The sequence below is a fragment of the Streptomyces sp. NPDC059989 genome, from assembly GCF_042736975.1.
Taxonomy (GTDB): domain Bacteria; phylum Actinomycetota; class Actinomycetes; order Streptomycetales; family Streptomycetaceae; genus Streptomyces.
Genome location: NZ_JBHWUO010000008.1, coordinates 57672 through 114866, shown reverse-complemented (window position 1 = coordinate 114866; position 57195 = coordinate 57672). Strand labels below are relative to the sequence as shown.

Annotated in this window: 47 protein-coding genes and 1 riboswitch (2 of these 48 running past the window's edge); of the genes, 14 read left to right on the top strand and 33 right to left on the bottom strand. The window is 72.0% G+C overall.

Annotated elements, in window-relative coordinates:
• The 4 genes from ACFWBN_RS09905 to ACFWBN_RS09890 all read right to left on the bottom strand — a co-directional run.
• Nucleotides 1-987: the 5' end (the start) of a DUF4118 domain-containing protein gene (locus tag ACFWBN_RS09905; RefSeq protein ID WP_385173347.1), read on the bottom strand. It extends 1629 nt beyond the left edge of the window; the window shows 987 of its 2616 coding nt (coding positions 1-987); it begins with the start codon at nt 985-987; the stop codon falls past the left edge of the window.
• Nucleotides 988-1159: 172 nt separating this feature from the next.
• Complete coding sequence (locus tag ACFWBN_RS09900) at nt 1160-1933, bottom strand: DUF3710 domain-containing protein (RefSeq protein ID WP_385173344.1); 774 nt, start codon at nt 1931-1933, stop codon at nt 1160-1162.
• A gap of 1 nt (nt 1934) precedes the next feature.
• The gene (gene dut, locus ACFWBN_RS09895; protein WP_385173341.1) at nt 1935-2471 is read right to left on the bottom strand and encodes a dUTP diphosphatase; all 537 of its coding nucleotides are present in this window, start codon (nt 2469-2471) and stop codon (nt 1935-1937) included.
• Entirely contained in the window at nt 2471-3055 is a 585-nt protein-coding gene (locus ACFWBN_RS09890; protein ID WP_385173338.1) for a PaaI family thioesterase, read from the bottom strand. The genes dut and ACFWBN_RS09890 overlap by 1 nt, the downstream gene beginning before the upstream one ends.
• 58 nt (nt 3056-3113) lie before the next feature.
• Here ACFWBN_RS09890 and ACFWBN_RS09885 point away from each other — a divergent pair, with 58 nt between their 5' ends.
• Complete coding sequence (locus ACFWBN_RS09885) at nt 3114-3602, top strand: DUF3093 domain-containing protein (RefSeq protein WP_385173335.1); 489 nt, start codon at nt 3114-3116, stop codon at nt 3600-3602.
• 64 nt (nt 3603-3666) lie between these two features.
• Here the strand turns inward: ACFWBN_RS09885 and ACFWBN_RS09880 are convergent, their stop codons facing one another.
• The 4 genes from ACFWBN_RS09880 to ACFWBN_RS09865 form a co-directional block, all read right to left on the bottom strand.
• Nucleotides 3667-4572, bottom strand: a complete 906-nt coding sequence (locus ACFWBN_RS09880; protein WP_385173332.1) for a hypothetical protein — start codon at nt 4570-4572, stop codon at nt 3667-3669.
• Nucleotides 4573-4584: 12 nt separating this feature from the next.
• Nucleotides 4585-4881 carry a DUF4193 domain-containing protein gene (locus tag ACFWBN_RS09875; protein WP_030008769.1) on the bottom strand — a complete coding sequence of 99 codons (297 nt, stop codon included), beginning with the start codon at nt 4879-4881 and terminating at the stop codon, nt 4585-4587.
• A gap of 382 nt (nt 4882-5263) precedes the next feature.
• A complete protein-coding gene (locus ACFWBN_RS09870; RefSeq protein WP_385173328.1) occupies nt 5264-6511 on the bottom strand; it encodes a sensor histidine kinase in 1248 nt (415 codons plus the stop codon).
• A gap of 5 nt (nt 6512-6516) precedes the next feature.
• Nucleotides 6517-7170 (bottom strand): response regulator transcription factor, encoded by a 654-nt coding sequence (locus ACFWBN_RS09865; protein ID WP_030008767.1) that lies wholly within the window; start codon nt 7168-7170, stop codon nt 6517-6519.
• A 246-nt stretch (nt 7171-7416) separates the two neighbouring features.
• On the opposite strand from ACFWBN_RS09865, the gene ACFWBN_RS09860 reads away from it, so the two are divergent.
• The gene (locus ACFWBN_RS09860; RefSeq protein ID WP_385173323.1) at nt 7417-7590 is read left to right on the top strand and encodes a hypothetical protein; all 174 of its coding nucleotides are present in this window, start codon (nt 7417-7419) and stop codon (nt 7588-7590) included.
• A gap of 247 nt (nt 7591-7837) precedes the next feature.
• On the opposite strand, the gene ACFWBN_RS09855 is transcribed toward ACFWBN_RS09860, so the two are convergent.
• Nucleotides 7838-8638, bottom strand: a complete 801-nt coding sequence (locus ACFWBN_RS09855; RefSeq protein ID WP_385173495.1) for an inositol monophosphatase family protein — start codon at nt 8636-8638, stop codon at nt 7838-7840.
• A gap of 23 nt (nt 8639-8661) precedes the next feature.
• Complete coding sequence (locus tag ACFWBN_RS09850) at nt 8662-9810, bottom strand: ferrochelatase (RefSeq protein ID WP_385173321.1); 1149 nt, start codon at nt 9808-9810, stop codon at nt 8662-8664.
• 171 nt (nt 9811-9981) lie between these two features.
• Between ACFWBN_RS09850 and ACFWBN_RS09845 the strand changes: the two genes are divergently transcribed.
• Entirely contained in the window at nt 9982-11244 is a 1263-nt protein-coding gene (locus ACFWBN_RS09845; RefSeq protein ID WP_385173318.1) for an MFS transporter, read from the top strand.
• Nucleotides 11195-12523, top strand: a complete 1329-nt coding sequence (locus ACFWBN_RS09840; RefSeq protein WP_385173493.1) for a D-arabinono-1,4-lactone oxidase — start codon at nt 11195-11197, stop codon at nt 12521-12523. Before ACFWBN_RS09845 ends, ACFWBN_RS09840 begins: the two co-directional genes overlap by 50 nt.
• Here ACFWBN_RS09840 and ACFWBN_RS09835 read toward each other — a convergent pair.
• A complete protein-coding gene (locus tag ACFWBN_RS09835) occupies nt 12520-13299 on the bottom strand; it encodes a hypothetical protein (protein WP_385173315.1) in 780 nt (259 codons plus the stop codon). The genes ACFWBN_RS09840 and ACFWBN_RS09835 overlap by 4 nt on opposite strands.
• A gap of 488 nt (nt 13300-13787) precedes the next feature.
• Here ACFWBN_RS09835 and sepH point away from each other — a divergent pair, with 488 nt between their 5' ends.
• Nucleotides 13788-14846 carry a septation protein SepH gene (gene sepH / locus ACFWBN_RS09830; protein WP_385173311.1) on the top strand — a complete coding sequence of 353 codons (1059 nt, stop codon included), beginning with the start codon at nt 13788-13790 and terminating at the stop codon, nt 14844-14846.
• 198 nt (nt 14847-15044) lie between these two features.
• On the opposite strand, the gene ACFWBN_RS09825 is transcribed toward sepH, so the two are convergent.
• A complete protein-coding gene (locus tag ACFWBN_RS09825; protein WP_385173308.1) occupies nt 15045-15890 on the bottom strand; it encodes a sulfurtransferase in 846 nt (281 codons plus the stop codon).
• A 177-nt stretch (nt 15891-16067) separates the two neighbouring features.
• Here ACFWBN_RS09825 and ACFWBN_RS09820 point away from each other — a divergent pair, with 177 nt between their 5' ends.
• A complete protein-coding gene (locus tag ACFWBN_RS09820) occupies nt 16068-16871 on the top strand; it encodes a VOC family protein (RefSeq protein ID WP_385173305.1) in 804 nt (267 codons plus the stop codon).
• On the opposite strand, the gene ACFWBN_RS09815 is transcribed toward ACFWBN_RS09820, so the two are convergent.
• A complete protein-coding gene (locus tag ACFWBN_RS09815) occupies nt 16837-17613 on the bottom strand; it encodes a hypothetical protein (RefSeq protein ID WP_385173302.1) in 777 nt (258 codons plus the stop codon). The two genes, ACFWBN_RS09820 and ACFWBN_RS09815, sit on opposite strands and share 35 nt — an antisense overlap.
• Nucleotides 17614-17772: 159 nt before the next feature.
• On the opposite strand from ACFWBN_RS09815, the gene ACFWBN_RS09810 reads away from it, so the two are divergent.
• From ACFWBN_RS09810 to ACFWBN_RS09800, 3 genes are read left to right on the top strand one after another with little or no spacing between them, the layout of a single operon-like run.
• The gene (locus ACFWBN_RS09810; protein WP_385173299.1) at nt 17773-17895 is read left to right on the top strand and encodes a hypothetical protein; all 123 of its coding nucleotides are present in this window, start codon (nt 17773-17775) and stop codon (nt 17893-17895) included.
• Nucleotides 17892-20180 carry a tetratricopeptide repeat protein gene (locus tag ACFWBN_RS09805; protein WP_385173296.1) on the top strand — a complete coding sequence of 763 codons (2289 nt, stop codon included), beginning with the start codon at nt 17892-17894 and terminating at the stop codon, nt 20178-20180. The genes ACFWBN_RS09810 and ACFWBN_RS09805 overlap by 4 nt, the downstream gene beginning before the upstream one ends.
• Complete coding sequence (locus tag ACFWBN_RS09800; RefSeq protein ID WP_385173293.1) at nt 20177-20371, top strand: DUF397 domain-containing protein; 195 nt, start codon at nt 20177-20179, stop codon at nt 20369-20371. Before ACFWBN_RS09805 ends, ACFWBN_RS09800 begins: the two co-directional genes overlap by 4 nt.
• Nucleotides 20372-20393: 22 nt before the next feature.
• On the opposite strand, the gene ACFWBN_RS09795 is transcribed toward ACFWBN_RS09800, so the two are convergent.
• The 7 genes from ACFWBN_RS09795 to ACFWBN_RS09765 all read right to left on the bottom strand — a co-directional run bounded on the left by ACFWBN_RS09795 (nt 20394) and on the right by ACFWBN_RS09765 (nt 30694).
• On the bottom strand, nt 20394-22901 hold the full coding sequence (locus tag ACFWBN_RS09795) for an MDR family MFS transporter (RefSeq protein WP_385173290.1): 2508 nt from the start codon (nt 22899-22901) through the stop codon (nt 20394-20396).
• Nucleotides 22902-22976: 75 nt separating this feature from the next.
• Complete coding sequence (locus ACFWBN_RS09790) at nt 22977-23828, bottom strand: metallophosphoesterase family protein (protein WP_385173287.1); 852 nt, start codon at nt 23826-23828, stop codon at nt 22977-22979.
• 66 nt (nt 23829-23894) lie between these two features.
• Nucleotides 23895-25226, bottom strand: a complete 1332-nt coding sequence (locus tag ACFWBN_RS09785; RefSeq protein ID WP_385173285.1) for a cation:proton antiporter — start codon at nt 25224-25226, stop codon at nt 23895-23897.
• 103 nt (nt 25227-25329) lie between these two features.
• The gene (locus ACFWBN_RS09780) at nt 25330-25980 is read right to left on the bottom strand and encodes a thymidine kinase (RefSeq protein ID WP_385173282.1); all 651 of its coding nucleotides are present in this window, start codon (nt 25978-25980) and stop codon (nt 25330-25332) included.
• Nucleotides 25981-26048: 68 nt separating this feature from the next.
• Entirely contained in the window at nt 26049-27263 is a 1215-nt protein-coding gene (locus tag ACFWBN_RS09775; protein WP_385173279.1) for an alkaline phosphatase family protein, read from the bottom strand.
• Nucleotides 27263-27862: a DUF5998 family protein gene (locus tag ACFWBN_RS09770; RefSeq protein ID WP_069924106.1), complete on the bottom strand. Its 600-nt coding sequence runs from the start codon at nt 27860-27862 to the stop codon at nt 27263-27265. Before ACFWBN_RS09770 ends, ACFWBN_RS09775 begins: the two co-directional genes overlap by 1 nt.
• Before the next feature lie 51 nt (nt 27863-27913).
• Nucleotides 27914-30694 (bottom strand): GNAT family N-acetyltransferase, encoded by a 2781-nt coding sequence (locus ACFWBN_RS09765; protein ID WP_385173275.1) that lies wholly within the window; start codon nt 30692-30694, stop codon nt 27914-27916.
• Between the two features lie 184 nt (nt 30695-30878).
• Here ACFWBN_RS09765 and ACFWBN_RS09760 point away from each other — a divergent pair, with 184 nt between their 5' ends.
• Nucleotides 30879-31160, top strand: coding sequence for an HPr family phosphocarrier protein (locus ACFWBN_RS09760; RefSeq protein WP_362584986.1), 282 nt, complete (start codon nt 30879-30881; stop codon nt 31158-31160).
• A 218-nt stretch (nt 31161-31378) separates the two neighbouring features.
• On the opposite strand, the gene ACFWBN_RS09755 is transcribed toward ACFWBN_RS09760, so the two are convergent.
• From ACFWBN_RS09755 to ACFWBN_RS09740, 4 genes are all read right to left on the bottom strand, one after another.
• The gene (locus tag ACFWBN_RS09755) at nt 31379-32056 is read right to left on the bottom strand and encodes a GntR family transcriptional regulator (RefSeq protein WP_385173272.1); all 678 of its coding nucleotides are present in this window, start codon (nt 32054-32056) and stop codon (nt 31379-31381) included.
• Between the two features lie 210 nt (nt 32057-32266).
• Nucleotides 32267-33064, bottom strand: coding sequence for a M23 family metallopeptidase (locus tag ACFWBN_RS09750; RefSeq protein ID WP_385173270.1), 798 nt, complete (start codon nt 33062-33064; stop codon nt 32267-32269).
• Nucleotides 33065-33076: 12 nt separating this feature from the next.
• A riboswitch (cyclic di-AMP (ydaO/yuaA leader) is annotated at nt 33077-33236 on the bottom strand.
• A gap of 240 nt (nt 33237-33476) precedes the next feature.
• The gene (locus ACFWBN_RS09745; protein WP_385173490.1) at nt 33477-34844 is read right to left on the bottom strand and encodes a M16 family metallopeptidase; all 1368 of its coding nucleotides are present in this window, start codon (nt 34842-34844) and stop codon (nt 33477-33479) included.
• 20 nt (nt 34845-34864) lie between these two features.
• Nucleotides 34865-36238, bottom strand: coding sequence for a M16 family metallopeptidase (locus ACFWBN_RS09740; RefSeq protein ID WP_385173487.1), 1374 nt, complete (start codon nt 36236-36238; stop codon nt 34865-34867).
• Nucleotides 36239-36453: 215 nt separating this feature from the next.
• Here ACFWBN_RS09740 and ACFWBN_RS09735 point away from each other — a divergent pair, with 215 nt between their 5' ends.
• On the top strand, nt 36454-38910 hold the full coding sequence (locus ACFWBN_RS09735) for a DNA topoisomerase (ATP-hydrolyzing) subunit A (RefSeq protein WP_385173267.1): 2457 nt from the start codon (nt 36454-36456) through the stop codon (nt 38908-38910).
• Between the two features lie 105 nt (nt 38911-39015).
• Nucleotides 39016-41073 carry a restriction endonuclease gene (locus ACFWBN_RS09730; protein ID WP_385173264.1) on the top strand — a complete coding sequence of 686 codons (2058 nt, stop codon included), beginning with the start codon at nt 39016-39018 and terminating at the stop codon, nt 41071-41073.
• Between the two features lie 115 nt (nt 41074-41188).
• Here the strand turns inward: ACFWBN_RS09730 and ACFWBN_RS09725 are convergent, their stop codons facing one another.
• The 3 genes from ACFWBN_RS09725 to ACFWBN_RS09715 all read right to left on the bottom strand — a co-directional run bounded on the left by ACFWBN_RS09725 (nt 41189) and on the right by ACFWBN_RS09715 (nt 44014).
• Nucleotides 41189-41548, bottom strand: a complete 360-nt coding sequence (locus ACFWBN_RS09725; RefSeq protein WP_385173261.1) for a hypothetical protein — start codon at nt 41546-41548, stop codon at nt 41189-41191.
• 174 nt (nt 41549-41722) lie between these two features.
• Entirely contained in the window at nt 41723-42829 is a 1107-nt protein-coding gene (locus ACFWBN_RS09720; protein WP_385173258.1) for a CobW family GTP-binding protein, read from the bottom strand.
• A 24-nt stretch (nt 42830-42853) separates the two neighbouring features.
• Entirely contained in the window at nt 42854-44014 is a 1161-nt protein-coding gene (locus ACFWBN_RS09715; protein WP_385173255.1) for a citrate synthase/methylcitrate synthase, read from the bottom strand.
• Nucleotides 44015-44084: 70 nt separating this feature from the next.
• On the opposite strand from ACFWBN_RS09715, the gene ACFWBN_RS09710 reads away from it, so the two are divergent.
• Nucleotides 44085-45308 (top strand): citrate synthase family protein, encoded by a 1224-nt coding sequence (locus ACFWBN_RS09710; protein WP_385173252.1) that lies wholly within the window; start codon nt 44085-44087, stop codon nt 45306-45308.
• Nucleotides 45309-45347: 39 nt separating this feature from the next.
• Here the strand turns inward: ACFWBN_RS09710 and ACFWBN_RS09705 are convergent, their stop codons facing one another.
• The 6 genes from ACFWBN_RS09705 to ACFWBN_RS09680 all read right to left on the bottom strand — a co-directional run bounded on the left by ACFWBN_RS09705 (nt 45348) and on the right by ACFWBN_RS09680 (nt 55832).
• Entirely contained in the window at nt 45348-46934 is a 1587-nt protein-coding gene (locus ACFWBN_RS09705; protein ID WP_385173249.1) for a glycoside hydrolase family 13 protein, read from the bottom strand.
• Nucleotides 46935-46944: 10 nt separating this feature from the next.
• Nucleotides 46945-47820 carry a carbohydrate ABC transporter permease gene (locus ACFWBN_RS09700; RefSeq protein ID WP_385173247.1) on the bottom strand — a complete coding sequence of 292 codons (876 nt, stop codon included), beginning with the start codon at nt 47818-47820 and terminating at the stop codon, nt 46945-46947.
• Between the two features lie 15 nt (nt 47821-47835).
• Entirely contained in the window at nt 47836-48744 is a 909-nt protein-coding gene (locus ACFWBN_RS09695) for a carbohydrate ABC transporter permease (protein ID WP_385173243.1), read from the bottom strand.
• A 97-nt stretch (nt 48745-48841) separates the two neighbouring features.
• On the bottom strand, nt 48842-50242 hold the full coding sequence (locus ACFWBN_RS09690) for an ABC transporter substrate-binding protein (RefSeq protein ID WP_385173240.1): 1401 nt from the start codon (nt 50240-50242) through the stop codon (nt 48842-48844).
• Nucleotides 50243-50454: 212 nt separating this feature from the next.
• Complete coding sequence (locus tag ACFWBN_RS09685) at nt 50455-51465, bottom strand: LacI family DNA-binding transcriptional regulator (RefSeq protein WP_385173237.1); 1011 nt, start codon at nt 51463-51465, stop codon at nt 50455-50457.
• An 80-nt stretch (nt 51466-51545) separates the two neighbouring features.
• Nucleotides 51546-55832, bottom strand: coding sequence for a discoidin domain-containing protein (locus ACFWBN_RS09680; protein WP_385173234.1), 4287 nt, complete (start codon nt 55830-55832; stop codon nt 51546-51548).
• Between the two features lie 214 nt (nt 55833-56046).
• On the opposite strand from ACFWBN_RS09680, the gene ACFWBN_RS09675 reads away from it, so the two are divergent.
• Nucleotides 56047-57195: the 5' portion of an ATP-binding protein gene (locus ACFWBN_RS09675; protein ID WP_385173231.1), read on the top strand. 477 nt of this gene lie beyond the right edge of the window; only the first 1149 of its 1626 coding nucleotides appear in the window; its start codon is at nt 56047-56049; its stop codon lies off the right edge, out of view.

The following is a 57195-nucleotide window of genomic DNA, read 5'->3' as shown; positions in this document are numbered from 1 at the left end:
GGCCTTGCGGCGGCTGGAGCCGAGCACGATCTGGGTGGCGTTGACCCCGCGCGCGAACTCCAGCAGGGCGTCGGGGACGTTGTCGCCGATCACATGGTGAAACGTTCCTCCCAGGTCCTCGACCAGGGTCCGCTGGATCGCGAGCTCCTTCGGCGAGGCCGCGGTCAGGCCGTCGCTGCGCGCGATGTACACGGCCAGGATCTCGCTGCCCGAGCCCTTGGCCGCCATCCGGGAGGCGCGCCGGATGAGCGTGCGCCCCTCCGGCCCGCCGGTGAGCCCCACGACGATCCGCTCCCGCGCCTGCCAGGTGGAGCGGATGTCGTGCTCGCCGCGGTACTGCTGGAGGTACTCGTCCGCGCGGTCGGCCACCCACAGCAGCGCGAGCTCGCGCAGGGCGGTGAGGTTGCCCGGGCGGAAGTAGTTGGACAGGGCCGCGTCGACCTTGTCGGACGTGTAGATGTTCCCGTGCGCCATCCGCCGGCGCAGCGCCTGCGGGGACATGTCGACCAGCTCGATCTGGTCGGCCCGCCGCACCACCTCGTCGGGCACGGTCTCCCGCTGCCGCACCCCGGTGATCGACTCGACCACGTCGCCGAGCGACTCCAGGTGCTGGATGTTCACGGTGGACACGACGTCGATGCCGGCCCGGAGCAGCTCCTCCACGTCCTGCCAGCGCTTGGCGTTGCGCGAGCCGGGCACGTTGGTGTGCGCGAGCTCGTCGACGAGCGCGATCGCGGGCCGGCGGGCGAGGACCGCGTCCACGTCCATCTCGGTGAAGGCCGCGCCGCGGTACGTCAGCTCCCGGCGCCCCACCTGCTCCAGGCCGTGCAGCATGACCTCGGTGCGCGGCCGCCCGTGGTGCTCGACGAAGCCGACGACGCAGTCGGCGCCCCGCTCCACCCTGCGGTGCCCCTCGGAGAGCATCGCGTAGGTCTTGCCCACACCGGGTGCCGCGCCGAGATAGATCCTTAGCTTGCCGCGTCCCATGCGCCCATTCTCGGGGACGCCCGCCCGGTCCACGCACCGATGCGGGCCCGCACGGACATCCCTGACGCATCCCTGACGCGGCGCGCGAAAGCCGGTGGGCCCCACCCCGAAGGAGTGGGGCCCACCGGCCGAAAACATGCGCCTGCCCCCGCGCGAGGGGGCCGACCCGGGGTCAGCGGACCTCGGTGATCTCCGGGCCGCGCTCCAGCTGGCCCATGCCGCCGCCGAAGCGGGAGCCTTCCTGCTCCTCCGTCTGCACGCCGTCCGGCACCATCTGGGCGTCGTTCGGCAGCTTCAGGACGATCGGGTCGCGGGGGGCCATCGGGCCGTCGCCGCGGACCACGACGGTGTCGCGGAAGATCTGCTCCAGGAGACCCGCCGACTCGGGGCGCACCGCGCCCTGGCCGGAGATGACCCCGCGCAGGAACCAGCGCGGACCGTCGACGCCGACGAAGCGGACCAGCTGCGCGCCGGTCTGCCCGTCCGGAAGCTGTACGGGCACCTGTGCCCGCAGCTCCCAGCCCAGCGGACCCTCGGCCTCGTCGATGATGCCGCCCTGCTGGGTGATGCCCGAGGCGATCTCCTCGCGGACCTCGCCCCAGATGCCCTCCTTGCGGGGGGCGGCGAAGGCCTGCAGCTGCACGGCGCTGTCCCCGAGCACCACGGTCGCGGCGACGATCGCGTCACCGGCGACCTCGACGCGCAGCTCCATGCCCTCGACACCCGGTACGAGGATGCCGCCCAGGTCGACCCGGCCGTCGGCCGGATTGCCGGGCACCTCGGAGACGTCCCAGGGGCCGTCGGGCCGCGGGGCCGGCGGCAGGTTCACGCGGCGCGGCTGCTCCTCGGCGGCATCGTCGAGCTCGTCCGTGCCGACACCGTCGACGACCTGCTCGGCCGCGCCGCCGTCCTTGGCGGAGTCGTTCTTCTTGCGACGTCCGAACACGTCACTGTCCTTCCCGGTCGGTTACGACCGAAGCGTAGCCATTCCCACCCTGTTGACCAGCGCCTGATCCGGCCACGGCCGCATGACCGCCGGTGGAGCCGAAACCCCCCTCGGCCCGGGCCGAGCCGGGAAGTTCCGCCACCTCGTGGAAGCGCACCTTCTCGACCCGCTGGACAACCAGCTGGGCAATGCGGTCGAAACGCTCGAACCGGACGCTCTCGCGTGGGTCGAGATTGACCACGATCACCTTGATCTCCCCACGGTACCCGGCATCCACCGTCCCCGGGGCATTCACGAGCGCGAGCCCGCAGCGGGCGGCCAGGCCCGACCGCGGGTGCACGAAGGCGGCGTACCCGTCGGGCAGCGCGATGGACACGCCGGTGGGCAGCACGGCGCGCTCGCCGGGCTCCAGCTCGGCGGCCTGCGTGGTGACCAGGTCGCAGCCGGCGTCGCCGGGGTGACCGTAGGCGGGGACGGGCACCTCGGGGTCGATCCGCTTGATCAGCACGTCGACGGGCACTTGGTTGTTCAGAGCCATCAGGGGTTCACCTCGAAGGCGCGTGCGCGCCTGACCTGGTCCGGGTCGGCCATCGCCGCCCGGATCTCCTCGGGCCGACCGTTGTCGATGAAGTGGTCGACCTTCACCTCGATGAAGAGCGCGTCCGCGCGCACGGCGATGGGGCCCTCGGGCCCGCCTATGCGGCCGACGGCGGTGGAGTAGATCTTGCGCCCGGCGACGGCGGTGACCTCGGCCTCCAGGTGCAGCACGGTGTCCACGGGGACGGGGCGCAGGAACTCGGTCTCCAGCCGTCCCGTCACGGCGATGACGCGCAGCAGCCAGTTCAGCGAGCCGAGCGTCTCGTCGAGCGCGGTGGCCAGCACGCCGCCGTGCGCGAGGCCGGGTGCACCCTGGTGCGCCGGCTTGACGGTGAACTCGGCGGTGACGCGCACACCCTCGCCCGCCCGGGCCTCCAGGTGGAGTCCGTGCGCCTGACCCTCGCCACAGCCCACGCAGTGCTCGTAGTGCGCACCGAGGAGCTCGCCGGGTGCCGGGGCATCGGGGTGCCGGACCGGCGCGGTGGCATCGGCCGGGGGCGTCAACGCTGTGTTTCGTCCACTCACAGGCGCAGACCTTACCCGCGCGGCTACCCGCCGGTCGCCTCGTGGCAGGCTTGACCGCATGCAGCTCTCCCCCGCGCACCACGACGAACGCCTGACCGCCCCCCGCTCCTGGTGGGGCATCGCCGTACTGATCGGTCTCGCGTGCGCGCTGATGCTGCTGCCGCTGGGCGCGCTGCCGGCGCTGGCCGGCCTGGTCGGCGGCTCCGCGCTGTCGGGGCTGCTGGTGAGCTCGTACGGCTCCGCGCGCGTGCGCGTGGTGAACGGCGCACTGGCGGTCGGCGACGCCCGGATCCCGGTGGCGGCCCTGGGAGAGCCCGAGGTCCTGGACGCCGAGGAGTCGCGCGCCTGGCGCACGTACAAGGCCGACACCCGCGCCTTCATGCTGCTGCGCAGCTACGTCCCGACGGCGGTCCGCGTCGAGGTCACCGACCCGTCGGACCCGACCCCGTACGTGTACGTCTCCACCCGCGAACCGGAAGCCCTGGCCGCGGCGATCCGCACCGCGAAGAACACCCCCGCCGGGAAGGACAGCCCCGCCGGCGTTTGAGGCGCGGGGGCTCGGGGGCGGAGCCCCCGCTGGGGGCACCTCCCAGCGGTAGCCGGGGGAGGCCTCAGCCGTGCGCTTGGGTATCCGGCCCCTCAAGGGCGGCCCTGGTGGCCTCGGGAAGGGGCTGGGAGGGCTGCTCAAGGCGCGGCAACGCGTGCAGGGCATCCCACGCCACGGCGCGCCCCCGCAGGTCACCACGCACCTTCTCGGCGAGTTTCCGGGTGTCCCGGCGGTTCATGACCGCCCCGACGGCCGCGCCCACCATGAACGGCATCAGGTTGGGCAGGTTGCGGAACATCCGCTTCATGATCTGCTGGCGCAATTCGCGCTTCATCTGACCGCCGAGCGCCGCGTTCAGCGTCGTCGGCTTGGTCAGGTCCACCCCGCGTTCCTCGGTCCACGCGGTGAGGTAAGAGACGCTGCGCTCCCGGAGGGTTCCGGGCGGGCGCAGTCCGTAGACCTCGTGGAGCTCGGCGATGAGCTTCAGCTCGATCGCCGCGACCCCGGTGATCTCCGCGGCCAGCTCCGCCGGCATCGCGGGCGGGACGGGCAGCATGGCCGCCGCTCCGATGCCCGCACCGACGGCGGACGTGGCATTGGCGGCGCCTGCGATCAGCTTGTTCGCGAGCTGATCGGGGTTGAGGCCCGGGAACTGCGCGCGCAGCGTCGCGAGGTCCCGAACCGGAACGCGCGGTGCGTTCTCGATGATCCTGTCGGTGATGTAGAGGGCGGCGTCCCTGACACTTCCGCCGCCCTTGCGTACACCGTTCCTGACGGCTTGCAGCCGACGAGTCCCGGACCGCTGCCGGGACACCTCGTCGACTTCTGTGGAGGGCACGGCACTCTCCTCGATGGCGGGGCCGCCGGGGGCTCCAGGACCCGTCTCCGGGTCCGTGGTTCCCGCCTGCGTCTCCGCCGGGTCACCCGATGTCCGGAAGCGACGCTTCCGGAAAGGTGTCGAGCCAGCCACGGCCGACGCCTCTCAGTCGCAGTCGCGACAGATCGGCTGACCGTTCTTCTCGCGTGCCAGCTGGCTGCGGTGGTGCACCAGGAAGCAGCTCATGCAGGTGAACTCATCGGCCTGCTTGGGCAGGACCCGGACGGCGAGTTCCTCGTTGGAGAGGTCCGCGCCCGGAAGCTCCATGCTCTCGACCGAGTCGAATTCGTCCATGTCCGCGGACGAAGTGGACTTCTCGTTACGTCGGGCCTTCAGCTCTTCAATGCTGTCGTTGTCGACGTCGTCGTCCGTCTTGCGTGGGGTGTCGTAGTCCGTTGCCATTGTTCGCTCTCCCCCTCTGGGTGTTAGCGGTGTCTCAGCGCACGTAACGCGCGAGAGGCCGGACTTGTGCCCGACCTGAGGCGGAGATTTTGCCTCACATCAAGGTCTGTTACTCAATCGACACCCAGCCGCACACCTGAAGGAGCGATTGGCTGGGATGACGACCGGGACCGTACACGGTCCGGGGGCCGTCTTGCACAAACGCCACCCCGTGTATTTCCCGCCATCAGGGGGGCCGGAAACCCGGACTTCCCGGGCGTTCCGGCCGCCCCAGGGTCACTGAACGCACATGTGCCGACACTCGGCTCTGTGATCGATCACACAGGCCCGACCGTCTTCATATGCCAAGCATTCAGCCAAGAGCGAACACAGGGCGTGGATCTCACAAGGGAAGAGTGACACGCATCACGAGGCCACCGCCTTCCCGGGGGATCGCCTGGATCCTGCCGCCGTGTGCGCGGGCCACGGAGCGCGCGATGGAGAGGCCGAGCCCGACACCCTTGTCGCTGCCCGTTCGCTCCGTACGCAGCCGCCTGAAGGGCTCGAAGAGGTTGTCCACCTCGTACGCGGGAACCACGGGACCCGTGTTCGACACCAGGAGGACCGCCTGACCGTGCTGGACCTCGGTGGTGACCTCCACCCAGCCGCCCTCCGGCACGTTGTACCGGACGGCGTTCTGCACCAGGTTGAGGGCGATCCGCTCCAGCAGCACGCCGTTGCCCTGGACGACGGCGAGGCCCCGCTCGCCGCGGATCTCCACGCCCTTCGCCTCGGCCTCGGCCCGCGCCTGGTCGACGGCGCGCGAGGCGACCTCCGCCAGGTCCACGGGCTTGCGCTCGATGATCTGGTTGTCGCTGCGGGCCAGCAGCAGCAGGCCCTCGACCAGCTGCTCGCTGCGCTCGTTGGTGGCCAGCAGGGTCTTCCCGAGCTGCTGGAGCTCGACCGGCGCTCCCGGATCGGAGAGGTGCACCTCCAGCAGGGTCCGGTTGATCGCGAGCGGTGTCCGCAGCTCGTGCGAGGCGTTCGCGACGAACCGCTGCTGGGCCGTGAAGGCCCGCTCCAGCCGGTCGAGCATCTCGTCGAAGGTGTCGGCGAGCTCCTTGAGCTCGTCGTCCGGCCCGTCCAGCTCGATCCGCCGGGTCAGGTCGGAGCCGACCACCCGGCGGGCGGTCCGGGTGATCTTCCCCAGCGGGGAGAGCACCCGGCCGGCCATCGCGTAGCCGAAGGCGAAGGCGATGATGCTCAGGCCCAGCAGGGCCATCAGCGACCGGCTCAGCAGGTCGTCCAGCGAGTGCCTGCGCTGCTGCAGGACGCACTCGTTGATCGCCGCGTTGAACTGGGGGATCGACTGGTTGATGGCCGTCACACCGGGGCACGAAGGGCTGGTGACCTTGATGTTGTCCCCGGCGACGATCTCGTACTGGAGGGCGTTGCCCTCCCGCAGCGCCTGCGCCGCCAGCAGGTAGATGATCGACAGCAGCAGGATCCCCGCGATCAGGAACATCCCGCCGTACAGCAGCGTGAGGCGTATCCGGATGGTCGGCCGCAGCCAAGGGAAAGGACCCTCGGGCTGGCCGGGGTCCCAGGTCGGTTTCGGTGGCGCCGCCGGTGGCACCGGAGTCGTTGCCACCCGCGTCAGATCCGGTACCCGGAGCCGGGCACGGTCACGATGACCGGCGGCTCCCCCAGCTTGCGCCGCAGGGTCATGACCGTCACCCGCACCACGTTCGTGAAGGGATCGGTGTTCTCGTCCCATGCCTTCTCCAACAGCTGCTCGGCGGAGACGACGGTCCCCTCGCTGCGCATGAGCACCTCCAGCACCGCGAACTCCTTGGGCGCCAGCTGCACCTCCTTGCCCTCGCGGAACACCTCGCGCCGGTTCGGGTCCAGCTTGATGCCGGCCCGCTCCAGTACGGGCGGCAGCGCGACGGTGGTGCGCCGCCCGAGCGCCCGCACGCGGGCGGTCAGCTCGGTGAAGGCGAAGGGCTTGGGCAGGTAGTCGTCCGCCCCCAGTTCCAGGCCCTCCACGCGGTCGCTGACGTCACCGGAGGCGGTCAGCATCAGCACCCGGGTGGGCATGCCGAGCTCGACGATCTTCCGGCAGACGTCGTCACCGTGCACGAGCGGCAGGTCCCGGTCGAGGACGACCACGTCGTAGTCGTTCACCCCGACGCGCTCCAGGGCGGCCGCGCCGTCGTACACGACGTCCACCGCCATGGCCTCCCGGCGCAGTCCGGTGGCCACCGCATCGGCGAGCAGCTGCTCGTCCTCGACGACGAGTACGCGCACGTCGTTTCCTTCCTTTGAGCCCGTCAGGGCACACGTCTGTTGCGTCGTCCATCCTGCCCGTTTCGGCCGTAAACCGGCTGTAAGACGCCGCTCGCACGGGGTGGGCGGGACGGAAGTGAGGATTCCCCGGCCTTGCGAGGTTTCTGGGCCCAGGGTGCCGGGGAGGACGTGAGGACACCCCATCCACTCCCTGACGGCGGTCTGCCACGTGCCGCCGCCGACCCACGAAGAGGGGGCGAACCCACCATGGACGCATTCACCGCGGGTCTCCTGCAGCGCATCAGGGCCACGCAGTCGGACCTCATGCACGCCCGCGAGTCGGGCGACGACTTCCTCGCGGAAGTGGAACAGGCGGAGCTGGAAGACCTCCAGCGCCTCGCCGCCGAGCACGGGGTACCCGTGTCCGTTCCGGCTGCCTGACCCGACACCACCCACTGCACACCGAACCCCGGCCGCCCCTGCGGGCGACCGGGGTTCCGTCATGCCACTGACAGCCCCGGCGGGCCTCTCGGCCTCGCCGGCGTTTGAGGCGCTGGGGGTCCCCCCGGACGGAGTCTGGGGGAGGGTCTGGGGGCGGAGCCCCCGGCAACGGCGCCGCACCATCCAGCCCCGCCGGCGTTTGAGGCGCGGGGTCTGGGGCGGAGCCCCAGGAAGCCGGCCCGCAGGGTCAGTCGTGCCAGGCCCCGGCCTCGTCCAGCAGCGGCTGCAGAGAGGCGAACACGGCCGGCGTGCCGGCAAGGGCCAGCTCCCCCGAAGCCGGCAGCCCCGGCCGCCCGCCCGTCAGGGCCCCCGCCTCCCGGGCGATCAGCTCACCGGCCGCCAGGTCCCACGGGTTCAGCCCGCGCTCGTAGAACGCGTCCAGCCGCCCGGCGGCCACGTCGCACAGGTCCAGCGCCGCCGACCCGCCCCGCCGGATGTCCCGCACCAGCGGAATGATCCGCTGCGCGACATCGGCCTGACGGGCCCGCCGGGCCTGGACGTACGCGAAGCCGGTCCCGACCAGCGCCTGGTCCAGCGGCGCCGCCGCCCGGCAGGCGAGCCGGGCCGTCCCCAGCCAGGCCCCGCCCCCGAGCACGGCGTGGTACGTCTCCCGGCGCATCGGCGCCGCCACGACCCCCACCACCGTCTCGCCCCGGTACTCGGCCGCGATGGACACCCCCCAGCTCGGCAGCCCGTAGAGGTAGTTCACGGTGCCGTCCAGCGGATCGACCACCCACCGCACCCCGCTGGTGCCCGGGCTGTCGGCGCCCTCCTCGCCCAGCAGCCCGTCCTCGGGCCGCCGCTCCGCGAGGATGCCGGTGATCAGCTTCTCCGCGGCGATGTCCATCTCGGTCACCACGTCGATCGGGCTGCTCTTGGTGGCGGCCACCGCGAGGTCGGCCGGCCGGCCGTCCCGCAGCAGGGCTCCCGCCTGCCGGGCGGCCTCCAGGGCCACGTCCAGCAGTTCGGCCTTCAGGTCCTCGGACATCTCGGTGATCACGGTCCCGCTTCCTACGCGTAAGGACTGTCCACGCCCGCGGCCGCCGGCCGGGGCGCGCGCGCCGGGCAGCAGCCCACCGCGCACAGGTCATGGCTCGCGCCCAGCAGCCCGAGCGCGCACCGCTCGACGGGCTCGCCGCGTTCGGCCGCGGCCCGCTCCAGCACGAGTTCCCGTACCGCCGCGGCGAACCGGGGGTCGGCACCGACCGTCGCCGACCGGGCGATCGGCAGGCCCAGCTCGGCAGCCTTGGCCGTCGCCTCGGTGTCGAGGTCGTACAGGACCTCCATGTGGTCCGAGACGAAGCCGATCGGCACCATCACCGCCGCCGGGGCCCCGGCCGCATGCAGGGCCTCCAGGTGGTCGCAGATGTCCGGCTCGAGCCACGGGATGTGCGGGGCGCCGCTGCGGGACTGGTAGACGAGCTCCCAGGGCAGCTCCGTACCGGTCTCCGCCCGCACCGCGTCCGCGATCACCTTGGCGACGTCCAGGTGCTGCCTGACGTACGCCCCGCCCTCGCCGTGCTCCTCGACCGGCCCCGAGGTGTCGGCGGCGGCGTTCGGGATGGAGTGCGTGGTGAAGACGAGGTGCGCTCCGGCACGCACCTCCCGCGGCAGCGATTCCAGCGAGGCCAGCACCCCGTCGATCATGGGCTGTACGAAGCCGGGGTGGTTGAAGTAGTGCCGCAGCTTGTCCACCTGCGGCAGCTCCGCGACCCCCTCCTCGGCGAGCGCGGCCAGCGCGTCGGCAAGGTTCTCGCGGTACTGGCGGCAGCCCGAGTACGAGGCGTAGGCGCTGGTCGCGAGCACCGCGATCCGGCGGCGCCCGTCGGCGGCCATCTCCCGCATCACGTCGGTCAGGTAGGGGGCCCAGTTCCGGTTGCCCCAGTAGACCGGCAGGTCCAGCCCGTGCTCGGCGAAGTCCTTGCGGAGCACGTCCAGCAGTTCCCGGTTCTGCGCGTTGATCGGGCTGACCCCGCCGAAGCCGAAGTAGTGCTGTCCGACCTCCTTGAGCCGCTCGCGCGGGATACCGCGCCCGCGCGTGACGTTCTCCAGGAACGGCACGACGTCGTCGGGTCCCTCGGGGCCGCCGAAGGAGAGCAGCAGGAGGGCGTCGTAGGGCGCGGCGGGCCCGCCGGAGGGCGGGAGGAGCTGGTCTGACATGCGTCGAATCCTGCCACCCGGCTTCCGCCGGAGGGAACCGGCCCGGCCGTGAGCACCCCCGAGACGCAGATAAGGTGACCCTAAGTTCCGCTGCTCGGAACCTTCCCCGTGCGAGTGCCTCGTCAGCGGTCGTAACCTGTACGGGCCGATGACGTCCCTTACGGAGGGCCCTTGCCCAGTCCCTACCGCGCGATCTTCGCGGCCCCCGGTACCAAGGGGTTCAGCGCTGCCGGTCTCATAGGCCGACTGCCGATCTCCATGGTCGGCGTCGGCATCCTCACGATGATCTCCGAGATCACCGGCCGCTACGCGATGGCGAGCGCCCTCACCGGCACCCTCGCCCTGGCCGCCGCGTTCATCGGCCCCCAGGTGTCCCGGCTGGTGGACCAGTACGGGCAGCGGCGCGTCCTGCGCCCCGCGACCCTGATCTCCGTGGCCTCCGTCGCCGGACTGCTGGTGGCCGCCGCGAACGGGTGGCCCGACTGGACCCTCTTCTTCTTCGCGGCCGTCGCGGGCTGCGTGCCGAGCGTCGGCTCGATGATCCGCGCCCGGTGGACCGTGATCTACCGGGACTCCCCGCGCGAGCTGCACACGGCGTACTCCTTCGAGTCCGTCGTGGACGAGGTCTGCTTCATCTTCGGCCCGATCCTGGCCATCGGGCTGTCCACCACCTGGTTCCCCGAGGCCGGCCCGCTGATCGCCGCCGTCTGCCTGCTGGTCGGCGTCTGGCTGCTCACCGCCCAGCGGTCCACCGAGCCCGCGCCGCATCCCCGCGAGCACGGCGGGGACCGCACCTCGGCCCTGCGCTCCCCCGGCCTCCAGGTGCTGACGGCCACCTTCGTGGCGACGGGAGCGATCTTCGGCTCCATCGACGTGTCCACCCTGGCCTTCGCCGAGGAGCAGGGCCACAAGTCGTCCGCAAGCTTCATCCTGGCCATTTGGGCGCTCGGTTCCTGCCTCGCGGGCATCGTCTTCGGCCTGCTCCATCTCAAGGGCCGGACCGAACGCCGGTGGGTACTGGGCGTATGTGCGATGGCCGTGAGTATGATCCCCCTCCTACTGGCCGGGAACCTTCCGTTCCTTGCCGTGGCGCTCTTCGTCTCGGGCCTCGCCATCGCTCCCACGATGATCACCACGATGGCCCTGATCGAGGCGCACGTACCACGCGCGAAGCTGACCGAGGGCATGACCTGGATCAGCACCGGCCTCGCGGTCGGCGTCGCGATCGGCTCCTCCGTGACCGGCCTGGTCATCGACGCGGCCGGCGCGCAGCGCGGGTACGTCGTCTCCATCGCGTCGGGGGCGGCCGCGGCGGCGGTTGCGTTCGCGGGATTCCGCCGGCTGACGAGGCCGGCGCAAGGGGAGGAGCCCTCTACCGATGGCGATGGGGACAGCGGGGACAGCAAGGAAGAACGGGCCGACCGCGTGGCGTAACTGGGCGGGCAACGTCACCGCCACGCCCGTCCGCACGGTGGCCCCGGCCTCGGTCGGGGAGCTTCAGGAGGCGGTCCGGCGGGCCGCCGAGCAGGGCCTGCGGGTGAAGGCGGTCGGCACCGGCCACTCCTTCACCGCGGCCGCCGCGACCGACGGGGTGCTCGTACGCCCGCAGGCGCTGGCCGGGATCCGGTCCGTCGACCGGGCCGCGGGCACGGTCACCGTGGCGGCGGGCACGGTCCTCAAGGACCTGAACGCCGCCCTGGCCCGGGAGGGCCTGTCGCTCACGAACATGGGCGACATCATGGAGCAGACGGTCTCCGGCGCCACCAGCACCGGCACCCACGGCACCGGCCGCGACTCCGCCTCCCTCTCCGCCCAGATCCGCGCCCTGGAGCTGGTCACGGCCGACGGCCGGCTGCTGACGTGCTCGGAGAAGGAGAATCCCGAGGTCTTCGCGGCGGCCCGGCTGGGCATCGGCGCGCTCGGCATCGTCACCTCCCTCACCTTCGCCGTCGAGCCGATCTTCTTCCTGACCGCCCGTGAGGAGCCCATGGCCTTCGACCGGGTGACGGCGGAGTTTGACCAGCACTTCGCGGAGAACGAGCACTTCGAGTTCTACTGGTTCCCGCACACCGGCAACTGCAACACCAAGCGGAACAACCGCAGCCAGGGCCCCGCCGCCCCGCCCGGACCGGTCGGCGCGTGGATCGAGGACGAGCTGCTGTCCAACGGCCTCTTCCAGGCGGTCAACTCGCTGGGCCGCGCGGTCCCCGCCACCATCCCCTCCATCGCCCGCGTCGCCAGCCGCGCCCTGTCGGCGCGCACCTACACGGACATCCCGTACAAGGTGTTCACCAGCCCGCGCCGGGTGCGGTTCGTGGAGATGGAGTACGCACTCCCGCGCGAGCGGGTGGTCGAGGCGCTGCGGGAGCTGCGCGCGATGGTCGACCGCTCCCGCCTGCGGATCAGCTTCCCGGTGGAGGTGCGGACGGCCCCGGCGGACGACATCACCCTGTCGACGGCCTCGGGCCGGGAGACCGCGTACATCGCGGTGCACATGTACAAGGGCACCCCGTACCAGGCCTACTTCACCGCGGCCGAGCGCATCTTCACCGAGCTCGGCGGCCGGCCGCACTGGGGCAAGGTGCACACGCGGGACGCGGAGTACTTCGAGCGGGTCTACCCGCGGTTCGCCGAATTCACCGCGCTCCGGGACCGGCTGGACCCGAACCGGGTGTTCGGCAACGACTACCTGCGGCGCGTCCTCGGAGACTAGGAAGCGCTCCCGGCCGGCGTCGGGTCGGCCGGGGTGCCGGAGTGCGAGGGCTTGGTGCCGGGTGTGGCCGGCGGGCTCGGAGTCACGGGAGGGGTCGGGGTCACCGGCGGGCTCGGGGTCCCGGAGGGCGAGGTGCTCGGGTCGGGGCTCTGGCTCCGACCGCCGCCGCCGGGCGAGCCGGAGGGGGCGGGGGACGTCCCGGGTTCGGGGCTCTTCCCGCCCTTCCCACCCTTCTCGCCCTTCTCCCCCGTGCCGGCGCCCGACTGCTCGTCCGACGGGGCGGGCTTGTCGTCGCCCGCCTTGCGGGTGCCCGCGGAGAAGATGGTCCCGCCGCCGCTGCTGACCGAGGTGCCGGCCATCGCCTCGTACGTCCCGAGGGCTCCCATGGAGATGGCGAAGGCGGCGCCGGCGGCCACCGCCGTGCGCTTCCAGCCCCGTACGCGGGTGCCGTGGACGGTGGCCTCGCCGAACTCCTCGTCGAACTCCTCGCCGAACTCCTCGGCCACCGCCGCCGGGACCCGGCGGGACTTCGGGCGGGCCGTCTCGCGGAGCTGGTCGCCGGTGCGCCGGAAGAAGTGCTGGATGACGGGCCCGCCCGCGGTCGCGACGACGCTGACCACACCGGCGCCCAGGATGGTCCCGTAGACGCCCATCTTCGAGGCGAGGAGGGCGGCCGCGACGGTCGCGAGGGAGCTGCCGGCGACCTGAGCCGCGCTCAGATCGAGCTTCTTCTTCTCCGGTTCGACATCGTGCGTCGCCTTCTGACCCAACGCCATCCCCTGTGTGTCCTGCCTCTCGCGCGCCTGACGCTTCCGCAGTTACTGACACCTGAGCGAAACAGATAGTTCCGTTTCTGGGGATTCTGTGAAGCAAGACACCACGAATCGGGCGCGCGTGCTGGTGGGCCCCGTCGGAGGGCAGCCCAACTCCCGCCGTCCGGGAGAAGTTCGGCGGCGCGGCGGTCCACCCAGGTGGCCCGAATGGAGTACTGTGGCGAGCCCTGGGGCCGTCCTTCCTTACGGATGTCCGGACTCGGGAGAGGGGGCCGACGGATGGAAAACGGCACTCAAAGACCGGTGATGCCGCGGTATCGCACGGGCTCCTGCTGCGCACAGTAATCGTTCGGTCACTGTGCGTGCCCAACAGGTAACCGTGCCATAACGGCGATCAAGGGCGCATGCCCGACACGCCGGTTTAACTCGGCAAGGTTGTGGCAGGCTGCACCCGGGCAGGCCACACTCGACTAGCGGAAGCAGCGACGCACGTGACGTCGGCAGGCACCACCCGGGAGGTCCCCATGCCCGAACTGCGTGTCGTGGCCGTCTCAAATGACGGCACACGACTGGTGCTCAAGGCTGGGGACAGCACGGAGTACACGCTTCCGATCGACGAGCGGCTGCGGGCTGCCGTGCGCAACGACCGCGCGCGCCTGAACCAGATCGAGATCGAGGTCGAGAGCCACCTCCGCCCCCGCGACATCCAGGCCCGCATACGGGCCGGTGCCTCCGCGGAGGAGGTCGCTCAACTCGCCGGCATCCCCGTCGACCGCGTACGCCGCTTCGAGGGCCCCGTGCTCGCCGAGCGCGCGTTCATGGCCGAGCGGGCCCGCAAGACCCCCGTGCGCCGGCCCGGCGAGAACACCGGGCCGCAGCTCGGCGAGGCCGTGCAGGAGCGGCTGACGCTGCGCGGGGCCGAGAAGGAATCCGTCCAGTGGGACTCCTGGCGCCGGGACGACGGCACCTGGGAGGTCCTCCTCGTCTACCGGGTCGCCGGCGAGCCGCACTCGGCGAGCTGGACGTACGACCCGCCGCGCCGGCTGGTCGTGGCCGTGGACGACGAGGCCCGCTCCCTGATCGGCGAGGCGGACGACCTGCCGGCCACGCCGGAGCCGAGCTTTCCCTTCGTGCCGAGGATCGCGCGGCTGCCGCGCGACCGGCCGCTGGACCGTGCCCTCGACCGCCAGCTGGAGCGGCCCTCGCCGCCCGCGCCGGATCCGGAAGAGGAACGGGACACCCTGACCAGCCTGCTGGAGGCGGTCCCGAGCTTCCGCGGCGACATGGTCGTCCCGGACCGGACGGACCGGACCGAACCCCCAGCGGAGGAAACCGAGGTGGAGGAGCCGCCGGCCCCGGCCGCCTCGGCGGGCGCGGGCTCCGCGTACGCCGATGTCCTGATGCCCCGCACCGTGGCGGGCCACCGCGACCGCCTGACAGGCACCACCGACCGCCAGGCCGAGGCCGACGGGGTCCGGCCCGGCCGCCGCGCGGCGGTGCCGAGCTGGGACGAGATCGTCTTCGGCACCCGGCGCAAGAAGCAGGAGTAGCCGGACGAGGCTGGGATGCCGTGCAGCGGCATGTGCAGCCCGTCCGGGCTTTGAGGACCGGGGTCTGGGGCGGAGCCCCGATCCTTGAGCCGCACCTGGCCACTCATGCGGGCAAATCCAGCCTCGCCGGCGTTTGAGGCGTGGGGGTCCCCCCGGACGGAGTCTGGGGGAGGGTCTGGGGCGGAGCCCCAGCGGCCGCTACTGCGGCAAGGGTCCCGTGGCCACCGGCCGGTCAGGGTCGGAGGACCACTCCGACCAGCTGCCCGCGTAGAGGTCGGAGGCGATGCCCGCCACCTCCAGTGCCAGTACCTCGTGCGCACCGGAGACGCCCGACCCGCAGTAGACCCCCACCGGGGTGTCGCCGGACACGCCGAGCGCGGCGAAGCGCTCCCGCAGGGCGTCCGCCGGCAGGAACCGGCCGTCCGGACCCACGTTCTCCGTGGTCGGGGCGGAGACGGCGCCCGGGATGTGGCCCCCGACCGGGTCGATCGGCTCGACCTCCCCGCGGTACCGCTCCCCCGCCCGGGCGTCCAGGAGCACCCCCGCGCGCGCCCGCGCGGCCGCCCCGTCCGCGTCCAGCAGTCCGGCCGGCCCCGAAGTTGGCTTGAAATCGCCCTCCGCAGGAGTCACCCGCTCGGCGGACAGCTGACCCCGCTCGGCGGTCCACGCGGCCAGGCCGCCGTCCAGCACCCGCACGTCGGGGTGACCCGTCCAGCGCAACAGCCACCACGCCCGGGCCGCCGCCCAGCCCTGGCCGCCGTCGTACACGACCACCGGGACGTCCGCCGAGACCCCGGCCCGCCGCATCACCGCTCCGAAGGCCTCCGGGTCCGGCAGCGGGTGCCGCCCGCCCGACCCGGGCGGACCTGCCAGTTCGCGGTCGAGGTCGACGTACACCGCGCCGGGCAGGTGCCCGGCCTCGTACGCCGGCCGCTGGTCGGGGCCGCCCAGCTGCCAGCGGATGTCGAGCAGCACCGGCGGCCGGGAACCGGCCAGCTCGCTCTTCAGATCGGCGACGGAGAGGATCGCAGGATTCGCAGTCATGCGGGCCATCTTCCTCCCCGCCCGCCACCCCCCGTAACAAGCCCGTCATCGGCGGGGCGTACCGATCCGGTCAACTCCGTCCCGGGCACCGACGATGCGGCCCGGTCGGGGCGCGCGGAGTCCCCGGGAGTGGAAGCATCAGCACCGGTAAGCGGTACGACGGAGGAGACGGCTGACATGACCGAGGCAGCGGAAGCAACCCGGCGCACGCCCGGAACCCCGTGCTGGGTGAGCCTCATGGTGCACAGCCTCGGGACCACCGAGGACTTCTACGCGGATCTGTTCGGCTGGGAGTACGTACCGGGGCCCGAGCAGCTGGGCCCGTACGTCCGCGCCCTGTTGGACGGCCGCGAGGTGGCCGGCATCGGCGAGATGCCGCCGGACCGGCATCTTCCGGTCGCCTGGACCACGTACCTCGCCACGGACGACGCCGACGCCACGGCCGAGGCGATCCGATCGTGCGGCGGGACGGTCGCGGTGGGCCCGCTGGACGCCGGCATCGCGGGGCGGGTGGCGATCTGCTCCGACCCGCTGGGCGCGATCTTCGGGCTGTGGCAGGCGCAGAGCCACATGGGGACCCGGCTGCACGGCGCGCCGGGCACCCCGGTCTGGAACGAGCTGGTCACCCAGGACACCTCGACGGTCGGGAAGTTCTACGAGCACGTCTTCGGCCACGAGGCGCAGACCCACTCGACGGCCTCCGACGACTTCGACTACCTGACGCTCCGCCTGGAGGGCCACCCGGTGGCCGCCGTGCACGGCGTCGGCCGCTCGCTGCCGCACGACCGGGGCCCGCACTGGATGACGTACTTCGAGGTCGAGAACACCGACGAGGCCGCCGGCCGGGTCACCGAGCTGGGCGGACGGATCATCGAGCCGCCCCGCGACGGGCTCAGCGGCCGGGTGGCCACGGTCGCCGACCCGGAAGGCGCGGTCTTCACCCTGGTCAGGTCACCCGGCCGAGCGCCAGGCGCAGCGTGATGCCGTAGCGGACGCGCAGCCGGCGCAGCTCCCACGCGGAGAGTGCGGTCACCGAGAGCGGCGGCGCCAGCAGGAAGAGGACGCGGACGGCGAGCGGCGCGCTGACGGGTGCGTCGTCGAAGAGCTGCACCACGAGCAGCGACCAGACCAGTACGGGCGAGAGCAGCGGCGGCAGCACCTCGTGGACGTCGGCGGTCCGGAAGGCGTGGTGGACGCAGAGCACCGCCGAGGCGAGCGCGAAGGGGAGGACGAAGAGCCCGGCGAGCGCCCCGAACGGGCCGATCATGCTCGCGTACGGCAGGCCGTAGGACATCACCAGGACGGTGGCGAGGAGCGATCCGATGGCCGTGGCCGGTCCGCGCAGCCGGGCGCGGTAGAAGGCCGGGCCCGGCGGGCGGGCGGACAGGACGAAGGCGGCGAGCGCGAGCGGTCCGATGACGAGGAGCAGCCCGGCGCTGATCAGCACCTCGGTGAACTTGTTCTCGACGACGCCGCCCGCGCCCTCCCGCAGCGGGTAGGACAGCACGAGCCAGCAGCCGGCCAGCAGGCCGATGGAGGTGCGGGCGATCTGGGCCCGGCGGATGGCCTCGTCCACGATCCGGTCGGGGCGGCCGGGCCGGTGGATGCGGGCCGCGAGGTCGAAGGGCGCCCGGACCACCCGGACCCAGCCGGGTCTGCGGTCCGGCGCCGGGGCGGGCGGGTGCGTGCGCCCGTACGCGGGCGCGGGTCGGTGTGAACTCACGGCGTCGTCCCCCCGTAACGATGATGATCATCGCATCATAGGACGCCTTCGCCGGAGAGCCCGCCACGGCCCAATGCCCGTGCTGCACAGGCGAGATGGGGCCGCAGGCCATACGATCCCCACAGGTGTCGTACGGCGGCACAGCCGATCGGGGGGCCGATGGATCCGCAACGCTTACTGCTCGCGCAGCCGGCCGCTGAGACGGCCGCGACGGCCCGGCGCGGCCTGCCGGACGGGCGCGGCCTGCCGGACGGGCGCGGCCGGCGGATCGCCGAGCGGTGAGCGACGGCCGGGTCCACCCCTCCGCGTCCGCCGTCGGGCACGGCCGCGTCTACCAGGCGCAGCGCGACCAGTACATCAGCGAGCACCATCACCACGCCCCGCCGCCGGGCGACTGGATGGGGCCGGTCCCGCACTCCGTCCGGGCGCCGCTGACGGCGGAGCCGGCCACCGCCCTGCGGGACCGCGTCGAGCTCCGCGCGCGGCTGCTGCACTCCGTGGCGCACGGTCGCGGCGGGCCGGCGCAGGTCCTCCACGGCATGGCGGGCTGCGGAAAGACCGCTCTGGCCCGGCACGTCTTCACCCGGGCCGTGGAGCACGAGGGTGTCGTCGGGTTCTGGGTCGACGCCTCGTCCGCCGCCTCGCTGCGGTCGTTCATGATCGGCATCGCGGCGGACCGCGGCGCGTCGCCCCCCGAGCTGGAGGCGGCCCACGCCGGCCGGCGCCCTGCCGCCGATCTGGCCTGGGACCGCCTGTCGCGCTCCGCCGAGCCGTGGCTGCTGGTCCTCGACAACGCCGACGAGCCGCACCTCCTCCAGGAGGGCGGCTGGCTCCGGCGAAGTGCGCGCGGCACCGTCCTCGTCACGACCCGCGACACCGCGGCCGAGGTCTGGCGCGACTGCGACACCCACCCCGTGGGCGTGCTCCCGCTCACGGCCGCCGCGCAGGTGCTGTTCGATCTGGCGCCCGACGCGGGGGCGCCGCAGGACTTCGAGCGGCTGGCGCGGCGGCTGGACCGGCACCCCCTGGCGCTCTCCCTCGCAGGCAACCACCTGCGCCGCCAACTGCTGGAGAGGTGGACCGTGAGCGACTACCTGGAACGGCTTCCCGAGGACCCCAGCGAGCTCCTCGACCAGGCCTCGGACCCCTCCGAGGAGCACGCCCGGGCACGGTTCAGCAGCACCTGGCAGCTCTCCCTCGACGCTCTCGACCGGCAGAACCTGCCGGAGGCGGTCACCCTGCTCCGGCTGCTGTCCTGCTTCGCACCCCAGCCGGCCACCGTCCCCCTCGCCCTGCTCGCGCCGGCCCGGCTCGACGCCACGGCCCTGCCCGACCTCGACCCGCCGCTGACCGGCGCGCGCGCCGACGCCGCGCTGCGGGGGCTCGTCGCCACCTCGCTCGTCTCCCTGCTCGACGTGCCCGGGGACCGCGGCCGCCCGCCCGTACGGGGCCTGCAGGCGCACGGGCTGCTCCTGGACACCGTCGCCGGGCGAATGCCGGCGGAGGTCCGTGACGCGCTGGTCCGGTCCGCGGCGGGGCTGCTCGAAGCGGCCGTCCCCGACGCGCCGGACGACCAGGACCTGCGCCTGCTGGCCCCGCACGCCCTCGCGCTCCTGCGCCGGTCGCGCGGTGCGGAGCCGCTCGCGCTGGTCAGGCGCCTCCGCGCCCTGTACTACGAGCGCGGCCAGTTCACCGCCGCCCTCGACCTCGCGGTGGCCACGGCGGGGTTCAGCCGGCAGCGGTTCGGCGCGGAGCACGGCCAGGCCCTCGCGGACGCGTACGAGACCGGCCGCGTCCAGAGCGCGCTGGGGCTCTTCGCCGAGGCCGAGGGGACGCTCCGCGCCGTCCTCACCGCGCGGGAGGCGCTGCTGGGTGCGGAGGATCCGCTCACCCTGGACACGGTCCACGCCCTGGGCATCGCCCTGTACGGGCTGGGGCGTTGGGCGGAGGACGAGCAGCTGCTGCGGCGCGCCCTCGACGGCCGCGAGCGGGTCCTGGGCGGCTCCCATCCGGACACGCTGGACACCCGCGGCCGGCTCGCCGAGGCGGTCGGCGAACTGGGCCGGTGGGACGAGGCCCGGTCGCTGGCCCGGACCACGCTCGAAAGTTCGGAGACGGCCCTGGGGGCCCGCCATCCGAACACCGTGCTCAGCCGGCTCGCCCACGCATGGGCCGTGGCGGGGCAGGAGCGGTGGGAGGAGGCGGAGCCACTGGCCCGGCAGACGGTCCGGGCCGCGGAAGAGGTGTTCGGGCCCGACCATCCCCGGACCCTCGCCGCCTGCCACCTGCACGCGACGGTCCTGATCCGGCTGCGCCGCTGGCAGGAGGCGGAGGAGACGCTCCGTCACGTCATCGCGGCGCGCGAGTCGATGCTGGGCACCGAGCACTCCCACACGCTGTCCGCCCGCACCGATCTCGCGACCGTCCTGACGGGCAGCGGTCGTGCGGCGGAGGCGACGTCAGTGGCCCGCGCGGCCCTCGACGGATACGTACGTACACTCGGCCGTGATCACCCGCGCACCGAGCGCTGCCGGGCCGTACTGCGCACCGCCGAGGAGGCTTCGTGAACGACGACTTCGGATTCCGCTGGCACAAGAGCACGTACAGCGGCGAGACCAACGGCTGCCTGGAGTTGCGTACCCCCCCCCAACGCGGCAAGACCCGAATACGTGACTCGAAGGACCTGACCCGGCGGCCGCTGACCTGCACCACGGAAAGCTGGATGGCCTTCGTGGCCTCGGTCGTCGCTGTCGGGTAGCGGGGCCTGACCCGGGGTCCGCTCACCAACTCGCCTTGTGCAGCGGCGCTGCACCGCCCCGGGGAGCCTTGGCGGTGACCAACAGGCCGGCGACCAGGCCCGCGAGCAGGGTGGCGCCGATGCCCCGCCAGAGGGTGGCGGTGTAGCCGTGCAGAAGTTCCTCGAAGATCGGTCCGGATATCCATGCCGAATGGCCCAGGCGGTCGGCGAGGAGAGCGTTGAGGAGCATCGCGCCGATCACCCCGCCCAGGCTCAGGGCCGCGGTGACGGTCGCCGAGACCACGCCGGCGTGCTGCGGGGCGGCGCCGTCGGTCGCGGTGGCGAAGACCGGCATGAAGGCGAGGCCGATGCCGAAGCCGGTGAGGAGCATGCCGGGCAGCACCTGGGTCACGTAGGTGCCGTTGGCCTCCAACCCGGTCAGGAGCAGCATCCCGAGGGCCGAGACCACCAGGCCCGCCACGATCAGGACGCGGGGCGCGACACGGTTCAGCAGACGGGCGGAGACCTGGGTGGAGCCGATTGCGACCGCGGCGGCGAAGGGCATGAAGGCCGCTCCGATCCTGATCGGCGGGTACCCGAGGCCGTTCTGCAGGTGGAAGATCAGCACCGAGGACGCGGCGGCGGTGCCGACGCCGGCCAGGAGCACGGCGAGGACGCAGCCGAGGCGGTCGCGGCCCCTGACCGTCGGCAGCGGGCCGGACGGGGCCGACGTCCTGGCGTGCAGCCACAGGAAGACCCCGAGCAGGCCGGCGCCCGCCACGAACAGGACCACGATCAGGAGGTCGCTCCACCCGCGCCCGCCGACCTCGCTGAGGCCGTAGGTGACGGCGGCGAGCCCGGCGGTGCCGAGCAGCACCCCGAGCAGGCCGAGCCCGTCGAAGGGGGCTCCGGTGGGGCCCGGGCGCTCGTGCAGCAGGGTGAACGCGCCGATCAGGGCGATCACGGCGATGAGGGCGCCGCCGAACAGGAAACCGCGCCAGCCCAGGTATTCCAGGAGCGATCCGCCCACGAGCAGCGCCAGGGCGGATCCGCCGCCGGCGATCGCGGCGTAGATCCCGAAGGCCCGGCGGCGTTCCCTCGGATCGGTGAAGCCGCCGACCACGAGGGCCAGCGCGGACGGTGTCACCAGCGCGGCGAAGACGCCCTGGAAGGCGCGCGCGGTGATCAGCGTGGCGGGATCGCCGGCCAGGCCGGCGAGCGCGGAGGCCGCAGCGCATCCGGCCAGGCCGATGATCAGGGCGAGTCTGCGCCCCATGCGGTCGGCGAGGCGCCCACCGATCAACAACAGGCAGCCGAAGGTGAACACGGGGGTCTTGAGCATCCAGCTCACACCGTTGACGTCCAGGTGCAGGTCCGCCTCGGCGAACTGCGCCGCGATGCCGAAGGTCGTCGCTTCGAGCAGCACCATCAGCTGCGCCAGGGCGATGACCGCCAGACCCCACCACCGCGTGGGGTGCGGGGACTCCGCGACCGGGGGCGGTCCGAAGCCCTGCCCGGGGGCGGGGTACGCCGGGGCCGTCGGAGCGTACGCGGGCGGCGGGGCAAGCGGCTGCGGCGGTACGGGTGCGGGTGTGGCACGAGGGTCCGGCTGCGGTACGGCGGCCTTCTCGAAGGAGGGCCCGGCGGGCAGCTCGGGGGCGAAGTCCAGCAACTGGGCCGCATGGCGCCCCAGTTGGGCCAGCACCGCACCCGGCAGCCATTCCGCGGCCTGATCCGTCGCCGTGCGCGCGGCGATCTCCTGGGGGGTGGGCCGCCGGGCCGGGTCCTTGTCCAGACACGCGCGGACGAGGTCGACCAGCGACTCCGGTACGCCGGTCAGGTCCGCCTCCTCCTCGGCGACCCGGAACAGGTGGGCGTTCAGGCCGGTGTCCGTGGCCCCGAACAGCATCCGCCCGGTGGCGGCGTAGACGAGGACGGCGCCCAGGCAGAAGACATCGCTGGCGGGAGTGAGTTCGAGGCCGCGGACCTGTTCCGGCGACATGAAGCCCGCCGATCCGATCAGCATGCCGGTCCGGGTGTGCAGGCTGTCCCCGCCGAGGCTGTCCATCGCCCGCGCGATCCCGAAGTCGATGACGCGCGGGCCGTCGACGGTGACCAGGACGTTGGACGGCTTGAGGTCCCGGTGGATCAGGCCCGCCCCGTGCACCGCCTGCAGGGCGAGGGCGAGGCGGTTGGCGAGGGTGTGGACCGAGTGCTCGGGCAGCGGCCCGAAATCCTCGGCGACCACGGTCTGCAGGTCGGGCCCCGGGATGTACTGGGTCGCCACCCAGGGCACGGCGGCCTCGGGGTCGGCGTCGAGCACGTCCGCCGTCCAACTCCCGCCCACCCGCCGGGCGGCGGCCACTTCCCGGGCGAAGCGCGTACGGAACTCCGGGTGTCCGGCGTGCTCGGCCTGTACGACCTTCACGGCCACGGTGCGCCCGCCCTCGGAGCGGCCCAGATAGACCAGGCCCATTCCGCCGGCGCCCAGCCGGGCGATGAGGCGGTACGGGCCTATGCGGGCCGGGTCTCCGGCGATCAACTGGTCCACGCCAGCAAGTTAGTCCAACTATCCAAAAGGCGTGGGACGATCAGCCGAATCGCGCCGCTCCTCGATCAGCGGTTCCTACCTTCCGACCTCCATCGGCAGGATCCGGCGCGGCTTCCCCGGAGTTCCCTGGCGCTTGCGCCACTCACGGGGATACCCCACGGACACCTCTTCGAAGCGGACGCCCTCGTGGTGGGTGGTCCGCGGGATGTGGAGATGGCCGTAGACCATGGCGGCCACGTTGAACCTGCGGTGCCAGTCGGCGGTCAGCCGGGTGCCGCACCACATGGCGAACTCCGGGTACCACAGGATGTCCGTCGGATGCCGGTCGAGCGGGTAGTGGTTGACGAGGACGGTGGGCAGGTCGTCGGGGAGTTCGGCGAGCCTGCGCTCGGTCTCCGCGACCCGGGCCCGGCACCAGGCCTCGCGGCTCGGGTAGGGGTCGGGGTGCAGCACGTACTCGTCCTTGCAGACGACTCCGGTGCTGTGCGCGTAGGCCAGTCCCTCTTCCTTGGTGGTGCAGCCGGCCGGCAGGAAGGAGTAGTCGTACAGCAGGAACAGCGGCGCCACGGCCACCGGGCCGCCCGGCCCGTCCCAGACCGGATAGGGGTCCTCGGGCGTCGTCACGCCCAGCTCGCGGCACAGCTCGACCAGGTGCTCGTAGCGGTCGACGCCGCGCAGGGTGACCGGGTCGCTCGGGTGGGTCCACAGCTCGTGGTTGCCGGGGGCCCAGACGACCTTGCGGAAGCGGTTCGCGAGGGTCTTCAGGCACCACCGTATGTCGGCGACCGTCTCCGCCACGTCCCCGGCCACCAGCAGCCAGTCGTCGTCCGAGCCGGGTGCCATCCGCTCGACCAGGGCGCGGTTCTCGGCGTAGCCGATGTGGAGGTCGCTGATGGCCAGTAACTGTCCGGTACCGCCGGAAGTCATACGTCTCTCCTCCTGGCACTCCTGGAGTGCCGGCCGAGCCCTCCGCTCAAGGGCCACAACGGGTCTTCAGACCGAGGCGGGCGGTGGGGACGTCAGGTCGCGCGGCGTGCCGCTGCCCATGCCCATTTCCGTCTCGGCGTTCTCCTCGATCCGGGCCATGGCGGCGCGGAGAACGGGCGGCGCCATGAGCGACGTCACGATCGCGACGAGGATGATGATGGTGTACGTCTCGGGGCCGAGAATGCCGAGCCGCAGCCCCACCATCGCCACGATAACCTCGATCACCCCTCGGGAGTTCATGCCCGCCCCGAGCGCGAGGGCCTCCCACCGGTCCAGCCCGCTCAGCTTCGCGCCGATGTAGGCACCCGCGAACTTGCCGAGGACGGCGACGGCGAGCACCGCGCACGCCGCGGCCAGAACGGCGGGCCTGGCCAGCGCGGTCAGGTCCATCCGGATGCCGGCCGTCGCGAAGTAGATCGGGGCGAGGAAGGCCAGCACGGTGGTACGCAGCGGGAGGAGCTTCTCCCGGTCCAGCTCCTCACTGGTTCCGATCAACACGCCGCACACGAAGGCGCCGAAGACCGCCTCCAGCCCCAGCGCGTGCGTCGCCGCCGAGCCCAGCAGAACGATCAGCGCCGCCACGGCAACGGTCGGCCCCGGCTCCGGGGACCGGTTGGCCGCCCTCAGCGCGATCCTCACGACGGGGCGGCCCACCAGCAGGGCGAACAGCACGACGCCCACGGGGTACAGCAGGGAGGCGGCGATCGTCCCGGTGGTCAGCCCGACCGTCGCCATCGCCGAAACGACGGAGAGCAGGAACCAGCCGACGACGTCGTCGACCACGGCGGAGGCGAGCGTCAGTTGTCCGACCTCGCGGTGCAGGAGGTTCATGTCCAGCAGCGTCTTGGCGATCACCGGGATCGCGCTGACGCACATGGCCACTCCGAGGAACAGCGCGAACACCATCGGATCGGTGCCGCCCGGCAGCAGCGAGGAGGGCAGCAGGAGCCCGGTGGCAACGCCGAGCCCCAGGGGCAGGAGCAGACCGGCGAGACTCACCCGGACCGCGGTGGCCCCGCGCCGTTTGACGAGGTCGAACTTCAGCTCCATGCCCGTGACACCGACGAGCAGCAGAACACCCAGCTGCCCCACCGCATCGAGCAGGTGCATCTGCGCGGCCTGCTTCGGCAGCAGCCAATCGGCGAATCCGGGCACCACATGACTCAGGACCGAGGGCCCGAGGAGCACCCCCGCGAACAGCTCACCGACGATCGCGGGCATCTTGAACCACGCGGCGAGCTGCCCCAGGGAGAGGGCCAGAAGCAGAAGGAGCGCCAACTGCAGAAGGAGCACCAACAGCGAGTGGTGGGCCATGGTCGGCACGGGTATGGAGCTCATCTCACATCACCTCGGATCGCGGCCGTCGAGGCGCATCGCCGCCCCGGCGATCCAGTCTGCATGCCGCAATGGCGGGCAAGAACCGGCAGGGTGAACGAGCCGGTCAGGCGTGGTTGACCGGGAGGACGTCCGGGGAGAGGGCGCCCGCGTGGGCCGAGGTCGAGGTCATGCGGCGGAGGTGGTGGCGGCGGCAGAGGACCTCGTAGCCGATCTCCTCGGCCGGGCGGTTCACGTCGCCGACGACGACCTGGGCGCCCTCGACGACCATCTCGCCGCCCACCGTGCGGGCGTTGTGCGTGGCGCGGGCGCCGCACCAGCACAGGGCTTCCACCTGGAGCTGCTCCAGGCGGTCCGCCAGTTCGATCAGGCGCTGCGAGCCCGGGAAGAGCTTGGTGCGGAAGTCCGTCGTGATGCCGAAGGCGAAGACGTCCAGGCCGAGGTCGTCGACGATCCGGGCCAGCTGGTCGATCTGGGCCGGGGCCAGGAACTGCGCCTCGTCCACGATCACGTAGTCCGCCTTGCCGCCCTTGGAGAGCTGGGCGACCAGGTACGCGTACAGGTCCATGCCCTCCGGTGCCTCGACCGCCTCCGTCACCAGGCCCAGACGGGAGGACAACTTGCCCTCGCCCGCCCGGTCGTCACGGGTGAAGATCACGCCCTGCAGCCCCCGCGCGTCGCGGTTGTGGGCGATCTGGAGAGCCAGAGTGCTCTTTCCGCAGTCCATCGTTCCGGAGAAGAACACCAGCTCGGGCATGGGAAGTACGGGACCTTTCGGGTCGTGGGCAGCGGGGGGTGGCAGGCAGGGAGGCGGAACGGGGTCGGTCAGGTGCGGATCTCGAGCAGCGGGACGAGCTGTTCGGCCGCGGTCATCGAGCCGTGCATGCCGACGAGGGCGGACTCGTTGGGCTCGTTGCGCGAGGCGGTGATGGCGACATCGGCCTGGGCGGCCGCGACCACGTCGCCGATCCGCCCGAGGACGCGCTCGTCGCACTCCCCCGGCGTACCGAACCAGCCCAGTTCCAGGGCCTCTTCGCGGCTCGCGATCCAGAACCTGTCGCCGAGGACCTCGCGCCACACGGTCAGGACGTCGGCCTCGGCGCCCGGGACGGCGTACACGTGCCGGGCCCGGCCCTCGCCGCCCAGCAGGGCCACGCCCGCGCCCAGCTCCCAGTCCTCGTCGTAGTCGATCCGGGAGTCCTCGTCGAAGGGGACGTCGACCATGCCGTGGTCCGCGGTCACGTACAGCGCGGTGCGCGGCGGGAGCTGCTCGGCGAGCCGCTGGACGAGGCGGTCCACGTACATGAGCTGGCCGCGCCAGGCGTCGGAGTCCACGCCGTGGCGGTGGCCGGCCCCGTCGAGCTCGCTGTAGTACGTGTACACGAGCGAGCGGTCGCCGGCCGCGAGGCGGTCGGCCGCGAGGTCCATCCGCTCCTCGCCGGTCATCCGGCCGAGGAAGGTGCCGCCGCTCAGCGCGATCTTGGTGAGCGGGGTGGTCTGGAAGGTCGGTGAGGACACCTGGGCGGTCGCCACGCCGGCCTTGTCGGCCAGCTGGAAAACGGTCGGGTACGGCTGCCAGGGCTTCGGCGAGGTCCACGGCTGCCAGCGGAGCTGGTTCATCAGCTCGCCGGTGGCCGGGTTGCGCACGGCGTAGCCGGGCAGGCCGTGCCGGGCGGGCGGCAGGCCGGTGCCGACGGAGGCCAGCGAGGTGGCGGTGGTCGCCGGGAAGCCCGCGGTGATCGGGCGGCCGGTGCCGCCGCGCGAGCTGCCGAGGAGGGAGGTGAGGTACGGGGCCTCGTCCGGGTGGGCCTTGATCTGCTCCCAGCCCATGCCGTCGACGAGGAAGACGCAGTTCCGGTCGGCCGGGGTCAGCTCCGGGATGGAGGCGCTGAAGCCCGGTACGCCCTGGCCGGCCACGAGGGTGGGCAGCAGGTCGGCGAGCGAGCCGGCGCCGTACTCGGGGGCGGGCGCGGCGGCGAGGTCCAGCAGCTCCGGCTCCTCCGGCCAGTCCTGCCAGTTCTGCGCTGCGGGGTGCGCCATCAGCGGGCGGAGGGGGAGGAAGTGGCTGCAGTCGCTTCACTGAGCGCCTGCGCGAAGACCAGGGTCTGGCGCACCGCCTCCGGGCCGTCGCCCGCCTCGCTGACCCGCAGGCTGAGGTCGTCGGCGGTGGAGTTGCCGGTGTAGCCGTGGTCGGAGTCGCAGTTCGGGTCGCCGCAGGCGGCCGGCTCCAGGTCGATCCGGGAGACCGCGCCCCAGCCGATGGTCAGGACGACCTCGCGGGGCAGGGTGCCGGGGGTGTAGGACTCCGGGTTGGCCACGACGCGGCTCAGCACCACGGAGGAGATGCTGGAGAGCTTGACCGACTCGGTGGAGGTGGTCGCGTACGGGGACGGGGACCCGGCGTCGGCGGCCTGCTCGTCGGTGTGGCTGACGATGAAGCGGTTGCCGGTCAGGACCAGCACGGTGACGTGCCGGCGCACCTCGTTGGAGTCGAAGGTCGTCTCCTGGTGGACCAGGTACGACGAAATCGGCTCGCCGCCGACCGCGGCCTCCACGGCCTCGGCCACGAGGGCCGGGTAGTAGCCGCTGCGCTCGATCGCCGTGCGCAGCCCCTGGGTCGTCGTACCGGATTTCGCCATGAGGTCCATCCTAAGGCCCGTACGGGGCACCCCGGCCTACGCCGTTCCCGCTCAGTAACTGGGGAGGGTCCGCGGCCCGAGGTCGCCGCGGGCGGGCGGGTGCGCGACCCGGACCGTGGCGCTGAGTACGGACAGGCCCTCGGTGGCGACCACCACCGGTTCCAGCGAGACGCCGATCACCTCGGGGTGGTCGTCCACGAGGCGGGAGAGGCGCAGGAGCAGCTCCTCCAGGGCCGGGGTGTCCACGGGGTCGCTGCCGCGCCAGCCGAAGAGGAGGGGCGCGGTCCGGATGGACCGGATCAGTCCGGCGGCGTCCCGGTCGGTGGCGGGGACCAGCCGGTGGGCGGTGTCGCCGAGCAGCTCGGAGGCCACGCCCGCGAGCCCGAAGGAGAGGACGGCGCCCGCGGCCGGGTCGATCACGGAGCGTACGACGGTGTCGACCCCGCGCGGCACCATGGGCTGGATCACCGGCTGGAGCTCCGCCGGCTTTCCGAGCGCCTCGGTGAGCTCCTCGTACGAGAGCCTCAGCTCGGCCTCGTCCCGCAGGTCGAGCCGTACGCCGCCCAGGTCCGCGCGGTGGCGCAGGTGGGGGGCGGTGGTCTTGAGGGCCACGGGGTAGCCCAGTACCCCGGCGGCCCTGACCGCCGCGTCGGGGCTGGGCGCGGGCAGGGTGGGCTGGACGCGGATGCCGTACCGCCCGAGCAGCTCGCGGGCGTCCCAGTCGGTCAGGGTCAGCACGGCCTCGCCGTCGACGCCGTCGAGCAGCCCGGCCAGCTGGGCGGCGGTGCCGGCCTCGTCGATGTCCTCGTACTCGGGCACCTGGCCGACCTCGGCGTTGGCCCGGCGCCACTGCCCGTAGCGGACGGCTTCGGCGAACGCGCGCACGGCGCGCTCGGCGGCCGGGTAGCTCGGGATCCTGCTGCCGAAGCCGGGCTCCGCCCGGAGCGGCATTTCCAGCCCGTCCGGCTTTTGAGGACCGGGGTCTGAGGCGGAGCCCCAGGAGCCCCGCCCGGCGGAAAGCGCCTCGACCAGCTCGCCGAGCTCCACGTGCACGACCGCCACCGGCTTGCCCGGATGCTCGGCCACCGCGGAGCGAAGCGCATCGGCCAGCTCCTCCACCGGAGCCTGCTCGTTCACCCACGGGATCGCCGTGACGACGACCGCGTCGTTGGCGTCGGAGGCCAGCGCCTCGGTCAGCGACGCGCGGAACTCCGCCGGCGAGGCCGCCGTGGTCAGGTCGATCGGCGGCAGCGGCCGCAGGCCCTGGGTCAGGCAGGCGTCGTAGGTGAGGACCCCGAGGGACTCGGAGTTCCCGAGGATCGCGATCCGGGGTCCGGCGGGCAGCGGCTGCGAGGCCAGCAGCAGGCCGACGTCCACCAGCTCCGTCACGGTGTCGACCCGGATCACGCCGGCCTGGCGCAGCAGGTCGGAGACGGTGGCGTCCGGCAGCCGGGTGTCCGGGACGACGTGCCCGGCCGGGGTGTGGCGGCCGCCCCTGGCGACGACCACCGGCTTGACGGCGGCCGTCCGGCGGGCGAGGCGGGTGAACTTCCGCGGATTGCCCAGGGTTTCCAGGTACATGAGGGCGACGTCCGTCGCCTCGTCGTCGTACCAGTACTGGAGGATGTCGTTTCCGGAGACGTCGGCCCGGTTCCCCGCCGATACGAAGGAGGACAGCCCCTCCCCGCGCCGCAGCAGGGCGGAGAGCAGGGCGATCCCGATCGCCCCGGACTGCGTGAACAGGCCGGTCCGGCCGCGCACCGGCATCGGCGCGGGGGTCAGCGAGGCGTTGAGCTCCACCTCCGGCGCGGTGTTGATCACCCCGTAGGCGTTCGGACCGATCAGCCGCATCCCGTACGAGCGCACCTGGCGCACCAGTTCGCGCTGGCGGGCGAGTCCGTCCGGTCCGCTCTCGCCGTATCCGGCGGACAGTACGACGAGCCCCTGGACCCCGTGCTCCCCGCAGGCGGCGACCGCCTCGGGGACCCGGTCGGCCGGGACGGCGATCACGGCGAGGTCGACGGGGGCGCCGATGGCGCCGATCGCGGGGTAGGCCCGTACGCCGTCGAGCAGATCGCGGGTGACCGCCTCGTTGACGGCGTAGAGGTGGCCGTGGAAGCCGCTGTCGCGCAGGTTGCGCAGGGCGGCCGCGCCCACGCCCGCGAGGGAGCGGCTGACGCCGACCACCGCCACCGAGCCGGGGGCCAGCAGCCGCTGCACCGAGCGGGCCTCGGCGCGCTGTTCGCGGGCGCGCTGGACGGCGAGGGACTCGGCGGTGGGTTCGAGGTCGAGGGTGAGGTGGACGGAGCCGTCCTCGAAGCTGCGCTTCTGCTCGTAGCCGACGTCCGTGAACACCTTGATCATCTTGGTGTTGGCGGGCAGCACCTCGGCGGCGAACCGGCGGATGCCCCGCTCCCGGGCCACCGCGCCGATGTGTTCGAGGAGCGCGGAGGCCACCCCGCGGCCCTGGTGGGCGTCCTGGACGAGGAAGGCGACCTCGGCCTCGTCGGAGGGCCCGGTGGCGGCCCGGCCGTCGGCGCCGATGCGGTCGTAGCGGACCGTGCCGATGAACTCCCCGCCGATGGTCGCGGCGAGGCCGACGCGGTCCACGTAGTCGTGGTGCGTGAAGCGGTGCACGTCGCGGTCGGAGAGCCGGGGATAGGGGGCGAAGAAGCGGTAGTACTTCGACTCGTCCGAGACCTGCTCGTAGAAGCTGACCAGGCGGCCCGCGTCCGCGGTGGTGATGGGCCTGATCCGGGCGGTGCCGCCGTCGCGCAGGACGACGTCCGCTTCCCAGTGGGCCGGGTACGAGGGATCCGACTCGGTGGTCATGCGGCGATCTTAAGGCCAGGACTGGCCGAATAGCTCCTGCGCGGCGCATCGAGCAAGCTAGGGCAAACCAGTGCAAGCTGGGGAAGGTCGAACGGCGGAGGATTGGGGCCGAAGGTCGGTCGGAGCATTCCGGGCGTCGTGAGAGACTGGTCTAGACAACCGTAAGAACCTGAAGGGCATCACCATGGCAGAGCGCCGCGTCAACGTCGGCTGGGCCGAGGGCCTGCACGCTCGTCCCGCCTCGATCTTCGTCCGTGCGACGACCGCTTCCGGCGTCCCGGTGACCATCGCGAAGGCCGGCGGCGACCCCGTCAACGCCGCTTCCATGCTGGCGGTTCTGGGCCTGGGCGCCCAGGGCGGCGAGGAGATCGTCCTCGCGTCCGACGCCGACGGCGCGGAGGTCGCGCTGGACCGCCTCGCGAAGCTGGTCGCCGAGGGTCTCGAAGAGCTTCCCGAGACCGTCTGACCCTTCGGGTCGGGTTCGACCTCACGCAGTCCACGCGGCGAAGCCGTGGTCACCGGAGTTCCGGGGGCCACGGCTTCGCTGTTTCCGCGACGGAATATCCGGGCCGGCGGAAATAAGGCAGCACCTGAATTCGGCTCCGCGAAATCCGGCTCCGCGGGAATGCGGAACGGCCGGGCCGCTAATTCGCGCCGATACCGGTCCTTTGTATACGGGCTCTGTTAATGCCGGCCGCTCGACATGTTTACGGCAGGTTGCGAAGTGCTCACCACGGTCCGGAGCCGCAGCCGGTGCGCGCCCGCCGCCCGGTCGGCGTGCATCGCGGTCAGCGCCCGGGCCCGTTCCGCGTCCCCGCGCGCCACCGCGTCCACGATCGCGCCGTGCTCCGCCCAGGACTCCACCGGCCGGACCGGCGCCTCCACCACGTACATCCACGCGACCTTGTGCCGCATCTGGGTGAGCAGCGCGATCAGCCCGGGGCTGCCGGAGGCCTGGGCGAGGGTCTCGTGGAACCAGCCCCCCAGGGACCGCAGGTCCTCCCCCTGGCCCCGCCTGGCCCGTTCCTGGCCCAGCCTGACCAGTCCGCGCAACACCTTGAGGTGGGCCTCGGTGCGCCGCCTGGCGGCCCTGGCGGCGGCGAGGGGCTCCAGCAGCATCCGCAGCTCCAGCAGGTCGGCGGCCTCCTGCTCGGTCGGCTCGGCCACGCAGGCACCCGCGTGCCGGCGCGTGGTGACGAACCCCTCGGACTCCAGGGTCCGCAGCGCCTCGCGGACGGGGACGCGCGAGACCCCGTACCGGCGGGCCAGCACCTCCTCGGTGAGTCTGCCGCCCGGTTCGAAGACCCCGGAGACGATGTCGTCGCGAATTGCCGTGCATACCGCGTGCGCAGGAATACGCAAGACCGAACCTCCGCCTATTTCCGACTCGCACCCTCATTGGACACGCGTGCGCGTGCTGCGACTCTATTGCAACACACGATAATTTCCGAGAGCGGTCGAGAATGCGAAACATTTGCACGCGGACAACGCGAAGGCCCCGGCTCGGGGAGCCGGGGCCTTCGGTGAAGCGGCGAAGCGGTGGTGCGGTCCGCGGACGCGGGCGCCTTCGGGTCAGAGGCTGACGCCGTGCGAGCGCAGGTACGAGACCGGGTCGATGTCCGAACCGTACTGGGAGCCGGTGCGGGCCTCGAAGTGCAGGTGCGGGCCGCTGGAGTTGCCGGTGGAGCCCGACAGGCCGATCTGCTGGCCCGGGGTCACCTGCTGGCCGACGGAGACGCTCAGCGAGGACATGTGCCCGTACTGGGTGTAGGTGCCGTCGTTGTGCTTGATGACGACGTTGTTGCCGTACGCACCGCCCCAGCCGGCCTCGACGACGGTACCGGCGCCCACCGCGTGGACGGAGGTGCCGGAGGCGGCGTGGAAGTCGATGCCGGTGTGGCTGCCGGAAGACCACATGCCGCCGCCCGCGTGGTACTGCGTGCTGACGTACGAGCCGTCGACCGGGGCGACGAAGGTGTTGAGGCGCTTGCGCTCCTCCTCGCGGGCGGCGCGCTCGGCGGCCTCGCGCTCGGCCTTCGCCTTGGCCTCGGCGAGGCGCTTGGCCTCGGAGGCCCGCTGCTTGGCGTCGGCCTCGGCCTGCGCCTGCGCGGCGGCGTGCTCGGCGGCGCGCTGCTGGGAGGCGGCCTGGTCCTCGATGTCGCCGGCGAGCTCCTCGGCGACGACGACGGCGTCCAGCCCGTTGTCCTGGATGGTGTTGCCGCTGCCGCTGTCCGCGGCGAAGGCCGGACCGGCCAGGGAGCCGACGACGCCCGTGGTGGCGAGGGCGGCGATGCCGGCGTAACCGGCGGTCTTGCGGCTCAGACGACTGGAACCACGGTGCTTACCGGCGGCACGACTGCCAAACGCCATGAAGGGGTTGATCCTTTCCTTCCCTCTCGCCTACCGGGTTAGCTGACGGGTTCGGAGCAGGAAGGTCTCCTACGGGCCTCCTCTTGCGAGGCGGTCCGATTCACCCCAGGGACTGATGTGGGTCCCCGGCTCCCCAGGCTCGCGCCTGACGGGGACTCGGCGATCGCTGCCCGGTGCCGCGGATGCGGCGGGTACAACTGACGGACAGCACGGCCGACGCTAGGCGGATCATCAGTCAATCGCCAAACAGACACGCCTTTTTGTTGCGTACGCCACATCACATACAAGCAACCACACCATCAAACGGACAAAAGGGGCCCCGGCGGGCAAGCCGCCGGGGCCCCTCACGCCGATCGCGGATCGGCCTTCAATTGACCTTCGGTCCGGCGCCAGTTGGACGCCGGCCGAAACGTCAGTTGGTGACGACGCTCACGTCGCCGATACCGAGCGCCCGCACCGGTGCCTCGATCTGCGAGGCGTCGCCCACGAGGATCGTGACCAGCCGGTCCGCCGGGAAGGCGGCCACGACCGCGGAAGTCGCCTCCACCGTGCCGGTCGCGGCGAGCTGCGCGTACAACTGCGCCTGGTAGTCGTCCGGCAGCTCCTGCTCGACCTGGTCGGCCAGGGTGCCGGCGACCGAGGCCGCCGTCTCGAACTTCAGCGGGGCCACGCCCACCAAGTTCTGTACCGCCACGTCCCGTTCGGCGTCGGTCAGGCCGCCCTCCGCGAGGGTGCGCAGCACCTTCCAGAGGTCGTCCAGCGCCGGGCCGGTGTTCGGGGTGTCCACCGAGCCGCTGATGGCGAGCATCGAGGCGCCCTTGCCGTCGGCGGTCGAGCGCAGGACCTGGCCGAAGGAGCGCACGCCGTAGGTGTAGCCCTTCTCCTCGCGCAGCACCTTGTCCAGGCGGGAGGTGAGGGTGCCGCCCAGGCAGTAGGTGCCGAGCACCTGGGCCGCCCAGACCCGGTCGTGCCGGTCGGGCCCGATCCGGCCGATCAGCAGCTGGGTCTGGACCGCGCCGGGGCGGTCCACGATGACCACGCGGCCGGTGTCGTCGGCGGTCACCGGGGGCACCGGCAGGGCATCGGCGAAGTTGCCCGTCCAGGTGCCCAGGGTGTCCGCCAGCACGGCGTCCAGGTCGATCCCGGTCAGGTCGCCGACGACCACCGCGGTGGCGGTGGCGGGGCGCACGTGGGCCTCGTAGAAGGCGCGTACGGCGGCGGAGTCGATCCGGGCGACCGTCTCCTCGGTGCCCTGGCGCGGGCGGGACATCCGCAGGGAGGCCGGGAAGAGCTCTTTGGAGAGCTGCTTGGCGGCGCGGCGCTGCGGGTTGGCCAGCTCGTGCGGGATCTCGTCGAGCCGGTTGCGCACCAGCCGGTCGACCTCGGAGTCCGCGAAGGCGGGGGCGCGCAGTGCCTCGGCGAGCAGGCCCAGCGCCTTGTGCAGGCGGGAGGCGGGGACCTCCAGGGAGACCCGGATGCCCGGGTGGTCGGCGTGCGCGTCGAGGGTGGCGCCGCAGCGCTCCAGCTCGGCCGCGAACTCCTCGGCGGAGTGCTTGTCGGTGCCCTCGGACAGCGCGCGGGCCATGATGGTCGCGACCCCGTCCAGGCCCTCGGGCTCCGCGTCGAGCGGGGCGGCGAGGTTGACCTCGACGGCGACGACCTGCTGGCCTGGGCGGTGGCAGCGCAGCAGGGTCAGGCCGTTGGACAGGGCGCCGCGCTCGGGGGCCGGGAAGGCCCACGGCTGCGGCTCGCCGGCCTGCGGCCGCGGGTGGAAGGTCATCGTGACGGCTGCGGTGTCGCTCACTGCTCCGCCCCCTCGTTCTCGTCGGACTCGGCGTTCTCGTCGGACGCTTCGGACGCTTCGGACGCTTCGGACACCGGCAGCGGCTCGTAGACCAGCACCGCGCGGTTGTCCGGGCGCAGCCGGGCCGCCGCCACGGCCTGCACCTCCTCGGCCGTGATGTCCAGGACGCGCTGTACGGCGGTCAGCGCCAGCTGCGGGTCGCCGAACAGGACCGCGAAGCGGCACAGTTCGTCGGCGCGGCCGGCCACCGTGCTCAGCCGGTCCAGCCACTCCCGCTCCAGCTGCGCCTGGGCGCGCTCCATCTCCTCGGCGGTGGGGCCCTCGGCGGCGAACCGCGCGAGCTCCTCGTCCACGGCCGCCTCGATGTCGGGCACCTCGACCCCGCCGGAGGTCTTCACGTCCAGCCAGCCCAGCGAGGGCGCGCCCGCCAGGCGCAGCATCCCGAATCCGGCCGCGACGGCCGTCTGGTCGCGGCGGACCAGGCGGTTGTGGAGCCGCGAGGACTCCCCGCCGCCCAGGATCGTCAGCGCCACGTCCGCCGCGTCGCAGTCGCGGGTGCCGTCGTGCGGGAGCCGGTAGGCGGCCATCAGCGCGCGCGCCGGGACCTCCTCGACGATCTCCTCGCGCAGCTGCTCCCCGATGATGTCGGGCAGGGAGCCGTCGCGGGGCGGCTGCTTGCCGTCGTGCGCGGGGATCGTGCCGAAGTACTTCTCGACCCAGGCGAGGGTCTTCTCCGGGTCGATGTCGCCGACCACGGACAGCACCGCGTTGTTCGGCGCGTAGTACGTACGGAAGAAGGCGCGCGCGTCCTCCAGCGAGGCCGCGTCCAGGTCGGCCATGGAGCCGATCGGGGTGTGGTGGTACGGGTGCCCCTCGGGGTACGCCAGCGCGGTCAGCTTCTCGAACGCCGTGCCGTAGGGGACGTTGTCGTACCGCTGGCGGCGCTCGTTCTTGACGACGTCGCGCTGGTTCTCCATGGACTCGTCGTCCAGGGCGGCCAGGAGCGAGCCCATGCGGTCCGCCTCCAGCCAGAGCGCGAGCTCCAGCTGGTGGGTCGGCATCGTCTCGAAGTAGTTGGTGCGCTCGAAGCTGGTCGTGCCGTTGAGGGAGCCGCCGGCGCCCTGGACCAGTTCGAAGTGTCCGTTGCCCGGCACGCTCGCCGAGCCCTGGAACATGAGGTGCTCGAAAAGGTGAGCAAGGCCGGTACGGCCCTTGACTTCGTGACGCGAGCCGACGTCGTACCAGAGGCAGACCGCGGCGACCGGGGTCAGGTGGTCCTCGGAAAGCACCACGCGCAGGCCGTTGGCCAGCCGGTGCTCGGTCGCTGTCAGGCCGCCGGAGCCGGCCTGGGCTGTGGCCGTGTGACCCATGGGCATGTGGTCCCTTCGATCGCGATGCAGAGATTTCTGTCAGACCTGCCACTGTATGCAAGCGCGTCGGTTGCCGGATAAGTTCCCGGGTCACTCCCCCAGCTCCGTCTGGGGGGACCCCCGGGGTCGGAGTCGGCGTTGTCGGTGCCTCGGGCCACAATGGTCCGCGTCAGACCCCCCAGCACACTCATTCTTGGTTAAGGAGCCGCGCAGCGATGGCCCGCCGCAGCACGAAGACCCCGCCGCCGGAGGATTTCGAGGAGAAGATCCTCGACATCGACGTCGTCGACGAAATGCAGGGCTCCTTCCTCGAGTACGCGTACTCGGTGATCTACTCCCGCGCCCTGCCCGACGCCCGCGACGGCATGAAGCCGGTGCACCGGCGCATCGTCTACCAGATGAACGAGATGGGTCTGCGCCCCGATCGCGGCTATGTGAAGTGCGCCCGCGTCGTCGGCGAGGTCATGGGCAAGCTCCACCCGCACGGTGACGCGTCGATCTACGACGCCCTCGTGCGCATGGCCCAGCCCTTCTCGATGCGGCTGCCGCTGGTCGACGGCCACGGCAACTTCGGTTCGCTCGGCAACGACGACCCGCCGGCCGCGATGCGCTACACCGAGTGCAAGATGGCCGACGCCACGTCTCTGATGACGGAGTCGATCGACGAGGACACCGTCGACTTCACCGCCAACTACGACGGCCAGGAGCGGGAGCCGGTCGCGCTGCCCGCCGCGTACCCGAACCTGCTGGTCAACGGCGCGTCCGGAATCGCGGTCGGCATGGCCACCAACATGCCCCCGCACAACCTGGGCGAGGTCATCGCGGCCGCCCGCCACCTGATCCGCTACCCGCAGGCGGACCTGGAGGCGCTGATGCGCTTCGTGCCGGGTCCGGACCTGCCCACGGGCGGCCGGATCGTCGGCCTCTCGGGGATCAAGGACGCCTACGAGAACGGCCGCGGCACCTTCAAGATCCGCGCGACAGTCGCCGTGGAGAACGTGACGGCGCGCCGCAAGGGCCTGGTCGTCACCGAACTGCCCTTCACGGTCGGCCCCGAGAAGGTCATCGCGAAGATCAAGGACCTGGTCGGCTCGAAGAAGCTCCAGGGCATCGCCGACGTCAAGGACCTCACCGACCGCTCGCACGGCCTGCGCCTGGTCATCGAGATCAAGAACGGCTTCCACCCGGAGGCCGTCCTGGAGCAGCTCTACAAGCTGACGCCGATGGAGGAGTCCTTCGGCATCAACAACGTGGCGCTGGTCGACGGGCAGCCGCTCACGCTGGGCCTCAAGGAGCTGCTGGAGGTCTACCTCGACCACCGCTTCGAGGTCGTCCGGCGGCGCAGCGAGTTCCGCCGCACCAAGCGCCGCGACCGCCTGCACCTGGTCGAGGGCCTGCTGGTGGCGCTCATCGACATCGACGAGGTCATCCGGCTCATCCGGGACAGCGACAACTCCGCGCAGGCCAAGGCCCGGCTGATGGAGCGGTTCTCGCTGAGCGAGATCCAGACCCAGTACATCCTGGACACCCCGCTGCGCCGGCTCACCCGGTTCGACCGGATCGAGCTGGAGTCCGAGCGCGACCGGCTGACCGGCGAGATCGACGAGCTGACCGGGATCCTGGAGTCCGACACCGAGCTGCGCAAGCTGGTCTCCACGGAACTGGCGGCGGTCGCGAAGAAGTTCGGCACCGAGCGCCGTACGGTCCTGCTGGAGTCGGCGGGCACCGCGGTGGCGGCGGTTCCGCTGGAGGTCGCCGACGATCCGTGCCGCGTGCTGCTGTCCTCGACGGGCCTGCTGGCCCGTACGGCGAACGGCGACCCGCTCCCGGAGGAGGAGGGCGGCGCCCGCGCCAAGCACGACCTGATCGTCTCGCAGGTCGCGGCGACCGCCCGGGCCGAGGTCGGCGCGGTCACCTCGTACGGGCGGCTGCTGCGGCTGTCGGTGATCGACCTGCCGCAGCTGCCGGACACGCACGCCGCGCCGAACCTGGCGGGCGGCGCCCCCCTCTCGGAGTTCCTCTCCGGGCTGGAGGCGGACGAGAAGGTGATCTGCCTGACCTCGCTGGACGAATCCTCGCAGGGCCTGGCGCTGGGCACCGAGCAGGGCGTGGTCAAGCGCGTCGTGCCGGACTACCCGGCCAACAAGGACGAGCTGGAGGTCATCACCCTCAAGGACGGCGACCGGATCGTCGGCGCGGTCGAACTGCGCACGGGTGAGGAGGACCTGGTCTTCATCACCGACGACGCCCAGCTGCTGCGCTACCCGGCGGGCCAGGTGCGCCCGCAGGGCCGCCCGGCGGGCGGTATGGCGGGCATCAAGCTCGCCGAGAACGCCAAGGTGATCCACTTCTCGGCCGTGGACCCGGCCCGGGACGCGATGGTGTTCACGGTGGCGGGCTCGCACGGGACGCTGGACGACTCGGTGCTGTCCGGGAAGCTGACCCCCTTCGACCAGTACCCGCGCAAGGGCCGGGCCACGGGCGGGGTGCGCTGCCAGCGGTTCCTGAAGGGCGAGGACGTACTGGTGCTGGCCTGGGCGGGCGGTTCCCCCGTCCGCGCGGCCGCGGCGAACGGCACTCCGGCGGAGCTGCCGGCCGTGGACCCGCGGCGGGACGGCTCGGGGGCCGCGCTGCCGGCGGGCGTCGCGGCTCTGGCCGGGGCCGCGCTGTAGGACGGAAGTCGCCATTCAGGTGGTACGCCCAACGGGGGACGTACCACCTGAATGGCGACTAGTGTTTTCCCTCTTGGCACTGGTGGGTGGGGGAGAACAGAGCTGATGAGTCGTCGCTCGGGCGGAGTGATCGGGGACTGGGCGGAGACCCAGCGTCGGATGCAGCAGACGCAGGTGATCCAGCAGCGCCAGGCGGAGCGTCGGCGGCGGGAACAGCAGGCCGCCGACCGGCAGCACCGCGAGGCCGAGGCCCGCCGGCGTACGGAGCGCATCGAGGCGGAAGTCGCCGCCCTGCAGAGCCTGCTGGCCGCGGGGTGCCGGGCACCGGCGTTCCGGACGGCCGGACTGGTCCGGTCCGAGCAGCTCGAACCCTTCAATCCGGGCACGCTGGCGCACACGGTGCCGATGCCGCAGCTGCAGCAGTTCCAGCAGCAGAGCGCGGGCTGGACGCTCGGCTCGAACCGGCGGGCGCAGGCCGAGCGCGAGGCGCACGCCCGGTACACGCAGGCCTGGCAGGCCGCCCATGCCGCGGAGCAACAGCGACAGCAGCAGCTGGCGGCGTACCGGCAGCAGTACGACCGCTGGGCGGCGGAGCAGCTCGCCGGGATACGCGCCCACAACAGCGGGCTCACCGAGTTGGCCGGGGCCCTGCGCGCGGGCGACGCGGAGGCCGTGGTGGAGTACTTCTCCGCGGCCCTGTACGCCTCGACGGCCTGGCCCGAGGCGCTGCCGAGGCAGGTGGCCGCCGCGTACGACCCGGGGGCGCGCCAGCTGGTGCTGGACTGGGAGCTGCCGGGGTACGCCGTGGTCCCGGAGGCCAAATCGGTCCGGTACATGCCGAGTACGGGCCAGGACAAGGAGACGGCCCGCCCGGCCACGCAGCGGCGGGCACTGTACCGGGACCTGCTGGCGCAGTGCGTACTGCTGGTGGTGCGCGAGCTGTACGCCGCCGACGAGTTCGGCGTACTGGACTCGGTGGTGGTCAACGGCTTCGTGGACGCCCACGATCCGGTGACGGGCCGGGAGGCACAGCTCGTGCTCGCCACGCTGTCGGCAGCCCGGCCCGCCTTCGAGGGGCTGCGGCTGGAGCAGGTCAGCGCGGTGGACTGCCTGGTGGAGGGGTTGCGCGGGCAGCTGTCTGCGCGGCCGGACCAGCTGACCGCGGTACGGCCCGGGCGCAGGCCCGACGAGGTCGGTGGCGGGGTCGTCAGCCACGGCGGGCACGCGGGCGGCGACCAGGACGAGCCCGACCTGTTCGAGATGGACCCGATCGCCTTCGAGAACCTGGTGGCGGAGCTCTTCCGGGCGATGGGCATGGAGGCGCTGACCACCCAGCGGTCGGGCGACGGCGGGGTGGACATCGAGGCGAACGACCCGTCCCCGATCACGGGCGGACGGATCGTGGTGCAGGTCAAGCGCTACCGGAACACCGTGTCGCCCACGGCGGTACGGGATCTGTACGGCACGGTCCAGGACAAGGGGGCGAACAAGGGGGTGCTGGTCACCACCGCGTCCTTCGGGCCCGGGTCGTACACCTTTGCCAACGGCAAGCCGCTGGAGTTGGTTCCCGGCGACAAGCTCGTGGAGCTGCTTCACCAGTACGGGTTGCGGGGACGCCTGGGAGGCGGCGCCACCGCGGGCATCCCGGCGCAGCGGACACCCGAGCCGGCCCCTTCCCCGGACCACAACGTGCTAGGCATGTCCTGGTCGGGCGCGGTCGCGCTCGACGTGTGCGCGCTGGTCTGCACGGGCAACCGGGTGCTGAGCGAGGACCACTTCGTCTTCTTCAACAACCCCCGGACCCCAGATGGTTCCGTACGGGCGCGGGCGCACGCCGCGCCCGACAAGGCCGCGCTGGAGGTCGCCTTCGACGCGCTCCCCCGGGAGGCCGACCGCCTGGTCCTGGTGGCCGCGATCGACCCGGAGGTCGACCCGCACGCCGACCTCGCCGGTTTCACCGATGCCCGGATCCGGCTCCTCGACGCGGCGGGATCGGAGCTCGGGCAGCTGGAGGTCTCGGACGGCCGGGCCGGCGAGACCGCGCTCGTCCTCGGGTCCTTCCGGCACCGCGCGAACGGCGACTGGGACTTCGTGATGGGCGGCAAGGGCTACCGGGGCGGCCTGGAGGACCTGCTGCGCGAGTACGGCGTCGAGGTCGCCTAGCCAGTACTGCAACGGTCTTCGGTGTGAGGGGCTATCGGGCTCTGGCGCTGGTCGTAACGCAAGGCAGCTCCGGGATCCGACACTTCGGATCCCGGAGCCGTCCCGGTCTCAACGCTCAGAACCTGTCCAGGGCTTCGTCCAGCACGTTCGCCGAGGCGTTCGACTGCTCCACCCCGAGGCTGGCGACATTTGCGGCGGAGCTGTTGTCCCCGTTGACGCAGATCTGCTGGATCGTGTTCGACTGCGCCTCGTTCGTCTGCGTCACGTTCGACTGCGTCACGTTGCCGAAGACGGCGACTGCGACGTTCACCGGGAAGATGTAGTCGGTGGACGTGTTGCTGGCAGCAGCTGCCTGCGTGCACTCCCTGGAGGCGCCGTCCGTGTCGGAGCCGACGGCGGAGGCAACTCCCGCCCCGACCATGCTGAGGCTCCCGATCATGGCGGCCACAAGAGCAGCCTTGCGAAGCTTGCGCACAACATCCCCTTCCTGCCTTAACGGCACGTTTCCGGATTTACCGGACATCACGGTTGCGCACTGTATGTGACAATCAGCCCCCGTTTGGGGAAACACGCCGACCCGCCTGCCACGACGAACCTGGTCTCGTGAAACTGATGTCTCGCCTCCGCAACGGGCCGCCGGGTCCAGGTTCTAGTGGGTCTCCGCCGCCTCCGCGGTCTCCTCGGCCTCGGATGAGGAGGCGGGCGGCTCGGGCTGCGCGACGTAGCGGAGGATGCCCCACATGCTCTCGGGGCGCGCGTCCTGCGGCGAGGCCTCGCGGCATTCCGCCAGCTCGCGCAGGAGTCCGGGGCCGTCGGTGCCGGAGCCGATCAGGACGAGCTGCGTCAGGCGCTCCTCGCCCCGCCCCCAGGGCCCCGGGGCGAAGCGGAGGAAACGGCCGACCGCGTGGACCTCGTACCGCTCCTCGTGCCCGGGGACGCCGAAGTAGACGAAGCCCTTGATCCGGTAGAGCCCGGCCGGTCGGCGGTCCAGGAAGTCGATGAAGCGGCGCGGGGAGAGGGCCTGCTCGGAGACGAACTCCGTGCTCTCGTACGCCGCGTGCGCGTGCCCGCAGTGCTCGTCTTCGTGTTCGTGGTCCTCGGCCTCCGCGATGAGGTCCTCGAAGGAGAGCTGGCCGCGGGTCTCGGTCCAGGGGCGGCGGTCGAAGAGCAGTTCCGGGTCGATCCGCCCGTAGTCGGCCCCGACCACGGGGGTGCCCGGAGCGCAGAGCGCGGCGAGCTCCCCCTCGATGCGGGCCCGTTCGGCGGAATCGACCCGGTCGGTCTTGTTGAGCACCACCAGGTCGGCGACGGCGAGGTGGCGGTCCGTCTCGGGGTGCCTGGCCCGGGACGCGTCGAACTCGGCGGCGTCCACGACCTCGACCATGCCGCCGTAGCGGATGGCCGGGTTCTCGCTGGCCATCAGCATCCGGATCATCTCCTGGGGCTCGGCCAGCCCGCTCGCCTCGATGACGATCACGTCGATCCGGTGGACGGGTGCGGAGAGCTTCTCCAGGTACGCGTCCAGCTCGCTGCCGTCGACGGCGCAGCACAGGCAGCCACCGCCGAGCGAGACCATGGAGTCCCCGACCTGGCCGGCGACCGACATGGCGTCGATCTCGATCGACCCGAAGTCGTTGACGACGACTCCGATCCGGGTGCCTCCGCGGTTGCCGAGGAGATGGTTCAGCACGGTGGTCTTGCCGGATCCGAGGAATCCGGCGAGGACGACGACGGGGATGGGCTGCCTGCTGTTCACCCGGTCGATCGTAGTCAGGCGCGGTCAGCCGAGCGGAGGCACCGGCTGGGGCGGGGTGGGTCCGGTGTAGCGGGCGGCCGGGCGGATGATCTTCGAGTCGGCGGCCTGTTCGAGGATGTTCGCGCTCCAGCCGACCACGCGGGCCGCGCAGAAGGTCGGGGTGAACATCTCGCGCGGGAGCCCGCACAGCTCCATGACCACGCCCGCGTAGAACTCCACGTTGGTGTGCAGTTCGCGGCCCGGCTTGAGCTCCGCGAGGATCGCCTCGACCTGGCGCTCGACCTCGACGGCGAAGTCCACGAGGGGGCCGCCGAAGCCGCGGGCCATGTCGCGCAGCATGCGGGAGCGGGGGTCCTCGGTGCGGTAGACGGGGTGGCCGAAGCCCATGATCCGGTCCCCCGCGAGGACCCGCTCGCGGATCCACGGCCCGATCCGGTCCTCGGTGCCGATGGCGTCCAGCGTGTCCAGGGCCCGGCTCGGGGCGCCGCCGTGCAGTGGGCCGGAGAGGGCGCCTATCGCCCCGGTCAGGCAGGCCGCGACGTCGGCGCCGGTGGAGGCGATCACGCGGGCGGTGAAGGTCGAGGCGTTGAATCCGTGGTCGATGGTGGAGATCAGGTACCGCTCGACCGCGCGGGCCTTGGCCGGGTCGGGCTCCTGCCCGGTCAGCATGTACAGGTAGTTGGCGGCGTACGGCAGGTCGTCGCGGGGATCCACCGGCTCCAGGCCCTGGCCCAGCCGGTGCAGCGCGGTCAGCAGGGTCGGTACGGCGGCGCAGGCGGCCAGCGCGTCGGCGGCACGCCGAGCGGGATCCAGGTCGTACACCGGGCGGAAGCCGGCGGAGGCCCCGAGCAGCGAGAGCGCGGTGCGCAGCCCGGCGAGGGGTCCGGAGAGGGCGGTGGCCCGCGCGAGGGCGGGGAGCGCAGCCCGCACCTCCTCGGGAAGGCGCCGCAGCGGGGCGATTTCGGCGGTGAAGGCGGCGCGCTCGGCGGCGTCGGCCGGGAGCGTTCCGCGGAACATCAGGTGCCACACGTCCTCGAAGCTGCGGCTTCCGGCGAGTTCGACGGCCGAGTACTGGCGGTAGTGGTAGAAGCCCTCACGGCCCCGGACATCACCGAGCTCGGTCTCGGCGACCACGACTCCCGCGAGACCGCGAGGTCCTTCGATGGTGCTGTCAGTGGTGTTCATGGATCGACCATCGATGATTGATGCAATCCTTGTCAATATTGATTGAATCAATATATGTAGGGTGTCGTGCATGAACGAAGAGCGACGGCTCACCACCCGCCAGGCCGCCGAGCTGCTCGGGGTGAAGCCCGCCACGGTGTACGCCTACGTCAGCCGCGGCCAGCTCACCAGCAGGCGCGATCCGGTCGGCCGCGGCAGCAGTTTCGACGCGGGCGAGGTGGAGGAGCTGGCCCGGCGCAACCGGCGCGAGGCGGCGGCGCCCGCCGGGGAGCTCTCCGTACGCACGGCCCTCACGCTCATCGAGCCGGACCGGTACTACTTCCGGGGCGTGGACGCGGTGGACCTGGCCTCGCGGTACGCCTACGAGGAGGTCGCGGAGTGGCTCTGGACGGGCACGCTCCCGCGCGGGGCGCGCTTCACGGCTCCGGCGGAGCCCCTCGCCGCGGCCCGGCGGGCGGTGGCCGCCCTCCCGGCGCACAGCGGACCGATCGACCGGCTGCGGGTGGCGGTGGCCGCGGCGGCGGTGGCGGACCCGCTGCGCTTCGACCTGTCCGAGGAGGCCGTACTGGGCTCCGCGCGCTGCCTGATCCCCACGCTGGTCGGGGCCCTGCCCGAGGCCGGGCCGGCCGGATGGGCCGGGGACGGCCGGATGGCCCGGCAGCTGTGGTCGCGGCTGACGGCGCGCGAGCCGGATCCAGACGCGCTGGCCGTGCTGGACCTGGCGCTGGGGCTGCTGGTCGACCACGATCTGGCCGCCTCCACCCTGGCGGTACGGGTGGCCGCCTCGGCCCGGGCCCATCCGTACGCGGCGGTGTCGGCCGGACTCGGCGCGCTCGAAGGACCGCTGCACGGCGCGGCCGGCCGGCTCGCGCACCGGATGCTGGTCGAGGTCCTGGAGCGGGGCGGGGCCGCTCCGGTGGTGGCGGAGTACCTGCGGGCGGGGCGGCGGGTGCCGGGGCTCGGCCACCGGCTGTACAAGGGCGAGGACCCGCGCGCGCGGGCGCTGTTCGCCCGGCTGGAGGGGCTGCCGCAGGCCGGCCCCGCGCTGGGTGCCGCGCGGGAGGTGGCGGCGGTGATGGCCCGGCAGGGCGGGCTGCACGCGAATGTGGACCTGGCGCTGGCGGTGCTGACGGTGTCGTGCGATATGGGGGCGGAGGCCGGGGAGACCGTCTTCGCGGTGGCGCGCACGGCGGGCTGGATCGCGCACGCGCTGGAGGAGTACCAGGAGCGGCCGCTGCGGATGCGCCCGAGCGGGGAGTACCAGGGGCCCCGCCCGCCGCAGCCGATGCCGTGACGGGCGGATCCGCCACGGGGCGGCGGTCCGGCCGCGGCGTCAGGTCCGCAGCCAGACCGCCGTGTCCTGCGGGAGCAGCCCCGTCCCGTCAAGCGCGGAGCTGCCCAGCAGGAGACTCGTGTGGGCCGGCAGCGGAACCGGCTGCTCGGACAGGTTGACCACGCAGACCAGCCCGTCGGGGCGGGCGAAGGCCAGCACCCCGGGCGGCGCGTGCAGCCACTCCAGCGAGCCGCCGCCGAATCCGGCCGCCGCCCGGCGCAGCCCGAGGGCCGTCCGGTAGAGGGTGAGCATGGAGTCCGGGTCGCCGTCCTGCCGGTCGGCGGCGTAGGCCGGCCAGTCGGCGGGCTGGGGCAGCCACGGGTCGTTCCACGGCTCCGCGGTCCACGGCAGCGGGACCCGGCAGCCGTCCCGGCCGGGGTCGCTGCCGCCGGACCGGAAGTGCATCGGGTCCTGAATACGGCTGAGCGGTATGTCAGCTTCCGGCAGGCCCAGTTCCTCGCCCTGGTACACGTACACGGCGCCGGGCAGGGCCAGGGTCAGCAGGGCCGCGGCCCTGGCCCGCCGGGTGCCCAGCTCCAGGTCGGTCGGGGTCCCGAAGGCCTTGGCGGCGAAGTCGAAGCCGGTGTCGGCGCGCCCGTACCGGGTGACCGTACGGGTGACGTCGTGGTTGCAGAGCACCCAGGTGGCCGGGGCCCCGACGGGGGCGTGCTCGGCGAGCGTCTCCTCGATGGAGGTGCGCAGCCGCTCCGCGTCCCACGGGCAGCTGAGGAAGGAGAAGTTGAAGGCGGTGTGCAGCTCGTCGGGGCGCAGGTAGCGGGCGAAGCGCTCGGAGTCCGGCAGCCAGACCTCGCCGACGAAGATGGCGTCGTACGCGTCGGCGATGGCGCGCCACGAGCGGTAGATGGTGTGCAGGTCGTCGCGGTCGATGTAGGGATGGGTCTCGCCGGGCCAGGGCTCCGGGGAGCGCCCGGCCAGATCGGGCAGGGCCGGGTCCTTGGCGAGCAGGGCGGCGGAGTCGATCCGTACGCCGGACACGCCCCGCTCGAACCAGAAGCGCAGCACCTCCTCGTGCTCGCGGCGGACGGCGGGGTGCTCCCAGTTGAGGTCGGGCTGCTGCGGGGTGAAGAGGTGCAGGTACCACTCCCCGTCCGGTACCCGCGTCCAGGTGGCGGCGCCGTTGAACTGCGAGGGCCAGTCCCCCGGCGGCAGTTCGCCCTGCTCGCCGCGGCCGGGCCGGAAGTGGAAGAGCTCCCGCTCGGGGCTGCCCGGTCCGCCGGCGAGGGCGGCCCGGAACCACGCGTGCCGGTCGGACACGTGGTTCGGGACGATGTCGACGATGGTCCGGATGCCCAGCTCGCGGGCCTCGGAGATGAGCTTCTCGGCTTCGGCCAGGGTGCCGAAGGCGGGGTCGATGGTGCGGTAGTCGGCGACGTCGTAGCCGCCGTCGGCGAGCGGGGAGAGGTACCAGGGGGTGAACCACAGGGCGTCCACGCCGAGTTCGGCGAGGTAGGGCAGGCGGGCCCGGACACCCGCGAGGTCACCGGTGCCGTCCCCGTCGCCGTCGGCGAAGCTGCGTACGTACACCTGGTAGATGGCGGCCGAGCGCCACCAGTCGGAAGCCGGCACGTCGATCCTTTCAGCCCTTGAGGGAGCCTGCCGTCAGGCCGCTCATGATGTTGCGCTGGAAGATCAGGAAGATGATGAGCGTGGGCGCCGAGGCCATCGCGAGCGCGGCGATGAGATGGTTCTCGGGAACTCCCGTGGACAGCGAGTAGATGCCGACGTTGAGCGTCTGGAGCGACGGGTCGGGGAGCGTGAGCATCGGCCAGAGGAAGTCCTTCCAGACGCCGACGATCGCGAAGATCGACACGACGCCCAGGATGGGCCGGGACATCGGCAGGACGACGGAGCGCAGGGTGCGGACCGCGCTCGCCCCGTCGATGGCGGAGGCGTCGAGGATCTCCTGGGGGATGGAGTCGAAGAACCGCTTCAGCAGGAAGATGTTGAAGGCGTTGGTGACGGACGGCAGCCAGATCACCCAGGGCGTGTTGAGCAGGTTCCGCTCGATGAGCGGCATGTCCAGGACGGTGAGGTACTGCGGTACGACGAGGACGGTCGCCGGGATCATCAGGGTCGCCAGCATCATGCCGAGCACGGCCTTGCCGAGGACGGGCCGCAGTTTGGACAGGGAGTAGGCGGCGGCCACGTCGAGGACCAGCTGGAAGGCCAGGGCCCCGAGGGCGTAGTAGAGGGTGTTGAACAGCAGTCCGGCGAGGTCCATGACCTTCCAGGCGGCGGTGTAGTTGGCGGTGTGCAGGGAGTCCGGGACCAGGGTCGGCGGGACCAGGGCGAACTCCTGGGTGCTCTTGAGGCCGTTCGCGGCCATCCAGTAGAGGGGGCCGAGGAAGACGAGGGTGAAGCAGGCCACCACCAGGACGAGGGCGGTCCAGTAGAGGACCTTGCCCCGGGTGCTGCCGAGTCGGGCGGGCGATATCAGCGTGCGCTCTGCCATGGGAGGGGCTCCTTGTCAGCTCTCGTTGTCGCGGCTGAGGCGGACGTAAAGGGCGGAGAAGCCCGCGAGCAGGACGAGCAGGCACAGGCCCAGGGCCGCGGCGCCGCCGTACTGGTTGAAGCTGAAGGCGTACTGGTACATCAGGACGACGACGGTGGTGGTCGAGCCTTCGGGGCCGGCGCCGCCGGTCAGCAGGAACGGTTCGACGAACACCTGCATCGTCGCGATGATCTGCATCAGCAGCATGAGCGAGAGGATCAGCCGGGTCTGCGGGATCGTGACGTGCCAGATCTTGCGCAGGAGGCCCGCTCCGTCGAGCTCGGCCGCCTCGTACAGCTCGCCGGGGATGCCCTGGAGGGCGGCGAGGTAGATCAGGGTCGCGCCGCCCATGTTCATCCAGGTGGAGGCGATGACGACGGAGAGCATCGCGGTGTCGGTGGATTGCAGCCAGTCCTGCGCCGGAAGGTGCAGGAATTCCAGCGCCCTGTTGAAAAGGCCGTAACCGGGGTCGTAGAAGTACTTGAAGAGCAGGATCGAGGCGACCGGCGGCATCATCACCGGCAGGTAGACGAGCAGGCGCAGATAGCCCTGCGCGTGGCGGAACTCGTTGAGCACGAGGGAGACCACGAAGGGGAGCGCGAAGCCGAGGAGCAGGGCGAGGCCGGTGAAGAGCAGGGTGTTGCGCCAGGCCTGCCAGAAGCCCGGGTCGCCGAAGACGTAGGCGAAGTTGTCCCAGCCGACCCAGCGGATGGCGCCGCCCTCGGTCTTCTGGAAGGCCAGCAGGAACTCCCGGACCATCGGGTACCAGGAGAAGAAGGAGAAGCACAGGACGGCGCCGATCAGGAAGCCGTGGGCCGTGAGGTTCCGCTTGAGCGCCCGGAGGAACTCCGCTCGGGAGGCCTGGGGCGGGGTGGGGGCCGACATCGCCGCTCGTCGCTCCTTGTGGGGTCGTCGCCGTCGGTACGCGGGAGGGGGCGGCCGGGGGTCCTCGCGAGCGGGCCGGGAGGACCCCCGGGAGCGGTTACTGGTTCCCCAGTACCTGGTTGACCGCCTTCTCGGCGTCCCCGAGGAGCTGGGCGGGGTCGGCGTCCTTGTTGGTGAGGACCCCCGACATCACCTTGTCGAGCACCTTGTAGACCTCCTGTGCCTTCACCGGCTCCGGCTTTCCGGGTACCGGGGCGTCCAGGAAGGACTTGAAGTTGGCGACCGGCATGGTGGCGCTCGCCGCCTTCAGCGCGTCGTCCTCGGCCTTGCTGGCGCCGGTGAAGAAGGCGGGCTGCGGGAGGCCGACCGGCAGGCCGTCGGCCTTGCTGCGGTCGTACCGGAACTGCCCCTTGCCGACCGCGAGGGTCTTGAAGTTCAGCCAGGCGACGGCTGCCTTGATCTTGTCGGGCGAGCCGCCCTTCTTGATCATGTAGCCGTTGCCGCCGGCCAGGGTGGCGGCGCCGCCGGGGATGGGTCCCATGCCGAAGTTCTCGTACTTCGCGCCGAGCTGCTGGACCATGTAGGTGATGTCGTCGGGTGCGGCGAGGAACATGCCGAGCTTGTCCGAGGCCATCTGCTTCTGCAGGTCGCCCCACTTGAGCAGCTGGGTCTTGCCCATGCTGTCGTCCTGCCAGCGCATGGCGTGGAGGTTGTCGACGATCTGCCGGCCGGTGGCGTTGTTGAAGGCGGCCTTGCCGTCGGCGCCGACGATGTCGCCGCCCAGGCCGTACATGGTGGCCGTGTAGTGCCAGCCGCCGGTGTTCTCCACGCTGTACTCGCCGAAGCCGGCGACGCCGTTTCCGAGGGCCGCGATCTTCTTCGCGGCGGCCCGGACCTCCTCCCAGGTGCGGGGCGGGGTGTCGGGGTTGAGGCCCGCCTGCTGGAAGAGCTTGCGGTTGACCAGCAGGCCCATCGTGTAGTTGCTGGTGGGCAGGCCGTAGAGCTTTCCGTCCTGCTTGAGGACGCCCAGGACGTTCTGGTCGATGTCGCCGAACGCGGGCACCGAGGCGGGGGTGACGTAGGCCGAGATGTCCTCGGCCCCGTCGTTGTCGAGCACCTGCTTGAGGTCGGTGAAGTAGGCGTAGAACACGTCCGGCTGGGACTTGGCCTTGAGCATCGCGGTGAAGCGCGGGGGCTCCAGGCACTGGCCGGGGGTGGAGCGGCCCTCGATCGTGACGTTCGGGTAGGTCTTGTTGAACTCCGCCACGTCCTCCTTCCACTCCTTCAGTTCGGCCGCCTTCGCCGCGGGCGGCATGCAGTCGATGGTGAGGGTGACCTTGGCCTTCGGGTCGAGCGGGGCAGTGGCGTCGGCCGAACCCCCTTCGGCCGGGGGCTTCTTGCCGTCGCCGCTGCTGCTCGTGCCGCAGGCCGCGAGGGCGGTGACGGCGAGCGCGGAGACAAGGGCGGCCGCGACGGCGCGGCGGACGTTGGTTCTCATCGGTGGTCCCCTTCGAGCATCGAGCAGGAGGCATGGGGCGAGCGCGGCACACTCAACCACCGCCCACAGAAGGACGCAATATCTCGTGTAAATTTCGTAAGAGATTGACAGCCGTCGCGGGAGGGTCGTGCACCGAACGCAAAAAGGGCTCCGGAACGTCGGTGGACGACGTTCCGGAGCCCTGGGCGCGATGCGCGAAGGCAGTACGGGCGCTACCCGCGCGGGGCCTGCGCGGTGGAGCCGCGGACCACCAGCTCCGGCTCGAAGAGCAGTTCGCCGGGCTGGACGGCCGCGCCCTGGATCTGCGCGGTGAGCAGCTCGACCGCGGCCCGGCCCATCGCCTCGATGGGCTGGCGGACGGTGGTCAGCGGGGGCTCGGTGCAGTTCATGAAGGCCGAGTCGTCGTAACCCACCACGGAGACCTCGCGGGGCACGTCCAAGCCCCGGCGCCGTGCGGCCCGTACCGCTCCGAGGGCCAGCGGGTCGCTCGCGCAGATGATGCCGGTGACCCCGCGGTCCAGCAGGCGGGAGGCGGCCGCGTGCCCGCCCTCCAGGGAGAACAGGGCCCGCTCCACATGGGCTTCGGGCAGCTCGGTGCCGGCCGCGGCGGCCACCGCCTGGGCGGCCACCAGCTTGCGCAGCGAGGGCATGTGGTCCGGCGGGCCGAGCACCAGGCCGATCCGCTCGTGCCCGAGGGAGGCGAGGTGGCGCCAGGCCTGTTCGACGGCGACTGCGTCGTCGCAGGCCACGCACGGGAAGCCGAGGTCCTCGATGGAGGCGTTGATGAGCACCACCGGAACCTTGCGCTCCGAGAGCAGCCGGTAGTGCTCGTGCGGGGCGTCGGCCTGCGCGAAGAGGCCGCCGGCGAAGACCACTCCGGACACCTGCTGCTGCAGCAGCAGTGCCACGTAGTCGGCCTCGGAGACCCCGCCGGTGGTCTGGGTGCAGAGGACCGGGGTCAGCCCCTGCTGGGCCAGCGCACCGCCGATGACCTCGGCGAAGGCCGGGAAGATGGGGTTCTGGAGCTCGGGCAGGACCAGCCCGACCAGCCGGGCCCGCTCGCCGCGCAGCTGGGTGGGGCGCTCGTAGCCGAGGACGTCGAGGGCGGTGAGCACGGACTGGCGGGTCGCCTCCGAGACGCCCGGCTTGCCGTTGAGCACCCGGCTGACCGTTGCCTCGCTGACTCCCACCTTCTTCGCCACTTGAGCAAGTCGTCGCGTCATGAGCGCAAGAGTAGCGCAAGCCATGCAAGTGGCTTGCGGTTCGAAGGGGCGGGGCACCCCGGGTGCCCCGCCCCTCGCCCCTAGGGCAGCAGGTTGATCTTGAACGTCGAGGTCGTGTTCCGCACGTCCACGGCGTTGTCGCTCATCTTGAGGTTGTGCAGGGTGACTTCACCGACCGCCGGTCCCTGCCCCGCCTCGGGCATCTCGTTCGCCCAGAGGCCGAAGCCGGACTTCGCGTCGAAGGCGTCGCCGCTCTTCTTCGCCCCGGTGATGGTGATGTCCTTCAGGACGGTGTCCTTGATGGGGTTGACCGGCTGTCCTCCCACGTACTGCGTCTGGAACATGATTCCGCTGTACGTCGGGTCGACGATGTCGACATTGTTGATCCGGATCCCCTGGAACACCTTCGAGGCCGAGAACAGCCAGATCCCGGGGAAGGTCTGCGCCCCCCAGAAATGGCCGCCGGACCGCACGATCGAAATGTTCTCGAAGGTCGTGGGATCCGTCCCGAATCCGTTCATCGGGTATCCGAAGTCCAGCGAGCTGATGGTGATGCCCGAATAGACGAGGGTGTCGGCGATGTGGATGTTCCGGAAGGTGTTGTTGAAGCCGCCGTAGACGGCGACACCGGCCGCGCGCCAGGTCAGGATCGTGGTCAGGTTCTCGTAGACGTTGTTCTTCATGTCCGAGCCGCCCGCGTCGATCGCCGAGAACAGCGCGAAACTGTCGTCGCCCGTGGCCCGCGCCTCGTTGTTGGTCACGAGGTTGTCCGTGCTGCCGTTGGTCATGTTGATGCCGTCGGCGAACATGTCGCGGATCCGGGAGTTCTTGATGGTGATCCGGTCGGTGTTGGCGCCCCAGTAGAGGCACACCATGTGCTCGTTCCAGATGTTGTCGATGGTGATGTCGGAGACGTTGGAGAAGTCGAAGACCTTGCCCGGGCCGTCGATGCGCGAGGTGTAGTTGCCGAAGTAGGCGAAGCCCGAGAAGGACGAGCCCTTCGCGGTGCCCTCCGCGCGCCAGCCGATGTCGGTGTTGTCCTGGGACGCGGGCGCGTGGAAGCGGGTGAACCACGGTCCGGCGCCGACGACCTGCACGGCCTTGCCGTACACCTGGAACTTGCTCGCCGTGTCGTACTCGCCGGGCGGCAGGTAGACGCCGACGAGCTTGCCGGTCGTGTCCATCCGGACCTTGTCCAAGGCGTTCTGCACGTCCTGGTGGGTGAAGCCCGCCGGCACGGTGTAGGTCGCCGGGTCCGGGTTGGGGAGGGCCGTGGCCTGCTCCAGGCTCACGAAGTCGATGGCGTAGGCGGAGGTGTTGGCCGCGTCCTTCTGGAGGCGGATCCTGCTGCCCTGCGGGACGGTTTCGCCGAGCAGGATGTTGGCCTCGTCATAGATGTGCCGCGGTGCGCCGGAGCCGGGCGAGTTGCCCGGGGCGGCCTCGGCGCCGTACAGCCAGGCGTACTTGGAGGTCAGCGGCAGGGTCTTCCTGAAGGCGCCGTCGACGTAGACGTTGATGGTGGAGTCGATGCCTCCGCCGCCCGGGGCGTCCGGGATGGAGAAGCGGGTGACCAGGGTGTTGGTGGCGGCCCGGGTGGTGAACTCCACGTACTCGCCGGTCGCGTCGAGGCTGACCGCCCTGCGGCCCGAGGCCTCGCCCGCGAGGTCGCCGATGGTGCGGTTGGGTCCGAGCACCGTCGCTCCGCCGCCGACGACCCCGTCCTCCGCCTCGTACATGTCGAAGGGCATGTTCGCCCCGCGGCCCACGAAGAGGGGCTTGGTGGAGGTGTTGTTGCCGCGCTTGACGGGCAGTTCGTTGGCGTCGTCGGCCAGGACCACCTTGACGGTGTACTTGCCGTTGACGGCCGGCCAGCTGCCGAGCGCGACGGGGGCCGTGGCGGCGCCGGCCGCGAGGGCCCCGCTGAAGGAGCCCGTCAGGGTACGGACGGTGGCGCCGACCGCGTCCTGGAGGGTGAGGGTGACCCCGTGCGTGCCGGAGGCGGCGGCCACGGTGCCCTGGTTCCGCACGGTGACCGTGAAGGCGACCGGCTGCCCGGCCGAGGGGGCGCCGGGCGACCAGCTCACTGCCGAGGCGACCAGGTCCGAGCTGGCGACCGGGCGGACCACGAGCGGGGAGCCCGTGAAGGTGTTGTTGGTGTCGTTCTGCTCGACGACCGTGTTCGCCTCGTCGACGACCGCGCTCAGCGGGTAGGTGCCCGCGTCGCGCGGGCCGATCCCGGCGGTGACGGTGACCGTGGCGCCCGCAGCGAGGGCGGGCACGTCGGCCGTACCGACCTTGGTGCCGCCCAGCCGGAAGGCGACGGCGGTGGCGGCGGCCGGGGCCGGGCCGCTGTTCCTGACGGTGGCGGAGAGGGTGACGGGGTCCGACTCCACCGGGCCGGCCGGGGTCGCGCTCAGGGCGGTGATCTCCAGGTCCGGATTGGGCGCCGGGACGCCTATGACCTGGAACTCGGCGATCTGGCCGTTGGAGGCGCCGGTGTTGGCGGTGAAGCGCAGCTGGACGTCCGCGACGCGGGCGGTCAGCGGGATGGTGACGGTGTTCCCGGAGGCGGGGTTGAAGACGTACTCCTTGGCGGCGGCCAGCGGGCTGACGCCCGAGGCGCTCTGCTCGCGGCCGAGGACCTGGATGGTCTGGGTACGGGTGCCCCAGCTGCTGTCCGGGCTGAGCTTGAGGACGAGGCGGTCGAGGTCGGCGTTGGCGCCGAGGGCGACCGTCAGGGTGCTCGGGTAGGCGCCGGCCGCACCCTCCCAGTAGGTGGCGGTGCTGTTGTCGTTGGCGTTCTCGGCCACGAAGGTGTGGATCACCGAGGAGCCGGTGATCGGCTTGCCCACGGCCAGGTTGGAACCGCCGCCTCCGGTGCCGTTGCGGGTGACGGTGTTGCTGTCGCCGGAGCGGTTGCCCGCCGCGTCCCTGGCGCGGACGAAGTAGCCGACGGTGGCGCTCGCCGGCTGGGTGTCGGTGTAGGTGGTGGCGCTGCCCGCGACCGTGGTGCGCAGCACGCTGTTCGCGTAGACCTCGTAGCCGGTGACGGCCACGTTGTCGGTGGAGGCCTGCCAGGTGAGCTTGACCTGGTCGGCGGCCGGCTGGGTGAGGGTCAGGGCGCCCGGGGCGGTCGGGGCCTGGGTGTCGCCGGTGTCGCCGGCGCGGGTCACGCTGTTGCTGTTCGGCGACTGGTTGCCGGCGGCGTCCTTGGCGCGGACGTAGTAGGTGACGTTCGCGCCGGTGGGCTGGGTGTCGGTGTAGGCCGTCACGTCACCGGCCACGCTGGTGCGCAGCTGGTTGTTCGCGTAGACGTCGTAGCCGGTAACGGCCACGTTGTCGGTGGCCGACTGCCAGGTGAGCCGGATCTGACCGGTGGCGGGCTCGGTGTAGGCGAGCGCGGTCGGGGCCGTCGGCGCCTGGGTGTCGCCGGTCTGCGGGCCGTAGATCTCCAGCTCGGAGAGCTGACCGCCCGGCTGTACGGAGTTGAGCGAGATCAGGACGCGGACATAGCGGGTGGTGGCCGCGTCGAAGGCGAGGGTCGCCGCGTTGCCGCCGGCCGCGTTGAAGTCGTAGGCCTTGGAGGCGGTGAGGTCGGTGAAATCCGAGCCGTTGGCGCTGCCCTGGAGCTTCAGGGTCTGGGTGCGGGCGCCCCAGCTCTCGGGGAGGCGCAGGACCACGCGGTCCACGCGTACGGAGGCGCCCAGGTCGGCCTGGATCCACTGGGGCAGGGCGTTGTTCGCGCTCTCCCAGTAGCTGGCGGTGTTGCCGTCGTTGGCGTTGGCCGGGAGGTAGGTCTGGGTGCTGCTGCTCGCGGTCAGGGTCTTGCCGAGGGCGAGGTTGGCCGAGGACTCGCCTGGGGCGCGGACCTCCAGCTCGGAGAGCTGTGCGGCCGGCCAGCCCGTGTTGGCGGTGATCTCGATCCGGACGTAGCGGGTCTGCGCGGCCGGGAAGGTGGTGGTCACCGCGTTGCCGCTGCCCTGGCCGAAGGCGTACGCCGCCGAGTTCACCAGGGTGCTGAAGCCGGTGCCGTCGGCGCTGCCCTGGACGGACAGGGTCTGGCTGCGGCCCTCCCACGCGGCGGGCAGCTTGAGCACGACCTGGTCGACGCGGGTGACGGCCCCGAGGTCGGTCTGCACCCATTGCGGGAAGGTGCTGCCGGCGCTCTCCCAGTAGGTCGACTGGTTGCCGTCGGTGACGTTGGCGGCCACGTAGGCGCCGTTGGCGCTGCTCGCGGTCGCGGGTCGGCCGGCGGCGATGCTCGGGCCGCCGGCGGCCGCGGCGGTCAGGGCCGGCAGGCCCAGGATCAGCAGGGTGGTGCCGATGAGGGCGGCCAGGGCCCGCCATCTCCAGTTGAGCCTTCTCATATGTCCTCGACCCTCGGCATGAGTTTTGTGAACCAGGTGAGATAGGAATTTGCATCGTGCGGTGCGAGAGTTGCAGAGCATTGCTGAGTCGTCTACTACCGTGACCGCATTTTCGTGCTGTCATCGCTTGCGCAAGCTGGGCGCAAATCACGCAAGCGATTTGCGTGCACGAGGGAATTCCGCTTGTGCCGGAGCCGACCTACCGTTGCTACTCATGCGGTTCCTCCTCATGAGCGCTCGGCGCCTCGGGCTGCCCAGACGGGCCGTCTCCCAGATCCTGCTGACCCAGCTGGCCATCGCCGGCGGGGTGGTCGTGCTGGCCACCGGCCTGTTCCTGGCCCCGCTGAGCGCGCAGCTCGACGACCAGGCGATGCGGCGCGCCCTGGCCATCGCGCAGTCCGCCGCGGCCGACCCGTCACTGGCCGCGGACCTGCTGGACTCGGGGGCCTCGCCGGACAGCCCGGTGCAGTCCTCGGCCGAGCGGATCCGCCGGGCCACCGGAGCCGAGTACGTGGTCGTCATGGACCTGGACGGCATCCGCCGCTCGCACCCCAGCCCCGGACGGATCGGGCTGCCCGTCTCCACCGACCCGAGCGACGCCCTGGCGGGCCGCGAGGTCATGGAGATCGACGAGGGCACCCTGGGCCGCTCGGCCCGCGGCAAGGTCCCGCTCCTGGCGTCCGACGGCGAGATCGTCGGCGCCGTCTCGGTCGGCATCGCCTACGACAGCGTCCGCGACCGGCTGCTGGGCGCCATCCCCGGCCTGCTCGCCTACGCGGGCGGCGCCCTGGCCGCCGGCGCCCTCGCCGCCTACCTGGTGTCCCGCAGGATCCAGCGGCAGACCCGGGACCTGGCCTTCTCCGACATCGCCGGCCTGCTCGCCGAGCGCGAGGCGATGCTGCACTCCATCCGCGAGGGCGTGATCGCGCTCGACCGGGCGGGCCGGGTCCGGCTCGTCAACGACGAGGCCGCCCGGCTGCTGGGCCTCACGCCGGATGCGGCGGGCCCGTCGGGTGTCCTCGCCGGACGCCCGCTGGAGGACGTACTCGGCGCCGGGCGCACCGCGGACGTCCTCGCGGGCCGGGTGAGCGGCCGCGACCTGGTCACCGTCCAGGGCCCCCGGGTCCTGGTCGCCAACCGGATGCCCACCGAGGACGGCGGCGCGGTGGCCACCCTGCGCGACCGCACCGAGCTGGAGCACTTGGGCCGCGAGCTCGACTCCACCCGTGGCCTGATCGACGCCCTGCGCGCCCAGGACCACGAGCACGCCAACCGCCTCCACACCCTCCTCGGCCTGCTGGAGCTCGGCCTGCACGAGGAGGCGGTGGAGTTCGTGACCGAGGTCGTCGGGGTGCACCGCACC

Bases quoted from the DNA above. Each gene is read 5' to 3' on its own strand.
- dut (WP_385173341.1), bottom strand. From the start codon at position 2,471: ATGGCTCTGAACAACCAAGTGCCCGTCGACGTGCTGATCAAGCGGATC.
- ACFWBN_RS09885 (WP_385173335.1), top strand. From the start codon at position 3,114: ATGCAGCTCTCCCCCGCGCACCACGACGAACGCCTGACCGCCCCCCGC.
- ACFWBN_RS09875 (WP_030008769.1), bottom strand. From the start codon at position 4,881: ATGGCAACGGACTACGACACCCCACGCAAGACGGACGACGACGTCGAC.
- ACFWBN_RS09860 (WP_385173323.1), top strand. From the start codon at position 7,417: ATGGACGCATTCACCGCGGGTCTCCTGCAGCGCATCAGGGCCACGCAG.
- ACFWBN_RS09855 (WP_385173495.1), bottom strand. From the start codon at position 8,638: ATGTCCGAGGACCTGAAGGCCGAACTGCTGGACGTGGCCCTGGAGGCC.
- ACFWBN_RS09850 (WP_385173321.1), bottom strand. From the start codon at position 9,810: ATGTCAGACCAGCTCCTCCCGCCCTCCGGCGGGCCCGCCGCGCCCTAC.
- ACFWBN_RS09840 (WP_385173493.1), top strand. From the start codon at position 11,195: ATGGGGACAGCGGGGACAGCAAGGAAGAACGGGCCGACCGCGTGGCGT.
- ACFWBN_RS09835 (WP_385173315.1), bottom strand. From the start codon at position 13,299: ATGGCGTTGGGTCAGAAGGCGACGCACGATGTCGAACCGGAGAAGAAG.
- ACFWBN_RS09825 (WP_385173308.1), bottom strand. From the start codon at position 15,890: ATGACTGCGAATCCTGCGATCCTCTCCGTCGCCGATCTGAAGAGCGAG.
- ACFWBN_RS09820 (WP_385173305.1), top strand. From the start codon at position 16,068: ATGACCGAGGCAGCGGAAGCAACCCGGCGCACGCCCGGAACCCCGTGC.
- ACFWBN_RS09810 (WP_385173299.1), top strand. From the start codon at position 17,773: ATGGATCCGCAACGCTTACTGCTCGCGCAGCCGGCCGCTGAGACGGCC.
- ACFWBN_RS09790 (WP_385173287.1), bottom strand. From the start codon at position 23,828: ATGACTTCCGGCGGTACCGGACAGTTACTGGCCATCAGCGACCTCCAC.
- ACFWBN_RS09785 (WP_385173285.1), bottom strand. From the start codon at position 25,226: ATGAGCTCCATACCCGTGCCGACCATGGCCCACCACTCGCTGTTGGTG.
- ACFWBN_RS09780 (WP_385173282.1), bottom strand. From the start codon at position 25,980: ATGCCCGAGCTGGTGTTCTTCTCCGGAACGATGGACTGCGGAAAGAGC.
- ACFWBN_RS09775 (WP_385173279.1), bottom strand. From the start codon at position 27,263: ATGGCGCACCCCGCAGCGCAGAACTGGCAGGACTGGCCGGAGGAGCCG.
- ACFWBN_RS09770 (WP_069924106.1), bottom strand. From the start codon at position 27,862: ATGGCGAAATCCGGTACGACGACCCAGGGGCTGCGCACGGCGATCGAG.
- ACFWBN_RS09765 (WP_385173275.1), bottom strand. From the start codon at position 30,694: ATGACCACCGAGTCGGATCCCTCGTACCCGGCCCACTGGGAAGCGGAC.
- ACFWBN_RS09760 (WP_362584986.1), top strand. From the start codon at position 30,879: ATGGCAGAGCGCCGCGTCAACGTCGGCTGGGCCGAGGGCCTGCACGCT.
- ACFWBN_RS09750 (WP_385173270.1), bottom strand. From the start codon at position 33,064: ATGGCGTTTGGCAGTCGTGCCGCCGGTAAGCACCGTGGTTCCAGTCGT.
- ACFWBN_RS09745 (WP_385173490.1), bottom strand. From the start codon at position 34,844: ATGACCTTCCACCCGCGGCCGCAGGCCGGCGAGCCGCAGCCGTGGGCC.
- ACFWBN_RS09740 (WP_385173487.1), bottom strand. From the start codon at position 36,238: ATGGGTCACACGGCCACAGCCCAGGCCGGCTCCGGCGGCCTGACAGCG.
- ACFWBN_RS09735 (WP_385173267.1), top strand. From the start codon at position 36,454: ATGGCCCGCCGCAGCACGAAGACCCCGCCGCCGGAGGATTTCGAGGAG.
- ACFWBN_RS09730 (WP_385173264.1), top strand. From the start codon at position 39,016: ATGAGTCGTCGCTCGGGCGGAGTGATCGGGGACTGGGCGGAGACCCAG.
- ACFWBN_RS09715 (WP_385173255.1), bottom strand. From the start codon at position 44,014: ATGAACACCACTGACAGCACCATCGAAGGACCTCGCGGTCTCGCGGGA.
- ACFWBN_RS09710 (WP_385173252.1), top strand. From the start codon at position 44,085: ATGAACGAAGAGCGACGGCTCACCACCCGCCAGGCCGCCGAGCTGCTC.
- ACFWBN_RS09700 (WP_385173247.1), bottom strand. From the start codon at position 47,820: ATGGCAGAGCGCACGCTGATATCGCCCGCCCGACTCGGCAGCACCCGG.
- ACFWBN_RS09695 (WP_385173243.1), bottom strand. From the start codon at position 48,744: ATGTCGGCCCCCACCCCGCCCCAGGCCTCCCGAGCGGAGTTCCTCCGG.
- ACFWBN_RS09690 (WP_385173240.1), bottom strand. From the start codon at position 50,242: ATGAGAACCAACGTCCGCCGCGCCGTCGCGGCCGCCCTTGTCTCCGCG.
- ACFWBN_RS09685 (WP_385173237.1), bottom strand. From the start codon at position 51,465: ATGACGCGACGACTTGCTCAAGTGGCGAAGAAGGTGGGAGTCAGCGAG.
- ACFWBN_RS09680 (WP_385173234.1), bottom strand. From the start codon at position 55,832: ATGAGAAGGCTCAACTGGAGATGGCGGGCCCTGGCCGCCCTCATCGGC.